Source organism: Terriglobus sp. ADX1 (assembly GCF_036877645.1).
In the GTDB taxonomy this organism is placed as follows: domain Bacteria; phylum Acidobacteriota; class Terriglobia; order Terriglobales; family Acidobacteriaceae; genus Terriglobus.
In genome coordinates this window covers 1-57671 of sequence record NZ_JAEDXV010000011.1, presented here as the reverse complement: position 1 = coordinate 57671, position 57671 = coordinate 1, and the positions used below count along the sequence as shown (strand labels likewise).

The window sequence follows — 57671 nt, the reverse complement described above, 5'->3', positions numbered from 1 at the left end:
TCCGGCGTGCTGACATACAGGTATCCATCCACCTGCAGAATCGAGCCCTTAATCGTACCCATCGGCGCAACCGCGGTTCCCACACCACCAACATTCGTCGGCACCGCGGCCGCTCCAAATCCCGGAGGCCCTCCGCCACCGGGACCACCTTCACCACCGGTCAAACGCTGCGCCCACGCCAGCGTCAGTCCCTTAACGTTCAGCGAATTGATCTCAGTCAATGGACTATAGCGACGTCCGCTATAGTCGCCTGAATACGAAGGCCAGCTATCCGGCTTCGGTTTCAGAATGTCTTTCGGGTCAAGCCACTGCGCCTGCAGCGCTGTGGTCATCATCGTCATCGCCGCGCACAGAGCAGCGGCACATTGAATCTTGCGAACAATACGCATGTGGCTGTCCTTTACTTCAGCGACTCGAGGTACGCCGTGATGTCGTGGATGTCTTTATCGGTAATCGTGCGGAACATCGCGCGATGCGCCTTCAGCGGATCGTGTATCTCCACCTTCGGCACGCCGTTGTTCAACGCGAAGCGATGCGTCACACCGTCGTCCGTGATGATCTCCGCATAGAAGTCATCCAGCACGCCCAGTCGCCCAGTCACCTTTTTGCCGCTGGCCAACATCACCGTCGCCGTTGTCGGCGGCACATGAAGCTGCGGCGGAGGTGGCCCACCACCACCGCGACGTCCAAACGCCACCACTCCGGGCAACAGCCACGCCTGCTGCATGCTGCGCGGATCTTCATACTTCGCTGCAAATCCCTTCAGATCACCGTCGACAGAGTGGCAGGAAGCGCAAAGCCGACCAAACGCCGCTTTGCCTTCATCCGCCTTACCCACCACAATGTTGATCTTCTCGGTCGACCGCATATTGCCGCCCGTCTTCAGGCTGTGCAGCCACGCCGCAATGTCCACCACGCTGCTGTCAGGGATATCAATCTTCGGCATCCCCTGTTCCGCGCGCGCGCCATGCACAATCGGCATAATCTTCTCGCCTGCAGCATCCTGCAGCACAACTTCACTGCGCAACAGGTTCGGGCCCACTGATCCGCCACCGGCATCTGATCCATGGCAGAAAGCGCAGTTCACACTGAACGCTGTCTTGCCACGATCCAACACTTCTTTGGGTGCCGTGGGACGATCCGGGTAAGCCACAATGCCAAACGGTGGGGCCTGCTGTACCGCGGCGCCATGCGTTTGATCCGCCGACTGCGCCTGCGCTCCCTCACCGGGGCCTGCTGCTGCACCGCCGCCAGGACGTTCCGATCCTCCGGGACGACCTCCGCGTGGCTGCTGTTGTTGCGCATGCACCGCCATCGACGGCCGCACCGCATACCCCAACACCAGAACTCCCACTCCAACAAAGGCACTGGATACAGCACCCTTGCAAAGACGTCTCAAAGGAAACCGCATAAACCCTGCTTTCAGGCTTTCTTTTTTATGCGCACTGTTTGTAGCACCTTCTTCCTACAGAAGAAAAGTCGCTGTCCAAAATACGAACGGATACGCGACTAAGCCGCAACAATAGAGTCAGTACCGATTATTTTTCTGGAGGGATCAATCGTAAGACCGTCATTCTGAGCGCAGCGAAGAATCCCAACGGCTCTCATCCTAACGATGCCGCTGGCACTTTCCGGCCACAAACTCAAAGCCAGCTTCGCTAAGCGAAGCTCGTACGGTCGAAGACCGTCATCCTGAACGAGGTGAAGCGGAGCTGAAGGACCTGCATTCCTCTCCCCAACTACGATCTACAGGGGAAGCGAACTCAATCCACTGATGCGCTACTTCAGTGCAAACGCATACAACGTATCGCCGCCAGCCGCCAGAACATACTGCTTACCATGCAAGACGAAGGTCTCCGGCGCATTCGATGCACTTATATGCTGATGCCACAACTGCCGCCCCGTAGCCGCGTTATACGCGATCAGGTTTCCATGAATATCCGGTGCAAACAGAAGGTGCCCAGCCGTCGTCATCACACCGGCAGCCAGCGCGCCAGTCACTCCGGGATAGCGATGCTTCCACCGTGGCTTACCCGTCGTGTAATCAATCGCCAGCAACCACCCACCATTCGACGGCAGATTCATCAACTGCTCGCCACCCAATCCCATCGCTCCGCGCGGATCAGTCGTCGCCAGGTAAAACATCTCCCACGTCTCTGAGGTATTCACATAGAACAACCCCGTCTGCGGGCTATAAGCAGGCGGCTGCCAGTTCACAATGCCTTGCGTCGAAGGCGATACCAATGCACCTGCAAAATCAAAATCCTTCGCTGGAATACGCACCGGAGCACCCTTACTATCCAGCGCCTCTTCAGCCCAGTTCGTAGAAGCAAACATCTTCGAAGTAAGTAAGTGCTCACCCGTCACGCGATCCAGCACAAAGAAATAACCATTGCGCGCCATCGTCATCACTAACTTTCGCGGCTTACCCTGCCACGTGCCATCCACCAGCACCTGTGTCTGCGCCGAATCATAATCATGCGTGTCATGCGGAGAGGTCTGGTAATACCACGCCAGCTTGCCCGTATCCACATTCACTGCAACCGTCGAACATGTGTACAGGTTCGCTCCCGGCCCGCGCAGTTGCGAAGTAAACGCCGCACTGGGATTGCCCGTACCAAAGATATATAAGTGCGTCTCCGGATCATACGATCCATTCACCCACACATTGCCGCCGCCATGCGAAGCCGCATCCACGCTGGCCCATGTCTCCAACCCCGCATCGCCCTTCTTCATCGGCGTGGCGTACCAGGTCCATTCCACATCGCCTGTCTGCGGATTAAAACTCTGCAACATACCCGGCTCATCCAGGTCATTGCCCGTACCAACTAATAAGTGGTCGCCAATAACATGCGGAGCCATCGTCGAAAAATATTGCAGATCAAACGAAGCAATCTCCTTATGCCATATCTCTTCGCCGGTCTTCGCACTTAGCGCAACAAGATAGTTATCCGGCGTCTCAAAGAACACGCGGTCATGCCAAACACCCACACCACGATTTCCAATGTGCGTACCGCCACGCGTCTTCCACTGATAGTGCCAGTTCACCTTACCCGTCGCTGCGTCCATCGACCACACATTGTCCGGCGTAGTGACAAACAAAACACCATCCACCTGCACAATCGATCCCGACACACGCCCCAACGGCGCAACGGTCGTCCCCACGCCACCGCTATGCGTCACCTCACCCGGCAACTTAGCAGACCACGCCTGCACAAGCGCCTTCACATTACTCGTGTTGATCTGCGCAATCGGACTATACCGCTGCCCCGTGTAATCACCCGAGTAAGTAGGCCACGCCTTCACATCTCTATGAACAATCGAAGAAGGATCAAGCGACTGCGCCGAAGCAGAACCAACCACCAACGCCATCAACACACCAGCAACACGCATCATCGCAACGACTCCAGATACGCCGTGATGTTATGAATCTCTGCATCCGTCAACGTAGGCAACATCTCCCGGTGCGGCTTCAACGGATCATGCACCACCACACGCGGCACACCGTTATCCAGCGGCACAGTATGCACCACACCATCCGCAGTCGTAATCACCACAGAGAAGTCGTCATAAGCGCCAAGCTTCCCTGTGATCTTCTTACCCTTCACCAAAACCGTAGCCGTCACCGGTGGCACATGCAGTTCCGGCATCCCCGGCCCCTTCATCACGCCGGGCGAAATCCACGTCTGCTGCATCTGCATCGGCTGCGCAAACTTCGCAGCAAATCCCTTCAGATCACCACTCACTGAATGACAAGTCCCACACCGACGATCAAACGCCATCTTTCCCGCAGTAGCATTGCCCGTCACAATGTTGATCTCTTCCGTCGGCGTCATATTCCCGCCCGTCTTCAAGCTGTGCAGCCAAGCCGCAATATCCGCGACAGTCAAGTCCGGCAGATCAAGCTTTGGCATCCCCTGCGCCAGTCGCGCCCCATGCACAATCGGCAGAATCAACTCGCCATGCACATCGCGCAACACCACCTCGCTGCGCAACAGGTTCGGCCCCACGGAACCACCAGCCGCATCCGCCCCGTGGCAGAAGCTGCAGTTCACGCTATACGCAGCCTTGCCGCGATCCAACACTTCCTTCGGCTGTTCCGGTCGATCCGGATACGCCACCACGCCAAACGGAGCAGCCTGGTGCGTCGCCTCAGTATGCGACACCGCACCCTCCTGCGCCCGCGCACCAACGCACAGCAGCGACGCAGCCAACACAAAACTCAACTGAATTCGAATCACAACAGACTTTGACGCTTCCATTTTGGGGTGAACTGTTTGTAGCATCTTCGTCATACCGCAGAAAAGCAGCACCCATAAGCCGCACCGATAAGCGCGCACCGCCGCACGGCCGCAGCCACGGCCTGCGTTTACGTTCTCTCGCACCACGGAAGGAAATCCGCATGCTTCGCGTCACCTCGCTCGCCCGCACCGCCGTTCTGCTCATGCCCATCGCCGCTCTCGCGCAGACCACGCAGCTCCGACCGCACAGCATGTACGAGCCACCCGCCGCAGCCGCTGCCAAATCCCTCGCCAACTCAACGGCAGGAGTCCCGCAGGACGAACTCACCACCGGCGAAAAAACCAACTGGGAGAAGACCGGCCGCTACGACGAAACCGTCGCGCTCATGCGTCTCTACGAGAAGCGCAGCAAGTTCATTAAGGTCATCCCCTTCGGCACCACGCCCGAAGGCCGCACCATGTACGCCGCCATCATCAGCAAGGACAAGGCCTTCACACCCGAAGCCGCACACAAAACTGACAAGGCCGTGATCCTCATTCAGAGTGGCATCCACTCCGGCGAAATCGAAGGCAAAGACACAGCCATGATGCTCATGCGCGACATGGCCGTCACCAACCACCCCAGGCAAGCCGCATGGCTCGACAAAGCCATCTTCGTCGTCATCCCCGTCTACGAGATCGACGGCCACGAAGACCGCAGCCCCTACAACCGCGCCAACCAGAACGGCCCTGACGTCACCGGCACCCGCCCGCAAGAGCAGCAGCTCAACCTCAACCGCGACTACATCAAGGCCGACGCCCCCGAAACCCGCGCCTTCCTCAAGCTCTACAACACATGGCTGCCTGACTTCATGTTCGACAACCACGTCACCGACGGCGCCGACTACCAGTACGACGTCACCTGGGACATGACCCACCACGACGACATCGGCCCCGGCTCACGCGACTGGGTCAACTCCCGCTTCATCCCGCAACTCAACAAACGCATGGAAGCCGACGGCCATCTCGTCTCACCCTACGGCGCTTTAAGAGGAGACGGCATGGGATTCGCCGGTGGCGGCGGCAGCCCGCTCGCACCTCCCGTAGCCGGAGCACGCGGCCAGAACAACGCCCCACCAGCCCCCGGTGGCGACGATCGCGCCGCACGCCAGGCGCCACCATCAAAGAACGGCCAGCGCGACTTCAACGTAGAAGTCTTCTCCCCGCGCTACTCCCACTACTGGTCCGGCGCTCGCAATCGCCCATGCCTATTGGTTGAAACGCACTCGCTCAAACTTCCAAAGACACGCGCATGGTCCAACTACGACATCATGGTTCACTCCATCGACATCGTCACAGAAGACCCGCAGGCCCTCCGCAAAGCCGTGCGTGACAGCGACGCCGCAGACGCAACCATGGCTGGCAACAAGAACGAGAAGATGTTCCTCGGCGGCAAAACCAGCGCCGAGTCGCACCCCATCACCTACCACTCCCTCAAGCGCGGATCGGAGGTCAGCCCCATCACCGGCAAACCCGTCCAGCACTTCACCGCAGAGAAGGACGACTTCACCGTCAACATGCACGACGGCGTCGACACCACCGCCGCCGCACCCGTCCCCCTCGGCTTCCTCATCCCCATCGCATGGAAGTCCATCGCAGACGAGCTCGCACTCCAGGGCGTCACCATGGAAACCACCCCAAAGGATCTCTCCGACCAGACCTTTGACTCCTGGCGCTTCACCGACGTGAAGAAGCAGAACTTCCCCTTTGAGGGCCGCACCTTCACCGACTACACACTCACGCCCGTCAAGGAAAAGATGCACATGCCCGCGGGCAGCTACTACATCCCCATGAACCAGCCCCGCGCCCGCATCATCATGGCCATGCTCCACCCCGAAGCGCCAGACGCATTAGTCCGCTGGGGCTTCTTCGACAACATCTTCGAACGCATGGGCCGCATCGGCGCAGCAGAATACCTGTCCGTCCCCATCGCCAACAAGGAAGCCGCCGACCACCCCGAACTCTGGAAAGAATTCCAATCCAAAGTAGACAGCGACCCAACCTTCGCCAACGACCCCGACGCCCGCCTCAAATGGTGGATCGAACGCAGCAACTACCAACCCTCAGCAGTAAACAAATACCCCATAGCCGAAGTCTGGACCAAGAACTGGTAAGAACATGTATCACGGTCAAACTCTAAAAGCTTGGCAGCCCTTTCAGGACTGCCAAGCATCGATCGAACGCCTTGAATCGGCAAGCAAGCCCGAAATTTGGCGAGTTGATTATGTAGCGACTGTCACATTACTTCGAGCAGTTGGCCACGTCTTGATGAATGTCGACGCTACAACGAATCTTCTCGTTCGGGCCAAGCTCCAGATGCTTTGGAATGACATAGAAAAACACAAGAGTCTTCATAAGATCTATTGGGACTTCATCAAGCCCGAACGGGATCGAGTACTCAAGGAATACCTCTTATCTGTAAGTGACTTTGAAGAAGCAGATGAAGCGATCCTTCGCTTCTCGGCCGATGGTTGCATCAAGCCGTGGGCACCAGACGATAAGACTCTGTATCTCGAGAAGAAAGCCGCCTTAGCTTCGGGCTACTCTCTACCAATTGATGCCGCCGGTCTTATGTCAGAAGCACTGGCATTTTGGCTGTTTATTTTGACAGAAATCGAACTTCATATTTCACCCCACTCTGAGACAGACTGTCCGTTTTAGCCGTTGAATACCTAGTCCAATTCTGAGTTTTAAGAAGCCGGTCGATGTCGGATTTCGTACCGAGATTTCCTCGGGTTTTATAGGGTTTTATTTGGCTATTTCCGGGTATTTTCGCCGTATAATCGCCTCATTGGTGCTCACCATTTCGTTTCCTGGTCTTCGGTTTTGCCGAACGCCAGAGGGACGGAGTATTGGTGGAGGCGTCGCTTCAACACGAAGCGAAGGCGTTGGTACAGAGTGCACGATGATGTGTGGTCACTCTCACCCAAGGCTCACGAATGCGCTGCCTGTTTCGAAGTTCTTCCCGCAGGCAGCGAAACTTCCTTGAAAAAACTTCCAGCGATCAAACAAATCTCCACCGTCGATTCCCTTCAAAAGGCATGGAAGTCCATGTCGAGGAAAAACAAGCATTCCTATGGCGCCGACAGGGTCACGCTCAAAGCATTTGCATCCGATCTTGGAGCGAACCTTATCGAAATCAGCAAGTCGTTAAGCAAAGGAACCTACCAATTTCAGCAGCTGCGACCTGCCGTAGTGAAAAAAGCTGGCACAAACAAGTTTCGCCCAATACAGATTCCAGCTATTCGCGATCGAGTTGTCATGAAGGCGTTGGCACGTCACATTCAGCCCAGCTTCGCCAAGTTCGATCTTCCATGTAGTTTCGCATTCATCAAAGGCCGCGACCGAGGGGTCAAGGCAGCGATTGCCGAAATCCAGAAACTCAATGATGCAGGCTATATCTACTATTTTGAGGCCGACATTATTAACTTTTTTGGATCAGTAGATCGTAAGAAGTTATGGAAGATGTTTTCAGCGAGAATCAGAGAGAAGAGCCTTCTACCGATGCTGGAGAAGTGCTTCAATCTTGAGCTTGATGATTTGCAGAGCTACCAAGTTGAGCATCAAGAAATATTCCTTGGGGCGACAGAAGGAATTCCTCAAGGCGGCGTCTTGTCCCCGCTTCTCGCAAACTTCTACCTACATCAGTTCGACAAACGTGTAACTAGCAAAGGGTTTCAGCTAGTTCGTTATGCGGACGACTTCGTCGTCATGTGCAAGACAGCAGAAGAAGCCCGGGCCGCCCACATCTTTTGCCGGAATGAGCTAAAGAAGCTCGGCCTTAGCATTCACGATATAGAGCTGCCTGCCAGCAAGACCAGATTGGGAAACTTCCGCAAGGATGGTCTCGCGTTTCTTGGAGTCAGATTTGAAGGCAAGAATGTTTATCCGGACACCAAGGTTGTTAAACGGTTCAAAGAGAAGGTGAGCGCATCACTTCACTCTTCTCAGGAAAAGACACTCCCGAGAATTTTCCAAGGATTGTCCAATCTAATCGTTGGTTGGGGAAGAGGATACCAAGAGATGAAAGTCACGGAGCTGTACCGAGACCTTGACGCCTACATAAAAGTAGAAGTCATCCGGTATCTCAACACATCTGGAATCCAGCTCCGGGGACGCAACATCCGAAAGCAATTGAAGTTTCTGGGTATCCCTTCGCTAAGCGCGATGGTCGTTCACGGTGACGGGAATCACTCTGCCTGACTCTAGATGTGTATAAACCTTGTCAAGCCCCCAAACAACCTAAACCACTCATTCCAAAAGAAATACAGCTAGCATGCTTCCCTCCAGCCTCACTACAATAGAAACAGAGGCTGACTCGCTGACCTGCCGACTCGCCGGATGCCGCTCCCTTCGCGCGGAAGCGCGAACTTCTTTCGGAAGGGCACGGCTTCAGCCGTGCCGTGAAATTCCCCCCAAAACAAGCGCGGCCCACAACGCACACAGGAGCAAACCCTAACGCGCCGCGCCCCACAGCAGCCCGCGGCTGGCATAGAAGAGAACTCGGGGTATGTGCCGTCTCAGAACAATGGTTCCTACCCGCAGAGTCTTCGGTGCAATCCATGAATCGCTCGAAGCGACCGCCATCAAGAGGCGATCAGCATCCACGATGAAAGAATCCTGTCAAGCCCCCAAACCACCTAACCAACACATTCCAATAGAAATACAGTTGGCATGTTTCCCCTCCAGCCTCACTACAATAGAAACAGGGGCTGACTCGCTAACCTGCTGGCTCGCCGACTGCCTGCTCCTAACCCCTTTAGAAAGACGATTTTGCCCCTAACCCCAATGGGCAGAGGATTTTGCAGCCACTAGCGCCGTAAGTCCAATCAAAAGACGATTTTGCAAAACAGGGGGAGGGGGGGAGGGGGGTCGCCCCCGGGCGTCAACCACTTAAGCCCAGAGTCTGAACATCCTGATCCATTTCCCCGAGAAAAGGATCATCAGAAACCGAGTGAGTCGGCTGACCGCGCAGCCAACGCTGAGCAGCATGAAACACAAACACCGCAACGCACGTCTCCACCAGGCGAACCGGCGAGTAGCGAACCCATCGCTCCAGGATGACGGCCAGCGACATACAAAGCGGCACGCCAAAGATAAACACTGCCACCGTCATCGGTAAGCTGCTGCGCCCTGGAAGTCGAGGCCGCGTAAACGGCACGTGCGACTGAGCGTAGAAGAACAAATCCGTCAGCAGCAACGCATAGATCACCCCAAAGACAACCTGCAAAGCCAGGTCGCCAGCGCTCCACCCAAACAGCGCAAGCACCGCAACAATACAGGCAAGCACAACCACCGCAACACCGAACACAATCAGCTTCGTCGTACTCACAACGCGTCCCGTATGCAACGGCGCAAGCCGGAAGATCCATCGCGCACCAAGGTCCGTCGGCAGCAGGAAAGCCACACGCAAACCCGCAATCGCCCAGAACAGCAGCAGCGGCACCGCACCTTGCACACCAGTCCTCCAAAGCGACACGCGAAGATGCCCCGCAACCGAGTCAACCCCAACGGCAAACGCAATACCCAACGCCAATCCCGCACCGCAGTAAGCAGCCAGCAACACGTGATACTGACTCAACCGCGACAGCGTCTGCCGGATGAAGTGGAACACAGCGCGCTGGTCCGCTCGCCGCAGCAGCACGCGATGCGCAACACCAGTCCAGATACCGCCCCGCAACCGCCGACCGCTAACCCCCTCCAGCGCAGCCCTCCGCCGCTTAGCCCACGCCAACGGATACGTCACCACCACCGCCGCACATAGCCACGGCAAACAATACACCGCCCGCATCGCCAGCACATGCGCAAACGCCGTCGCGGCAACACTGCCCATCATCACCTCATACACCGACTCAAACCACAGCGGCGGAAACCACCCCGCCCCCCGCACCGAGCCCCCCAGCAACTCCGGCAGTCGGCCCCCCACCGTCCCCACCCGCAGAAACGACAACAAAAACAAAACCACCAAAATCGCCTGAACCACAGGCGCAACATGCCGAAACCATCGATCGGGCGTAACAACAATCACTACCGCCTCAAACGCCAGCACAGCAAGACTCGCCGCACAGCCCGCGAACATCACCGCAGTTCCATGCACAAACATCGCCCAGAAGATGTGCCGCCCAGCAAGCGCAGGCAGCAGCAGCGTCCCAAAGACACTCCCGGCAACAACGAACAGCGACAGGAACAAAGCCACAGCCCGCAGCTTAGCCACAAACAACACACGCGGCTTCAGCGGCATGGGCAACAGGATCAGGAAGTCGATACGCTCCGGAAACAGCTTGTCCCACTGCAACGCAGTAATACAGCCCATGGAGCAGAACGCATACATAACGAACAGTGTGTGTACCCCCGCCGCATTCCAGCCCGGCATACGCCCCGCCAGCGTCACAATCCAGAACGCCGCCATCAACATAGGCACAGCAACCGTAGCCAATGCCCTGACGACCGGCGTCTCCGAGGCATCCCCCGCCCCCGCATTCTCCGTTTGAAAGAACCGCCAGAAGAAATGCCGCGACAGCGCTTGCGACGGCGTCGGTACGCGACGATCACGCATGCATCAACCTCACCAGATCCTCAGCAGCCGCAACAGTATTTGTCTGCTGCACCATCTGCGCAAACACACGCTCCAGCGTAGGCTGCGCTGTAAGCTGCGTAAGCTCCTGTGGCGCAGCATTCGCCAGCACTTTGCCACCCGCAAGAATGATCACCTGATCGCAAACCTGCTCCACCACCTCCAGCACATGCGAGATGTACAGCACTGCCTTCCCCTCGCGCTTCAGCACCAGCAGCAGGTCCTTGAACAGCCTCGCAGTCACAGCATCCAGCCCACTCAACGGCTCATCGAAGATGATCAGGTCTGGGTTATGCATCAACGACGCGCTCAGCAACACCCTCTGCTTCATGCCCTTGCTGTAATCGCTGATCGGCGACTCCGCGGCATGCGCCAAGCCAAACAACTCCAACATGCCGTGTGCCTTCCGTGTAATGGCGTCCTCTGGCATCGCCCGCAACCGCCCCACCAGTTGCAGGTACTCCAACCCGCTCAGGTGCGTGTACACCTGCGCCTCCTCGGGCACATACCCCAGTCGAGCCCGATACCCAGGCAGATCGTCATAGATACTCCGCCCGCGAAACAGCACCTGCCCATGCGTCGGCTCAATCATCCCGGTAATCACCTTCACCGTGGTCGATTTCCCCGCCCCATTCGGCCCCAGGTATCCCAGCACCGTCCCCGCCTCCAGCCGGAAGCTGACGTCATCCACAGCCGGTATTCCCCGGTAGCGTTTCGTAACCTGTCTCAACTCCAGCATCGTCACACCCTATGTAGCATACTTCTTACTATTGACGATTCACTGCGGTCAAGTAGATTTCTACATAGATCCTTCGGAGGCTCAGTCCCGTGCCCGATCCCGCCCGCCTCTCCCACACCGCCGCGCTCATCCTGAAAGCCCTCAAAGAGGGCTTCGCCTATGGCTTCGACATCATGGAGGTCACAGGTCTACCCAGCGGTACCGTGTACCCAGCGCTACGCCGCATGGAAGCCGCGGAGTTGATCGAGGGTTCCTGGGAAAGCGAACAGAAAGCTCTGCGTGAAGATCGTCCGCCACGTCGCTATTACAAGGTGTCTCGTGCGGGCAATCAGGCTCTTGCAGAAGCGGAAAAGAAGTACCCACTGATCGCGCAGTTCGCACGCCCAAAGGTGGCCAAGGCATGAGCCCGCATCAGCAGTTGCATCGCCTTCATCGCATCCTGCACATTGCGGGCGCTATCGTGCCGAAAGGCCAGCGCAGCCTGTGGCAAGCAGAATGGGTCGCAGAAATCCGGTACGTTTACGCGGAAGATCCGGCAGCGGCCGAGAGTCTTGCACAAGGCCTTCTGCCAGACGCGATGAGTCTCCGCCTGCTCGATGTGCAACATCGCTGGGCAAGCATCGACTGGCGAGATCCCGCACGCTGCATACGATTTCTCATCGGCTGCCTCGTCGTTTTGTCCGCCGTAAATTTCGTTCAGCCGCACGTCCGCCATTTGCTTTCTTCCATCTGGGGCATATGGACATTCGGAACCTTCGTTACTCTGGCCGTCTTTGCGGTGCCGTCAACGGTGGTGGTTTCCGGCTATGGCGCCTGCGAAGCCTACCGTGGCGACGCTGCGTCAGCCTGGCAACGCATTGCCCGGTGGCGATTCCTCATCACAAAGTTTGTGCTGGCCGTTCTCTGCGGCTACCTTCTGGCTGTCCAGGTGATATTGCTGTTGCCACCCGTTTTGAAACCGCTGGAAGGAGGGCTAACCATCGCATGTGGCTTGGTGTTCAATGCCATCACCATGACGTGGGTCTTTACCGATCAGCGGCAGCGCTGCCCCACCTGCATGCGTTCACTACGAAACCCGGCCCACATGGGCGTTCCGTCGTGGACCCTCCTCCATGCCAACGCAACTGAAGAAATGTGCGATCAGGGACACGGCTTGTTACACCAGCCCGAATGGAGAACAAGCTGGTTTGAAAACGCTCGCTGGGTGCAGTTGGATCGCACATGGCGCGAACTCTTCCGCGACTAGGCAGCGCATACGTTCGCTCTACTTGGCAACATCAAACAGGGCATCAAAAACCCGCCCTGCAATTACCGTATGCAGGTTCGCGTCAAACATCTTCGGTTCAAACTTCATCTGCACATGTAATGCAACCTGCATCATGAACGCGGCGTGGACGGCCACAGCCCGAGGAATCGTATCTTCGCCGGCTCCCGCAGAACCCAGCATGGAAACGTAAACCTCTTCCTCGTTCGCCGGGATGATGGACCGATACAACTCTGCCAACCGTTCCCGCGCCTCAGGATGCCGAATCGTGTACAGCCGAAACTCCAGCATCAGCATTCCGAAAGGATCATCGTCCGCAAGCGCAAGATAATACGCACGCAGAGCAGCCAGGTTGCCTTCCACTGACGTTGACTCCGCCAGTCGCTCCCGCATCTGTGCCCGCCGCTTGTGTGCATTCTGCTCCACCAGGGCAAGAAAAACCTCTTCCTTGCTTGAGAACTGGGCATAAATCGCACCCTTGGTCCGGCCCGCCAGCTTCGCAATCTCCAGCAGGTCGGCCCTCTCATAGCCATCGCGCACAAACACGATCTCAGCCGCGCGCAGCAACTGTTCGCGTGTCTCTTTGGTCTTCTGTTCGTGTCGGTTCAGTTTCGTCGGTGCCATCAGGTCGCATTCCATCCTAGTGGATGAACGCGACCTGTCGTTCATGGGCACCTCTACAACTTCAGCGAGCATCGGGCCTCGCTGCGGCTGTCGTTGCCTTCGCCTGTTCTTTCAGCAGCTTGCCGTATTGTTTCGCCAGCTTCTTGGCCACAACATCGGCAACACCAGTACTCTCTGATTCCGTACGCACCGCTGCCTTAATCTCTTCCGTCTTCACGGAAGCTGCCATCGCATCGGTATAGGTCACAGCAAACCGCATCTGCGTCGCGCTGGTGAACATTCCAATTGGCCCTGTCGCCGCACGCACCACCTGGTTGCCCTTTTTGTACCCCTCAATGGCCACAGCAATGGTGTAGTGCGGGCACGCCATGCCATGCACGATCTCGCCTTCGCGGTAAACCGAACCAACATCCTTCACCGCCTTCAAACGATCGATCATGTGCTCATACACCAGCGCACGATAGGCAGCAGGCACTTCCACGCTTTTCCACTCCGGCCGTTTCACCAACACACTGCGTGGATCCACCGGGTTCGTGCCGCATCCCTCCGTCGCCACTGGCGCAACCGCAACCGGCTCAACCTTGAAGTGTGCCAACGCCTTGTCTGCCTGCATTGCCGGCAGATAGAACACCGCGGAGTGCATACCGCCATGCGTATCCCGGAACTCCACCGTCAACATATCCACCCGATGATGCATCACTGCAGCCGCCGCCAATCCACCGCCCTGCGGAATCGCCATCCGCAGCAGTCGTCCTCCCGTCCCCCACAACTCCACACGATCATTTCCCGCGCTCACTGCGGTAATGGAGTTCCGCGGCAATGTTGTGTTGAATGTTTTACCCGTGAAGGTCAACCCTGTCGCATCCAGCGTCAGCGTTCCCTTCTTGCTCGGCTTCACCTCAGGAAAGCCATACGCATGCTGCGCACTCGTGGCCTGCCACTCCACTGCTGCGGCGGCTGGCGGAGCTGCTGCCAAAGTCTCAACGCGTTGCGCAGACACTAAGACGGCACAGAGCAGCAGCAGGAACGCAGGAAGGAACCGGCTACCGATCGCTATAAAACTCGTTTTAAGACGCTGGATAAATTCGCTCATGAACACAATATACATACCTACTGGTACGTATTTATTAAGAATCAAAGATTTCTTTTGCTCGTGGAAATTCTGTCAAGCCCCTGAACCATCTAAAAGACTCATTCCAATACAAATAGAGCTGGCATGTTTCCCTTCCAGACTCACTACAATAAAAGCAGGGCTCTGTTCGAACGCCACGGCCATAGACGGGGGCGATCCTTGCATCGCTTTAAGTCCTTTGAAAAGACGATTTTGCCCCTAAACCCAATGGGCAGACGATTTTACAGACACTCGCGCCGTAACCCCAATAGAAAGACGATTTTGCAAAATCAGGGGGGAGGGGGGAGGGTTACCCTCCCGACGAAAAGCGGCAAAAGAAAAACTCTCTCCTACCTCTTGACCATCAAGAGGAACTCTGCGACCCTTTGACCATCAAGAGGAGACTCCTCTTGTCGATCGAGAGGAAGTCGCGCATGGGTCAACACGACGTGGTTCAGGGCACGCTGGAAATGCTCATCCTGAAGACTCTGGCCTTGGAACCGACACACGGTTACGGCGTCGCCACACGCATTGAGCAAGTCAGTCAGGGCGTCTTCCGCGTCAATCCCGGCTCACTGCTGCCCGCTCTGGCGCGCATGGAACAGGCCGGAAGTGTGAAGAGCGAATGGCGCACCAGCGAGAACAACCGTCGCGCCAAGTACTACAAGCTGACCGCGCGCGGCCGCAAGGCGCTCGCCGCCGAGGAAGAGACGTGGAATCGCCAGGTCTCCGCGATCGCCCGCATCATGCAGGCCAGCGCAAAGGCCACTTCGGAAGCCTGATCCCAACCTGAGGCCATCATGCCAATGCTCACCAACCTGATCCGCGGAATGAAGAGCCTGTTGCGTTCGGCCAACGTTGAGCGCGATCTGGACGACGAGTTACAGGGGTTCCTTGACGAGTCCATGGCCGATAAGCAGCGCAGCGGCTACTCGCCGCAGCAGGCCGAACACCTCGCCCGCGTGGAAATGGGCAGTACCAACACTGTGAAGCACCACATACGTTCTGTGGGCTGGGAGACACGCATGGAGAACCTGCTGCAAGACATTCGCTACACCATCCGCACACTGCTCCGCAGCCCGGGATTCACCGCAGTCGCCGTCCTCTCACTTGCACTCGGCATCGGCGCGAACACCGCCATCTTCACCCTCATCCGCCAGGTGGTCATGAAGCAGCTCCCGGTACAGAACCCGCAGGAGTTGTACTCCTTCGGCGCAGCCGGTGCAGGTGGAATGCTCGGAGGCGTGGATATTGGCACCGTCGAACTGTTCCCATACGACTTCGCCCGCCAGCTCCAGCAGCAACCCGGCCCGTTCCAGAGCACAGCCGCATACAGTAGCTTCGCCCCCATGGTGAACATCCGCATCCCCGGCTCGGCAGAGGCCATTCAGGCCCCCGGCAAGCTGGTGACGGGGAACTTCTTCCAGGTGCTACAGGCATCGCCGCTATTAGGCCGCACCCTCCAACCATCCGACGACACGGTGAAGAACGGCAACCCCGTCACTGTCATCAGCTACCACTTCTGGCTGCAATCCATGTCCGCGGACCCAACCGTGGTGGGCAAGACTATCACCATCAACTCCATCCCCTTCACCATCCTCGGCGTCATGCCGGAAGCCTTCCACGACCTGAAGTATGGTGTTCGCCCCACGGACTTCTGGTTCCCACTCACCATGGCGCCGTCCGTCATGGTGCAGGACAACATCCTGGAACGCGACCACTACTTTCTGGACATGGTGGCGCGCCGCAACCTCACGCATTCCCTCACCGCGGATCAGCACTGGCTTGACAGCCAGATGCGCAACTACGCTCGTGCAGCCGCCGGTGCCACCCTATCCCCCGCCCGCCAACAGGAGATCGACCACATCACCACCCCCCTCACCTCTGCGGCGCGTGGACTGTCCTCCCTGCGCAATCAATATGGCGATTCGCTTTTGATTCTGAGTGTGATCGTTGCGGTCGTTCTGTTGATTGCCTGCGCGAACCTTGCGAACTTTCTACTGGCACGCGCGATTGCACGTCAGCGCGAAGTGTCTACGCGACTTGCGCTCGGTTCCAGCCGCGCACGCATCCTGGGCCAAAGCATCCTCGAAGCACTCACCCTTTCACTCACGGGTGGATTGCTGGGACTTGGCTTTGCCTTCGTCATCACACGTGCGCTCATTGCCTTCGTAATGCGTGGATCACCCGATACCGTTCTCAGTGCACATCCCGATGGTGTTGTATTGTCCTTCACCTTCGCCATCTCCGTAGTTGCAGGCCTGCTCTTCGGCCTTGCACCGGCACTGCAGTTCGCACGCTCAGCCGCGGGTCCAACCACGTTGTCACCGTCCACGCGCAGCACAGCCAACAGTAGTGGACGCTTCTGGCCCAAGGCACTCATCACCTCGCAGGTCGTGCTTGCGCTACTGCTATTGGTGGTTGCAGGACTCTTCCTGCGTACGCTACGCAACTTGCAGGACCAGAGCCTCGGCTTTGAGCGTACACATCTGCTCATTGCGGAGATCAAGCCAGACATCGCCGGATACACACCGGAGAACGTACCCGTCCTGAACCAGCGCATGCTGGAGTCTCTCTCTGCGATTCCTGGCGTGCGTTCCGCATCTCTGGCGGATACGCCTCCCATCAGCAGCGGCGCATGGCGATCCAGCATGCACCCCACCGGCTATACCCCAGGACAAAACGAGGAGATGGGCGCACTACTGAGGCGCGTCTCTGGCCGCTACTTTGAAACGACGGGGGTTGAGATTGTGTCAGGCCGAGGCCTCGCCCCGTCGGATACATCCACTGCGACGAAGGTTGTGGTGGTGAACCAGACGCTGGCGAATAAGTATTACCCCCACGGTGATGCCATCGGACGCACAATCGGCGTGGATCTCGACACCAACGGCCCATGGAACATCGTCGGCATCGCGAAGGATACGCGCGCGCTTGACCTTCGCGGCGCAAAGCAAGAGCCTCTGATCTATCTCCCCATCGTGCAACTCTCAGGCGCTCATGATAGCTTCGCGAATATCATCCTGGTGCGTACTGTAGGCGATCCTACGATGACCACGCGTGCTGTGCGTGGCGCATTGCATTCCGTCGATCCGAACCTGCCCATCTTGAACATCCGCACGATGCAGGAGCACCTGGACACGTTCACCAGCAGCGAGACGTTGATCTCACGCCTGACCAGCACATTTGCCATCCTTGCGGTGTTGCTCTCAGCGATTGGTCTATACGGTGTGATGAGTTTCAATGTCGCGCGCAGAACCAACGAAATCGGCATTCGCATGGCTCTGGGGGCTAGCAATAGCGGTGTGCAGTGGATGGTACTTCGCGAATCACTCTGGTTGCTGGCGATTGGCTTGGCCATCGGCCTTCCGGCTACTCTGATAGTCGCGCGCTTTCTGCGCTCACAGCTTTATCAGATGAGTCCGTTTGATCCCGTCGTGTTTGCCGCCGCAACGATTGGCATCGCCATCGTCACAATCGTGTCTACTTGGCTGCCTTCACGACGCGCTGCCTCCATCGACCCCATGGTTGCCCTGCGCTACGAGTAAACCGCAACTCATCGTTTTGTGTGCGCTACTTCCAATGGCGGAGCAGTGCTGCGATTCTGCAGCCATTGCAGCGAAACCCCTTGCGCCTTCTCTGCTGCACCGGCTGGCAAATGATCGAGGTCAGGCATGTAAATCTCAACACCAGCTTGAGCAGTGGTGCGCATGGTGCCATAGATGAGCTGTGTTTGATAATTCACCAGGTCCAGATCGAACCAGGCATCATTGGTAGCATCCACGAGAGTTAGGTCGGCCTGCTTCATGGTTAGCTTTCCAAACGAAACAGTTCCGCCGGAGAGACGCAGAAAATTATGCCACTGAGCCAACTGCTCCGCACTTTCGGTCGCATTGCCATAGATCACTCTTGCTCTGTCATTCATCAGTTGCACTGATGTGATGTGGCCGTGAATGTGCGGCGGCGGCAGCAGCATCTGCGTATCCAAGTAGATATCGTCACCGGAAGCCTGCAGTCCAGGTACCGTCGTGTTTGGCATCAGGTCATTCAGTTTCAGATGGAACAGACCAAACAAACCCTTCATCGGAATCTTCAACACATTCAACTTCTTCACATGAAGTTTCAACCGTCCGTCTGGAAGCGGCGTTAGCTCTGCATCCAATCGAACCGGGACTCCCTTGTGAGCGATTCCCTTGATCTGCACTTCGCCGTCATGATTTTCCACCTGGAGATTTTTCAGCGGCGGATCACCCCTCTGCCCGGAGTTCAGAAATTCTGCAATGTCTGAAAGTTTGGCATCCACCATGCCCTTCTCAATCTCCAGCACAAAGGATTCCGGTATATCCAGGTCTGGCACACGATCAGCTTGTGTACGCACCATGCGGCCGCGAATCCATCGCACATAGACACGGAAATGCGCCCCTTTGCGCAGCAACACGTTATGGGCCCACAGGCGAGTCTGCTGGTTATCGGGTGTCGCAGGAGCTGGTCCCGCTGGCTCTGTAACGGTTTGGGTCACATTCACTGTGCGCTTTGTCCTGCGCCCCAGCCAAAAGGCAAGCGCCAGCAAGACAAGCAGACCTATAGCAGCAAATACCCGCCAACGTCGGAAATCCATTGCTGCGATGGATGCACAAATTGCCCACTCCGCCGTATGCAGCGCGCAAATGCACTACGCTGTGGGCAAATCAAGCGCAACGCGCAAACGTTCCCAAGTGATGTCGAGCGACTCCGGCAGCACACGCGTCTCTGCCGTCGCCGTCATGAAATTACTGTCGCCAAACCAGCGCGGCAACACATGGAGATGAAGATGTTCTGCAACACCCGCCCCTGCCGCTTCTCCAAGATTCATGCCCAGGTTGATCCCGTCCGGGCGATAGGTAGCACGCAATGCTGTCTCCATCCGCTGCGACAGCGCCATCATCTCTATCGCCGCTTCTGATGGAAGCTTCGCAAGCGAATCCAAATGCTGATAAGGCACCACCATCACATGACCGGATGTGTAAGGAAAAGCATTGAGGCAGATGAAATTATGCTCTGCCTGCAGAAGAACACCGGCGGCTTTCTCTGCTTGTGGCGCAGGCATTACGCCTTCCCGAATGGCCCACTGCACAGAACCAATCATGTTCAGGAAGACGGAGCGGTGATCCTCCGGATAGCCATCCAGTTCCGCGGGAACGCCCTGCCGCAACCTCTTCTTATCGCCGGTGATGTACGCGTAGCGCCACGGAGTCCAAAGCCTATCCATCACCGCAGTATAACCAGCGGTGATGTCTCATCTTTCCGCAGCCATGCAAGAGACCCAAAATCACCGATCTGCATCCCATGCAGCACAGGGTACGACTGCAAGTGGCCATCTTTCGCATCATCACGTATCTGATTCATGCCATGGCGGCAGCGATTGCTGCTCTGGCTGTCGCCATCCTGTCGCACCTGCTTCCAGTGCTATTGATTGCTGTGGGAACACTGGTAGCCATTGCGATCCTGTGCACATCCTGTGGCATTCGCGGCTTCGCATTCTTGCGCCGGCGCAAACAGGACGAATAGACGTCTACCGCGGCCCTTGCCCCGCACCAAACCGATACGCTGCACCAACAGATACACGACCGCTCCAGGTGGAACCGCTGTCCAACACCGGCGTATTCCAATGCTGCGCCTGAACGTCTGCTTTCAATGAAATGCGGGTTGCAATATCCAGTTCCACACCGCCGCCTGCACCATAAATGTTCGAAGCGGTCTGCGCATACAGCAGGTTTCCGACGGCATAGCCACCATTCTGATAGGTCATCTGCCCTCGCCCAAACAGGCCGTCTACATAGGGTCGTATCAGGCGCCCAGACTCGTAGGACAATCGCGCGCCGCCAAGGATGTCCTTCTCAGCGACGATATTGCCGCTGTTCAACGGGTAGCTGCCACGCACTTCCGCGGCAAGCATGTAATTTCCAAACGAGTGAAACCCAACATCCACGCCGGCTGTAAGCGTCAGGTTCTTGCCGCCATTCGAGAACGATGACCGCGAGTAACTACCTACCCCTGTGGAGGTCCCGCCGACCATCACAAAGGCCGAAGGAACAAGTGTGCGGATCGCCGTAGGCTGATTTGCTTGAGCAACCGCGTTGAGGTTCGTGCCAATAAGTAAACAAGCTGGAAGAAGAAGAAATAAAACAGGCTTCACAGAGTTAATTATCACCGTTTCAAAGTGAAATTAGCTTTCCAGCGCATTGCGATGGAAGTAACACGACATGCTCTTGCGTATGGCATTTAACGACACGCCGTCGGCTCTTGAGTAGAAGGGCAACTCGATCGCAGCTTTCTCCATCCCAATCTGCATGGGCGCGTGCTGCTCCAACTCTGACATTCGGGAGATTTTTATGATCGGGACTCAACGTTCCTGGCGCACCGATGCAGGCATCCGACCCGGCTCCACTCTTCGCCGGTCGGACTCCTCCGAGATGGCTGCTTCCCTTCCGGGACGCCGTTCTGCCATCGCCATGTCTGAACCTGAAGATGCACAACTGACCGGTATGACGCGCTCCCTCGATCGCCGTCTGCTGGCCCTCAACCTCAAGCCCGTCGCTTCAGCCTCATCCCAGCCCACTACGACTCTGAAAGTGGCATAGACGGGCCCAGTCCTCCCCAGGGTACATAAAAGCCCCGTAAATGTGCGGGGCTTTTCTTGTCTTCAAATCGGATAGCGCAGGCGATCAATGTTCTTGGTTCGGCCGCATGCTCAACGGAGTTCCGCGGTGCATGCCCATCTCATCCGGGCCGGAGACACGCGTCGCCTCCAGGTTCAACACACGCCACTGTCCATTCGCGGCACGTCCATACACCTTGGTATAGCGGAAGACGGCATTCACCGGGTGGCTATCCAGCTGGCCCAGTACGCGCACCTGCGACACCACCACCGCAGCGGACGGCTGCATCCGCACCTTAATGTCCATTACGTCAATGGATCGAAAGCTGTTAATGCCGGAAGTCACCCGTTGCAGATACTGTTGCTTGTCCGAAAGCGTTCCATTCGCGGAGATAGCCAGAAAGTCGTCTGACATCAGCTTTTCGAGCACAGTCGTATCCGATTTCGTCAGCGCCTGCAGCCAGCTTTGCTCCAGCAATTCAATCTGGTGCGACTCGGCTCGACGGTTTTCCTTCTTCGGTTTGGCAGGCTTGTCAGCGCAGGCATTCAGTACGACGCTGCCGCACAGGAGCAGACACAGAACCGCGGCGACTGCGCGGGTGTAGCGAAACGGGATGTCCATGCGCCAGTGCATTGAGAATCGCATCCTACTCGGAGGATTCTGGTTTCGTCAAAACAGTTGCACGGAACTGCGTGGAACAAAGGCTGACCGGCAAATTCGGCCAGCCGTTTCCCAAACCTCACAGATAAGTGCGTATCGTCATCCTGCCGCAAATCGAACGTCAAGTCCATGCTTTTCGCAGGGACGCTCGGCGCAATCCGCAGTGAGTTAGACGATCTCCTGCAGCGTTTCGAGTGTACGCTCGCGCATCTTGCGATACAGGCCGTTTGTGGCGTACTGATCAAAGTGCCCCGACGAACGGTGCGCCTCCAGTGCCTCGGCGTCCCGATACTGCTCGTAGATCACGATGACGTCAGGATCAGTTTCCACAGAATGAGCTACGTAGTTCACGCAGCCCGGCTCCTGGCGCGAAGCCGATCCAAGATTCTGCAGGATGGAGCGGATTTCCGCGCGATCTTCCGGCGCAAAGCGCATGCGAACGGTAAACGAGATCACAGTCCCGCCTCCACATTCGTTGCTGCGTCAAACTCCGGCACAGAGAAGGTCTCGTTACGATCCGGACCAGTGCTGACCATACCAATGCGAGCGCCGCTGTTCTCTTCCAGGAAGCGCAGGTACTTCTGAGCATTCGCCGGCAGCGACTCAAAGTTCTTGGCACCCACCGTCGACATCTGCCAGCCGGGCAGATTCTTGTACACAGGCTCGATGTGCGCATAGCTGCGAACATCCGCCGGGATAACGTCCGTCTCGACACCGTCAATGCGGTAGTGCGTGCAGACCGGAATCTCCTTCAGCGAATCCAGCACATCCAGCTTGGTCACCACCAGCCACTCCGTACCGTTCACCATGTTGCTGTAGCGCAACAACGGCAGATCCAGCCATCCGCAGCGACGCGGACGTCCCGTCGTAGCACCGTATTCCTGGCCACGTGCACGCAGTTCGTCGCCCACTGCAGTGAAATCTTCGGTCGGGAAAGGACCTTCGCCCACGCGTGTGACATACGCCTTGGTCACGCCAATCACAGTGCCAATCGTCGTCGGCCCCACACCCGTGCCAATCACCGCACCACCCGCAGTTGCGCTGGACGATGTGACAAACGGATACGTCCCGTGGTCGATATCCAGCAGAGCGCCCTGTGCGCCCTCAAACATCACGCTCTCGCCGTCCTTGATGGCCTTGTTCAGCAGAACAGCCGTGTCCGTGACGTACGGGGCAATCTGTTCCGCGTAGGCTGCGTACTCTTCGTAAATCTTCAGCGGATTCAACGGCTCCGTGCCGAACAGCGCATGCGCAATCTGGTTCTTCTCATTGCAGGCATTCGTAATGTGCGTGCGCAGAAGCTGCGTGTTCAGCAGGTCCACAATGCGCAGACCGTTGCGGTGCATCTTGTCTTCGTACGCCGGTCCAATGCCGCGCGATGTGGTGCCAATCTTCGTGCGTCCCGGTGCGTTCTCTGCAGCCAGTTCGATCATGCGGTGGTACGGCAGGATGACCTGCGCGCGGTTCGATACGAACAACTGTCCGTCGACCGGAAGGCCCTGTCCCTTCAGCATCTTGATCTCGTTCAGAAGAGCCGCCGGATCCACCACCACGCCGTTGCCGATGACGCCCAGGCAGCCTTCACGCAGCACGCCGCAGGGGATCAGATGCAGAACAAACTTCTTGCCATCAATGATGACCGTGTGGCCCGCGTTGTGGCCGCCTGCATAGCGCGCAACTACTTTGTAACGCTCGCTGAGGACGTCGACGATCTTTCCCTTGCCCTCATCGCCCCATTGCGCGCCCAGAACCACTGCTGTCTTCTTCATAGCCATCTAAAAAATCTCCACACGCACACACCACTGAACCGGCCTGCTACAGCGCCGCCGAGGACTTTCGCGCAATGTCAATTGGATGCGTTCGACAGGCGAACGGGGACGAACTGCCGCCTGCCTCATTTTATACTGGCCGCCTGTACCGCAGGAGATCGTAATCATGGAGACACCCGAAACCAGCTTTCACGCCTGGGTTCTTACCGGTAATGCCCTTAACCTCCTGCTGCGAGGCGTCGCCGCAGATGCCTTTGCCAATGCCGCCGTGCGGGAGCACCTGATGCGGCTCGATGAGGACCTGAAGGACTTCCCGCCCGACGAAATGCTCACCCGCCTCCACGCCCTGCCGAAAGAAAACAAGAAGTTGCTGGCAACCGCCTGCCGGCAGGCGATGACGCTCGCCGGGGAAAACGTCGAAGTCATGCTGGGTCTCACGCTGGAAGAGGCCGAAGCCGTCCTGCGTCTTCTCGAACACGAGAGCGGTCGCTAACAAAGCACCTCTCTGAAAATCGGCAAACCAAGCGCATTCATCGTGCGTCCATCCTCCCGTTACATCCCTTGCACCGTGTTTTGTGCAAGCATTCGCTTTCTGATGACCTTCCATTCGCACACTGCGCCCAAGCTGAGGGCAGACAGCGCCTCGGCGGGAGCACACCATGAAAGCGACGCACACGACCATCTCGTGCCTCTGGAAGAACGAGGGAGCACCCTCTGCATACACCACGGGTGTCTCCCTTCACAGCCACACCAGCATGTCGGAGGAAAGCCTCTCCTTCATTCACGATATGAGCCAGGGTTTACCGCTGGTTAAAAGACTGTTCGATCACTACACCGCCAAGTGCCGCGACCAGCACGGCTTCATACTCGACTTTCAAAGCGCGCACTGGCGTCCGCCGCTACGCCCCCTGATGGCGTATGACCTGGAAGAGAACCAGATCACCGAGCTGGGGCTGAAGCCGCTGGTCTCCATCAGTGATCACGACAACATCGACGCGCCCATGCAAATCCGCATGGTGCCGCACGCCCGCACCGTACCCGTCTCCGTGGAATGGACCGCGCCGTGGGGACGCACCTGCTTCCACCTGGGCATTCACAACCTGCCCACTGCGGATGCACGCGCATGGATGGATCGCCTGGCCGCCGCCACCGCTGGCACAGACGAATCCGAGGTGGAATCCATCCTGCGTGATCTGCATGCCATTCCGCAGGTGCTCCTCATCTTCAATCATCCTCTGTGGGATCTCTACTCCGTAGGCAACGAAGTCCATATGGCTGAGGTGCATCGCTTTTTGGCCGCAGTGGGCGACTGCATGCACGCCATCGAACTCAACGGCCTGCGCCACGCCAGTGAAAATCGTCAGGTGAGCGCGTTGGCACGCTCCACCGGCCATCTGCTCATCAGCGGTGGCGACCGCCACGGTCTGGAGCCGAACGCAAACATCAACCTGACCCACGCGCAGAACTTCCATGAATTCGTGCACGAGATTCGCGTGGAACGTCGCAGCCACGTGCTGTTCATGCCGCAATACGCGCAGCCCTGGAAGCGTCGCATTCTCGCATCCACGCTCGATGCGGTCACTGACTATCCCGATTTCATGCCGGGATGGCAGCGCTGGGATGAGCGCGCCTTTCACAAAGACCGCGAAGGTGTCATGCGCCCCATGAGCGAGCTATGGGAAGGCGGCAAGCCACCACTCCCTCTCCTGCTCGGCGTACGCGCCGTGCGGATGGCGCGACACGGAACAGTCGCACGCTCCATTGGCGTCGCGTTTCCAGGCAAAAACGACTTCCGTCCCGACTACGAAGTTCTGTAGCCGCTCAGCGCGACACCAGAAGATAAACCGACATGACGGTCCCAATGAGAGCCAGCAGTGTCGCAACGACAATCGCCGTACGCGATACAACTGGCTTCCATGATCCTTCGCGCAACTGGCGAATAAGCTGGATGTGCTGTGCGATGGATACCACCAGTACCAGCACGCCCAACACAACCACCGCATCACCGACGTAAACGGAAGGACCTGTCCGCTCATCACCGCGCATCTGCCGCAGAAACAGCGCAAAGCGTGCAATCGCAAAGCCGACGCCCATCATCGAAAGGCCCGTACGTATCCACGCAAGAAACGTACGTTCCGCGGCCAGGTAGATGCCCGGATCATCGTGCGGCGAATCTGCCATCATGTCTCTCTTCGTTCAGGCGTTGCCACACACTTCGCGTGCGGCTCTCACCACTGTACGCCGGGATACAAACTAGGCCATCGTTCTCCCCGATAGATCCATCCATTCGTGATCGACATAGACCAGACCGTCTGTGGCGACTGCTGATTCGTCACCTCAAACACAGCAGCGTTCGTTCCTGTCAGGCCCGCCAGATCATAGTGCACATTCCCATTGCTCAGCACCGTGGTATTACCGCCCCACGAGGAATACAACGAAGGATCAAGCACCTGCCGAAACACATATTGCGCAGTCAGCTTATCCGGATTGATCTGCACAATGGGAATGGCCGTGTAGCAATAGTTGCCAGCAGTCACAGGACAACTTGCACCAGATGCAAACTGTCGATCATCGCCATTGTCCATCAATGCAATCTGCATGTTGTTCTGCGCATCCGTGGAGAGATACTCCGCAGCATGCTGCGAATAAAACCAATCCTCAGGTGCTGTATCCGGGCTGCCGTCAGAGTTGAGCAATGTGAAATCACCACCCGGCCCCAGCTTCCACTGGATTGCTCCATTGCCATTGCCGTCGGCGTAGTTGATCTTCAACACCCAGTTCTGATGGCGCAAGGAATACAACAGCGATCCATCCGCAGGCACATACGAAAGCGAGTTGGCATGTGTCCAGTCTGGAAAGCCAAAAGGCTGACGATTCACATCAAGATGATCGAAGGTGTTCCAAAGCCAGACAGGCTGCAGGTTCGTATCCAGATCCACAATCACATCGCCAAGCACGGTGGTTGCGGACGTTGTTCCAGAGAGCACAATGGACTCCTCCGTCGTTGCATCCACGATGAAGTGTCCATTGCCTAGTGGCGACACCTCATGGGAGAACGCGCCCAGCGTCAACGTAGAACCTTTCGCAGCAAGCCGGCTGTTCAAATCACCAATCGTAAGGCTGCGCACCACATCACCTGCAAGGTTGATCTCCCGCAGTTCCGATACGCTATCCACACCGGTGCTATTGGTAAGTAGTGTGCTGGAGTTATGCGCCAGCAACATGAGCAAGTCACCATTGCTCAACTGCCGTATGGGAAACGCAGTAACTCCCTCTTCCTGATCGGGATACATATATGTCCAGATAATGTTCCCCGCTAGGTCCGTAGCAACAGGCGCAGGAATACCACCATCGTTGATGCCATCCAGCATCTCAATGCCGGGTTGCGGTGTTGCTCCAGAGGCCGTCTGCGTAGTGATGGCGCCCGTGAATTTGCAAGGCACGCATCCTGTGGTGAAGGTCTGATCCGCGTCCTTCATCTGGCCGCTGGTCCCGGTAAATACGGCCTGCATGTGATACGTGGTTTGCGCCAGCATCCCCGCCACCAGAATCGTTACCGCACCACCTGAAGTCGTCACGGCAGAAGTGCTGCGGCCATAACTTGTGTCCGTACCAAACTGCACAGCAACCGTTCCGGCAGAAGGCGCGTTATAGGTGTAGCGCGCCACCTGTGGATTGTCTGTGACAGCCACAGTCGTGGAATGCGTAACGGCACCCATTGTGTGACAGTTCGCTCCACAACCAGTTAGAAGAGACGCGCCAACACATAGGCAGAGCAACCACATGGCACACTTCATCGAAGAACGTCCTGTTGACGAGCAGGAAAACACCCTCGCAAACATACGAGTTCGTTACCGCGGGGTAAGCGTTCCCGCAGTTTGCCTTGCCACGTCGATTTCAGATGAAGACATCACGACGCGTCGACAACGCCCGCATCATGAAGTCCGCACGTTGTGACGCAGCACCTCGCCACCAGCTAACAAGGGATTACACAATGGCGCGATCTCTTACGCGTCAATTGTTGCCATGAGCGCAGCCCCAAAAAGAAAGGCGCACAGAGCAATGCTCCGTACGCCTTCCCTGAAACTGCAAATAGCAACAAACCTAAACGCGGCCCGCAAACTCCTTCGATTCCGGTGCCACCTTAATCTTGTCGCCCTCTTTCACAAACGCGGGCACCTGCACCGTCACACCGGTCTCCAGCTTCGCAGGTTTGTAAGTGGTACCCGTCGCAGTATCGCCCTTGAAGCCCGGCTCCGTTTCTGTCACGACAAGCTCCACATGAACCGGCAACTGGATACCAATGGGATTGCCCTCGAACTTCTCAATCTGTACCGCGAAGCCTTCCAGCAGCCAGTCCAGCGCATCGCCCAGGGTTTCGTTGTTCAACTGCAGCGTCTCGAAGCTGGTCTGATCCAGGAAGTAAGCGCCATCGTTATCGCTGTAGAGGAAAGTCGCCTCCACATCTTCCAGGTCAGGTTCCTTAAACTTGTCGTCGGCCTTGAAAGTCTTATCAAAGACTGCGCGCGTCAGCAGATTGCGCATCTTCAAACGCACCAGCGTCTGTCCACCACGCGCGGTAGGCGTGGAAATTTCCTTATCGAGACAGTGATAGGGCACGCCCTCCAGCTCGAAATACATCTTGCGCTTTACGTCGATGGCCTCGATCAGTCCTGCCATATTGCTTATCTCCCAAATGCTTAAAAGCCATATCCAGCATAGCGGAAGCGAAGATTCTCCTGCTGGCGTCTAATGGTCTGGTATGCCCGAATTACCCGAAGTCGAAACCGTTGCCAATGGCGTAAACGAACGTGTGCGCGGCGCGCGCATTGATGCCGTCACCATCGGCCCGCACAAGGAACCGCTGAAGTCCACGCCCTCGCACATCGAGGAAACGCTCACCGGCGCCAAAATCGAGCACGTCCGCCGCGTGGGCAAGACCATCGTGATGGACGTAAAACAACGCAATCGCAAGCCCGCGCAAGCCACCATCCACCTCGGTATGACCGGCCGCCTGCTCGTCTCGCAACGCGATGTTCCCGTGCCACCGCACACGCACGTAAATCTGCATCTGCACGACGGCCGCGATCTGCGCTTCGTCGATCCCCGACGCTTCGGACGCGTAGGCATCGTCGACGAAGGAACCACCTACGAAGGCCCCGGCAAAGAGCCGCTAACTATCTCCGCAGACGACTTCGCCGCACTATTCGCAGGCCGCAAAACAGCCATCAAAGCTGCGCTGTTAAATCAATCGCTACTACACGGCGTGGGCAATATCTACGCGGACGAAAGCCTCTTCCGCGCAGGCATCCGCCCCACACGCCACGCAGGCAAGATCAAACGCGCAGAACTCGACAAGCTGCACGCCTCACTGCAAGCCGTGTTGAACCACGCAATCAAACTCGGCGGCTCCTCCGTCAGCGACTACGTCGACGCCGACGGCGTCCGCGGCTTCTTCCAACTGGAACACCGCGTCTACAGCCGCACCGGCGAACCATGCAAAGATTGCGGCAAACCCATCGAGAAAATTGTCGTAGGCGGAAGGTCAACCCACTTCTGCAAACACTGCCAGAAGTAGATCAGGCAAACAAGCGAATCCCGGCCACACCCGCAGCGCCAGCATCTAAGCACGCCTGCGTGTTCTCCTTCGTCACGCCACCCAACGCCAGCACCGGAATACCCGCAGCAGCCCCACACGCCTCGCGCAGTGCATCCAGCCCAACACCTTCTGTCACCACTTCCCCACGCAAACGCTTCTCAAACACAGGCGCAAACAGGATTAGGTCTGCAAACTCCGCAGCGCGGCGAACATCACTGATGGTGTGGCATGAAACGCTAACAATCAACCCATGATGCGACTGCAGATTCTGCGAAAACGTCGTGGAAGACAAATGCACACCATCCGCTCCGGCCCACTGTGCCAGCGCTGCGGTTCCGTTGAGCAGTAGTTTCGTCTCTCCACCGCCATCGCGAATAGCCTGCATCAAGGACCGCGCCAGATCCGCCTGCGCCGCCTCTCCCAGGTCCTTCTCGCGCATCTGGATATAGTCCACGCCCTCGCTTGCCAGGCGCGCCACTTGCGTAATCAGCGCGTCCTCGCGCGATCGTTCATCGCCTGGAAACATCTGTCTGTCTGTAATCGCATATCGCAACATGACTTTCACGATACGTCGATTATGAGCCGTTGCGCACGCTTTCCGGTGACCTTCTCGCGTTCCGTGCATCCCACATAAGACAGACCCTCGTGCAGGAGAGCCTTACCCATGTCATTTCAGGATCAGGAAGCGCCGCGCCCACAGCAGTACCAGCCGGAGCAGCAGGCGCAGACGCATCCCAACGAAAACCGCGCCGGGACCTCTGCGAAAGATCTGGAAATTTCCTTCCGCAATCATATGACCCACACCGTGGGCCGTCCGCTGGAAAACAGCAGCGTACTTGACCAGTACCATGCGCTGTCCGCCGTCGTACGTGACCGCATGATGGATCAATGGCTGGAAACGATTGAGAGCTACAAACAGCGCAACGTCCGCGTGCTCGGCTATCTCAGCGCGGAATATCTCCTTGGCCCGCATCTTGAAAATGCGCTAATGAATCTCGAACTGAGACCTCAAATGGAAGAGGCGCTCAAGAACGTCGGGCTTGACCTTGCGACCATCGCCGCGGAGGAGCCTGAACCCGGTTTGGGTAACGGTGGCCTCGGTCGTCTGGCCGCATGTTTCATGGATTCGCTCTCCACTCTGGACATCCCTGTTCTTGGCTATGGTCTGCGTTATGAATTCGGCATCTTCCGTCAGAAGATCGTCGACGGCTGGCAGGTAGAAAAATCCGACAAGTGGTTGCAATACGGTAACCCGTGGGAGATTGCCGCATCCACCAGCTATGAAGTTTGCTTCTTCGGCCACACCGAAACCTACAACGACGAACACGGCCTGCTGCGCCATCGCTGGGTGCCCGAGCAGACAGTAAAAGGCGTCCCGTACGACACGCCCATCCCCGGCTATCAAACACGTACCGTCAACCGCCTGCGCTTATGGAAAGCTGAAGCCGTGGACAGCTTCGACCTTGGCATGTTCAACAGCGGCGACTACATGGGTGCCGTGCGCCAGAAGATGGAATCCGAAACCATCAGCAAGGTACTGTACCCACCCGACGAACAGATCCAGGGCAAGCGTCTCCGCCTGATGCAGCAATACTTCTTCACCTCATGCTCACTGCAGGACATGTTGCGTCTACACCTCCTGCGTGGCGAACAGCTGAACACCTTCCACGAGAAGTGGACCATCCAGCTTAACGACACACACCCTTCCATCGGCATTCCAGAACTGATGCGCCTCCTCATGGACGATCACAGATTCCCCTGGGAAGACGCATGGAATATCACGCAAAAGACATTCGGCTATACGAATCACACGCTGCTGCCAGAAGCTTTAGAGCGTTGGCCGCTTGAGCTTTTCGGCAACCTGCTACCGCGCCATCTCGAAATCATCTACGAGATCAACGCACGATTCCTTGCTGACATGCGCCTGCGTTATCCCAACGACGACGCGCGAATGCGCCGCATGAGCATCATTGGTGAAGAAGGCGAACGCAGCGTGCAGATGGCAAAGCTCGCCGTCATAGGCAGTAAAGCCATCAACGGTGTCGCGGAGTTGCACACGCAACTGCTGGAACAGGACACACTGCACGATTACTACGAGACATTTCCGGAAAGATTCAGCAACAAAACGAACGGTGTCACTCCGCGTCGTTGGCTCATGCTCATCAACCCAGATCTGGTGGCACTCATCAACGAAACCATCGGCACGCGGTGGCACAAGGACCTGTATGGCCTGCGTGGGCTGGAGCATTTCGCAGACGATAACAACTTCCTCATTCGCTGGCGTCAGGCGCAGGAGGGCTGCAAGAGCCGACTCGCAAAATACATCTCGCAGAATCTCAGCATCGCGATTGATCCTGCATCCATGTTTGACGTGCACGTCAAACGCATTCACGAGTACAAGCGCCAGCATCTGAAGGCGCTGCACATCCTATCGCTCTACTGTCAGCTCAAAGCCGGAACGCTGAAGAATCCCACGCCCACCACGTATCTCTTCGGCGGCAAAGCTGCCCCCAGCTACACCATGGCAAAACTCATGATCAAGCTGGTGTGCAGCGTCGCGGATATTGTGAACAACGATCCCGTGTCGCGCGACGTAATGAAGGTAGTTTTCTTACCAAACTATTCGGTATCGCTCGGCCAACACATCTATCCCGCTGCCGATCTCTCGGAACAGATCTCCACCGCAGGCAAGGAAGCCAGCGGCACAGGCTGCATGAAGATGATGATGAACGGCGCTGTCACTCTGGGTACGCTCGATGGCGCAAACATTGAAATCCGCCAGGAAGCGGGCGAAAACAACTTCTTCCTCTTCGGACTCACAGCTCCACAGATTGCGGAGACACTGCAAACCGGCTACCACCCGCGCGCATACTACGAGAGCAATCCGCTCCTGAAAGAAGTGTTGGATGGCCTTTCCTCAGGCCGTTTCTCCAAGGGTGACCGCGCACTCTTCGCACCGCTGGTGGATAACCTGCTGACCTGGGATCCATTTTTCGTGCTGGCTGACTTCGAAAGCTACGACACCGTTCATGCACAAACAAGCGACGTCTATCGCGACGCAAAGGCCTGGGGCCGCATGTCCTTGCTGAACACAGCACGCTCCGGCAAGTTCTCCTCAGACCGCACCATCCGCGAGTACTGCCGTGACATCTGGAAATTGCCCGTAAGCTAACGTTCCGCGTCCACTGCCTGCTGCACCGTATGCCAGAAGGCAGCGCGGACCTTGCTGCGCTCGCTACCGGTGGCCTGGTCCCAATCTCCCAGCATCACCACCACCAGTTTGCGCTGTGGATCAATCAGGATCGATTGCCCAAAGATTCCCAGCGCCGCAAAACTGCCGTCGGGCTGTGGCCACCAACCATAGCCATATGCTGCCCCGCCAGCCTTCACCTGCGGCTTCGTCGCCTCCGCAAACCAGCCCTCGGGGACCTGCACTCCGCCACCGTCCAGCACCCACAATCCCAACCGACCGAAATCACGTAGCGAAGCCGACAGCCCTGATCCGCCAAACTCCGCGCCAGCCGGGCCCGCATCACTCGCAATCCATGTAGCATCCTGCTCCATCCCCGCATGGCTCCAGATGGCGCCGGACAACTGCGCGGCAAGCGTCTTGCCCGTTGCGCGACGCAACAGCACCCCCAGCAGGTCCGTCTCGCCCGTGTTGTAGTGCCAGACTGTCCCCGGCGCGAATGCACGCGGCAACGTCCGCATGTATTCCACCGTCGTGTCTTTACCCGGAGTCACAGCCGTCGTGTACAGGCGGACATTATCCGCATCCGCCGAGGTGTAGTTCTCATTCCAGCGAACGCCACTGGTCATGGTCATCAACTGCCTGACCGTCACGCCGTCATAGGCGCTGCCCTTCATCTCCGCCAGATACGCCGTCACCCGGTCATCCAGCGAGCGCAGCTTGCCCTGCCGCAACGCCACACCCACCAGCGTGTCCGTAACAGCCTTCGTCATGGAAAAACTGGTCCAGTGCCCCGCTCTGGTCAACCCAAGACCATAACGCTCATTCCGGACGCGCCCATCCTGCAACACCAGCACCCCAGCCAGATGCTCCGTCCGCATCAGGTCGCCAACCTGAGAATCCGACAGCAGCAATTTGCCAACCGGCAGCGGTCGGACGACCGCTCCCCGCACCACCCGGTGCACCGGAAAGATGCGATCCATGTGCGCAAAACGATCGTCGCGCTGCTCCTGCGTCCAGGTCAGATCTGCCGCCAAACGCTGCCCAACCGACAATTCGGACGGCTCTTGCGCCAGTCCATTAGCAACCGCAAATAACTCCACAAAAATCAGAATGACAAGCGAAAATTGCACGAAGACTCCTGAGGAAGCCTGTGGGTGATCTGTGGAAAGCGTTCCTCGTACTCACAGAACTGTAACTTTTGCCACAGATCGGATGCAATTTCAGCATCCCGTATAAACCATCTGTTACGTGCAGCTTCCACGCAAATTCTGACTGGTGGTGAACAGGAGTAACGGCTCGGCGTGCAAAAGTGACTTATCCTGCCGCTCGTCTTCCACAGTTTTTTCCACAGGGAAAATGCCTCTATACGAATAATTTGCAGCACGCTTTCGGGCAGCAAAAACGGGGAGCAGAACCCTCGTTCTGCTCCCCGTCGGTAGAGATTGCTTCGCGATTACTTCGCGGGTGTCTTGGTAGCCGGACGCGGAGTCGACGAGCGAGGCGCTGCCGAAGCCGGGGTGGACTGTACTGCCGGAGCAGCAACGCCAGCCTGAGCGTTGTACGCTTCGATTACTGCGCGGGTAACGTCGGTCTTCTCGGCGGCCCACAGAACGTTGCTCTGCTGTCCGCTGACATCCAGCAGCAGGGTGAAGCCATTGTCAGAAACATACTTCTGCATCACGGCGTTTACCTTGCCGGCAATGCGGCCATAGGCTTCCTGCAGATCGTTCTGGTAGGAAGCCTGGGCATCCTCACCGTCGCGCTGCAGTTGCTTCTGCTTCGCGTCGATGGTGCGCACGCGGCTCTGACGGTCCTCGTCAGAGAGGGTGGTTGCGGCCTGGAGCTGCTTCTGCAGGCTTTCCACTTCCGTCTGCTCTGCCTGAATCTTGCTCTTCTGGGGCTCGTACTTCTTGCCCAGGGCGGCAATTGCCTGCTGGCCTTCGTTAGTGGCAAAGACAGCCTGTTCAAAGGCGATCAAGCCGACCTTTGCCGGAATGGCTTCGGGCTTCACTGCAGCCGGCGCTGCCGGTGCGGGCGAGGCCTGCGCGAAAACAGCGGGAGAGGACACAAGAGTGATGAGGCCGACGGCGAGCGTCGCAAACTTCGAGACACGGTTCATGAGATCTGGTAAAGCTCCTTGGGACACTTGAAAGTCCGTCGAAGGCCCGACGCCGTGGAAGCGGTCGCCGTTAGCCCTTGCCGCGGTGGCCGTGGTTCCCGAAGACGCACCAAAACGGGGCGTCCGGGAGGTCGCGCGCAATGCACCGATTATATCCCGCACTGTTCCTTCGCGGTCAATCCGTCGGATTACGCCGCTGCCGTCGGCACCAGCGAAGCCGTCCGCCCAATCACAGCCGCACCCGTCACCACAGTCTCCGGGTTGTGCGGATGGATCTCCACAGAGAACGCCTGTAGGGGGCTCAAACGCACCATCTGCTGGATGTAATGGTTCAACAGCGGCAGCTCCACAAACCGAACGTTGTACCCCGTCAGATAGAACTTGCCCGCACCACTCACATGGATGGAACTGGCCGTTCCCGCTGCCAAAGCCTTATGCCACAGCTTCTTAAACTCAATGCAGCGCAAGTCGCCCTTGTCGGCCGCTTCAAAAACATCCTCCGGCTCCATGTCCAGAAACCGCAGACGCATCGCCCGGTGGCCCATGATGCCTTCCATGTGGCCGCGCCCGCCGCACCCGCAATAGGTTTCGCGATCATCCAGCGTCACCACCGTGTGGCCGCCTTCGCCGACACCCTCAACCAGCGGATAACGACCGAAACCAATACCCGTGCCAATCGTCCACACGCGAATCATCGTGTCCAGCTTGCCCTGCTGATGCGCCAACCCCGCAGCCACGGCGTCAGCATCATTCACGGCAGTGACTGGAAGATCGATGCCATGCTCCTTCAGCAAATGGCAGATCTCCGCCACAATCCGCGCGCCCTTCATCTGCGGCAGGTTCGGCGAGTCCTCCACCACACCATGTCGCACCAGTCCCGGCAGCGCAACCCCAATGCCCGTGAACTGCGCATGCGGATTCGCCTTGATCACGGCAAGAACCTGGTCGCACAACGCCGCAATCAGATGCTCGCGTGGCATCTCTACCAGTGCGTCTTCATACAACTCATCTTCCGGGTAGGAATGAATACGATCCAGCGTCCCATCCGGCCCCAGAAGACCGGCGATGATGCGCTTGGAAAGAACAACTCCGATGGTGCATGCCTGACCACTCATAACAGCAACCTTTGCTTTCCCGGCATCGCTGGCCCCAAAGGAAACATGAAGAAATCAAGGGGTGAAAAGCAGCAGGTGCCGTGCCGGGGATTATCCGCTGATAAATAGATCAGACGCAAGCAAAAAGCAGTCGGATGCTCCGCCAAGGTGCAGCATCCGACTGCCAAAGGTCCGCATCCTGAGAAGTAAGCGTTTACTTCGCTGCGGCGTTCTGCTGCTTCAGCCAGTTGTATAGCGGTGCGAAGTACTCCATCATCGGCCCGGCATCCAGGTGATCGCTTCCCGTCATCGTCTTCAACGTCTGTTGCCACGGCTGCGACTGCCCAGCCATCAACATCGCGTTCAGCTTATCGCCCGCAGCCTTCGATCCATAGAACGAGCAGCGATTCAGCGGCCCCTTATAACCACTGGCATCACACATCGCCTTGTAGAACTGGAACTGGTAGATGCGAGCCAGGAAGTAACGCACATACGGCACATTCGCCGGCACGTGCATCTTCGCACCCGGATCGAAGTCTGCTTCACTACGTTCCACCGGCGGCGCCACACCCTGGTACTTCTCACGCAACTGCCACCACGCCTTGTTGTAATCCGCTGGCTTGATCTCGCCGCTGAACACCTGCCAACGCCACGTATCCAGCGCCAGCGCAAAGGGCAGGAACGCAATCTTGTCCAACGCCGTGCGAAGCTGCAACGGGATGTCCGCTTCCGCAGGCGGCTCGCTCTCTGCAAGACCAATCTGCTTCAGATACGACGGCGTAATGCTCAGAGCAATGGCATCGCCAATGGCCTCATGAAAACCATCGTTCGCACCACCGCGAAAGATCATCGGCTGCTGGTTATATGCACGCTGATAGAAGTTGTGCCCCAGCTCATGATGCACCGTGGTGAAGTAGTCGTCATTCACCTCGATGCACATCTTCACGCGCAGATCATCCACCTGATCCACATCCCACGCACTCGCATGACACACCACATCACGATCTCGCGGATGCACAAACTGCGACCTCTCCCAGAACGTCTTCGGCAACGGCTGAAAGCCAAGCGAAGTGAAGAAGCTCTCGCCATACTTCACCATGTCCTTGGAAGCAGCCAGATGCGATGCCTGCACCGCGTCCGCTCCCTTCGCACACGCAGCATCCGTGCTCTCAGCAAGACATTGCAGATACAGCTTTGCTGAAGGATCATTCGCCGTAATCTGCCGCGTCAGCGCAGCCTCGAGATTCACCGGCTTAAACTGCGACAGCTTCGGATCCGTCGGCGCAACAACGTCATAAATATTGCCCCACTCCTGCGCCCAGGTATTCCCCAGCAACTGCGCGGGAATCATGCCATCCTTGCGATCCGCCGCTGCACCATACTTCGCAATCAGCCGATGCCGCACGTACGTATGTAGCTCGCGGTAAAGCGGCTCCAACTGTGCCCACGCGCGATTCACCTCCGCCGAAAACTGCGCAGGCGTCATGTCATAACCGGCACGCCACAGATCACCGGTGTCCTTGTATCCCTGCTCCTTCGCGCCAATGTTCTGCAACTCGATAAAGCGTTCGTAGTCCTTACGCATGGGCGTGCCGACGTTATGCCATCCCACCCAAACCTTTGTCAGTGCATCGGCATCGCGTGTCTTCGCCATGAAGGTATCTACGTCATCCACGCCCATGCACTTACCCGCGGCATCGCAGTACTTGCCCTTGCCATACGCGCCCGTAAGCGATGCCGCCAGCTTTGTCTCCTCCGCCAGCAGCTTCGGATCATGCGGCGCAGCAGGCGCTCCCACCTGCAACAGCATCATCTGCCGACGCATCTCCGCAGGCAGCGTCAGCTTGTCAAAGCGATGACTCTCCGCAATCAGATCCAGCGACAGCTTCGACGACTGCTCATTCAGCAGCGCCGTCGTCGCCTCACTGTCTTCATTGATGTACGTCTCTGCCAGCCACTCCGCATGGCTGCCATCCGTCGCAGCTTTAAACAGCGCGGCATTCGCACGATCCAGAAACGCCTTCGCCTCTGCAACCGTCGGAGGTGCAGTAGAAGGCTTCTGAGCAACAGCGGAAACGGCAATCGAACAAGCTAAGAGAACGGCGGGAATGCGCATGCCGGAAGTCTACAAGAAAGGACACATGACAAAGACTCGCAAACTGCACGGGTCTTTCTGAGGGAGGAGCTACGCCTTTGCTTCAATTGGGCCGTAAAGAGGGACGGCCAAAGACAGGTGATGAAAGAACGTTCCAGGGTTGGAATACAACGAAGGATCACCGCAAGCAACAGCCGTACTGTCGCGATTAAACCTCTGCCTTACCAGAGAAAGTAGCGACAGCACACGGAATCATCATCATGGAGATAAACGCGACGGCAACAATCAGATCATGCATAACGGTTTCTCACTTCCTGAGAGGGCTGCCCTCTCTGACAAGATGAGAATCACGCCAAACAAACACCACTCGCCATTCACCAAAAGCAGCCTGCGGGAATCCTCAGCGGCATACGTCATAACCCGCCACGCACGCGCACATACCACCTATGGGTAAGGGATATCATCAAGAGGTCCCAGGCATCCATGCTGCCGCGCCACGATCCCCCGAACGAGGCTCCCCATCTTGCGATCACTTCTCCTCGCCTGCGCTTCGCTGGCAATATTCCTGTCGTCACACGCGCAAGCCATCGACAGTGATCATGACGGCTTGTCGGACACCTTGGAAACAGCACTCCTGCAGCAATTCGCACCAACCCTAATGGTCAGCACAGGAGACTGCTCCGTACTCCCCGCTCGATTCATACCCGGCATCGCAATTCCGATCCCGGAGGTCGATAACGGCACACTCTACGGGCAGGCCACACCACGGCGCGTCCATGGCCAAAACGCCATTGAATTGCACTTCTACCATCTGTGGCGCAGGGATTGTGGGCGCCTGGGACACGCACTCGATACGGAACACGTGGCAGCACTGTTACTGCCCGAAGGCAAACAGCACGATGATCCGACAACATGGAAGGCGAAGTTCTGGTACGCGGCTGCGCATGAAGACACAGTCTGCGATGCCAGCCAGGTGATCCGCGCCTCCACGCTGCACGCAGAACACGATGGCGCGCTGATATGGGTGTCCGACGGCAAACACGCATCCTTCCTCAACGCCGAACTCTGCAATCGCGGCTGTGGAGGCGATGTCTGCCGCAACAGCTACGCGGCGCCACGCCTCCCTGTGGTGAATCTGGGTGAGCCGGGCGCTGTGACGAATGGCGCTATCTGGATGACCTCAACACAATGGCCACTCATGGATAAGGTAAGTCGCACCGACTTCACCGATACCCGACTGCAACGCCTGTTGCGACTCCCCGCAACGGATGTGGCATGGGCCAATCCTGAAAAGCGCCCCGCGCAGGGAGCCATTCTTGGCGGCAATGCCGCAATCGACGGCGCACTCACAGGCGCCCGCTCCACAGACACAGCCATCGCGATTGCAGGAAACCACACAGGCAGCGCCTTGGGCACGGCCACTCATGCAACAGGTCACGCGTTGTCACGCTCGTTTCATGCGGTTGGTAAAGCGCTCGGAGCATCTTCACCAGAACCAGCAGCGGCAAACGAACCAACAAAGAAACAATAGGTCGTGGAAACGATATCCTTAACAGATGAGTGAGACTTCGTTCACCCTGCGTCAGTGCGGCCCCGGCGACGAACAACTTCTTTCACTGGTCGGTGGCGCCAGCTTTCTGGAAGCCTTTGCCGACGTGCTGGATGCCAACGACATCCTTGCCCACTTCCACAAAAACCACTCGCCGGAGATGTACGCCAAGTACATGGCCATGCCCACTGGCCGCGTCGCCATCGCAGAAGTGCCGCCGGGCAATGCGCCCGTGGGTTACATCATCTGTTGCGAGCCGGACTTCCCCATCGAAACGCGCTCAGACGATTACGAACTCCGCCGCATCTACCTTCTACACCGCTTCCAGGGACTCGGCATTGGCAAGGCACTGATGGACCGCGCCATCGAATACACCCGCGAACTCGGTCGCAAGCGCCTGCTGCTCGGCGTCTACGGCAAGAACCACGCCGCCATCCGCTTCTATGAAAAAGCAGGCTTCACACAAATCGGCGAACGCTTCTTCACCGTGGGTAGCACCACGCATCACGACGCCGTCATGGCACGCAAAGTATGACGAATCACCGCGAAGGGCAAGCCTTTGGCATCGCGACGCTCTCGTATCCACCGAAATAAGCAAGAGGCGATGGAACGCATCGCTCTCAGCGATTGCCAGCATGACACCTGCGTCATTCCCTATATGGAACCGGAGCACGTACATTTCTTTGCCTCTGTTCCATAAAGCGCTATCGACTTCTTTATCGTTAGGAATACAAAGTTGCAGTCAGCTCAAGACACATGGGCTGGCTGCAATGACGAATGTCTTGTACTAATTTCCTTGCTTCCCTGATGGGGAGATTGCTGCCGTTCTTTTCCCGGATTCCATTTCATTTGCCTGATGATCCGTGGAGAACAAGACCATGCTCAATCGAAACATCCTCATGGTGGCCGCAGCGTGCGTCCCCCTCGTCCTGACCGGCTGCAAGACGGAAACAACAAACCATCAGCCCCCTATCGTTAAAGCCACGCTGCCTGCAGTTGCAGTGCCCGCACAGGCTGGTGCGGTCCAGGGGAAAACAGAGAATTCTGACGCCTTCATCTGGGAACTGTTCACGCAGTTCACCGCTCCTGCATCTCCCGGCAGCGCATCGCCTGTCGAGTTTGAAACCTGGGCTTCCGATGCGGACACCTTCACATCGCATCCGCACTGGCCCACCACAGTAGAGCCAATGCGTTTCCATACCAGCGTTCTGCAACTGGCCAAACGCGGCGAAGCAGCTCTGGTACCGCACGCACTTTCAACAGCCTTCATCGATGTGCCATGCGGCGGAAATCCGCCCACACCTCCTCCGGGCGCTGGGACGGGCGGCTTTCCCACCACCGGAACGCCAACACCGTGCATTGCAGAACAGGTATCCCGCAACCGCACAAATTACAACGACATCGTGAACAACAATCTCAACACGCAGGCCGGACGAGCTGCGGCCTATAAGGCGGGCAGGGATGTTGAGATGGAACCGAATGCCATGGCCATCAAGGGCGACTGGGTTCCACTACCTACGCTCCTCCAGTGGATTCCTTCACTGGGAAGCCTCGACAATATTCGGAAGCAGTACTACACCACAACGTCAGGCAAGACGGAATACGCGCTGCTCTCAATCCACGTAGCAAGCCGACAGAACCCTGACTGGGTATGGGGATCGTTCGAGCATCAGATGAATCCTGGCAGATGCGATTACATGGGCTGCTTCGACACCTTTGGCGCAGTGAAACCCACCGTGATGCCCAATCGCACCACGTTCAATGCTGGATATGGAGCCTGCGAGAAGACCCCGGCGTTGAAGGCCATGATGCAAAAGGCAAACCTGTCACCAGTCTGGGATAACTATTGCCTCAAATCGACCGAAGTCGATTTCACTGCAGCAGACGGCACCCCCTACGCGTTGGGCAATTCGGTGATTGAAGGCATCGTGGGCAACGGCACTGTGGCTGCGTCGTCCTGCATCTCCTGCCATGCATACGCGTCCTTCGGTGTAACAGGCGCTCCCACAACCACCGCCACAAACGTCCTTCCCTACAACCCGGTTGGCAAAACCATCCCAACTGTCTTGTCTGGATCAAAGACCTTCGCATTCAATTGGGGTCTGCTGACCCAACAACCCTGAGAACGCCTCAGCAGTATCGACAGACTTCGATTTGAAATTGGAAAGGGGAGCTCATGCTCCCCTTTCCTCGCCTCACGTCGAATATGCGATACAGCCGACGACGATACAGCCGATGTATAAATCGAAATTCCGATAGTGAAACGTATTGCATGGGCGCAGCTTTAGTTGCACCAGCTACCGAAAGGAACGCGCAGTCAGAAACCTTCTCTCAGCGCGAATCAAGCCATCTCTTCATGAACACCAAAAGCAAAAGACACATGGCAAGCCATGTGTCTTTATGTAGTCCGGAGTCTAAACGCTGGGTCTTACCACTGACCCCATGCACGCGAGACGTAGTCCAGCAGGCTCATGAACACAAGAATCAGGAACGTGAAGAAGCCGGCCGCAACCGTCAGCTTCACCAGTCGCGAGCTGTACTTCACGTGCATGAAGAACAGAACCACGAACACAGCCTTCGTCACAGCGATGCCAATGGCGATGGGGGCGTTGAACGGTCCAAGGTTCACCATGGACGCGCCCACGGTCAGCAGCGTGCCCAGCATCAGCACGCCAAAGATCATGCCGTAGACGGCCGGGCTCACAATGTGATGAGCAACGTGCTCCGGGTTCGTAACGTTGTCCGGGTCGTGCACATCCAGGTTATGGTGCTGTGCGTCGACGGGCGTCAGGTTCTGCGATGTTGCCTGGTGGTCGCTCATGCGCTTCCTTTTACTGCAATCTCTTCGGTGTTACTGGGCAGACATACCGTCTGCCCTTATCCATTATTTAGCCGAACTCAGTGTCGGTTAATCAGATAGAGGAACGGGAATAGGAAGATCCAGACAATATCGACAAAGTGCCAATACAATCCGAAGTTCTCAATGGGTTGGACATACCCTGATGTGTACAGTCCGGTACGAGCCTTCCAAACCAGAACGAACAGGATGGCGATACCAATGATCATGTGCAGGGCGTGAACACCCGTCATAGCGAAGTACAGCGAGAAGTAAATCTGCGTCTTGTTCGCCATGTCCACGGTCAGCGGCTTATCCAGGCTGCCCTTGGGCGGGTTCACAAAGTCCTTGATGTCAAACGAAGCGCCCGGAACGTGGTGCTCCACAAACTTGTCGTGGTACTCAACGGTCTTGATGCCGAGGAAGACAAATCCCAGCAGGATCGTGAGCCACAGGAAGAGCTTAAGCTTCTTCAGATCACGAATTTCTGAGGAATGCACCGCCATCGCCATGGTGAACGAAGACGAGATCAGCACGATCGTGTTGAGCAGACCCAACGGCATGTTCAGAGAGTTGGAAGCGGAAACGAATGCTTCGTAGTACCAGTTGCGATACAGCAGGTACGCGAAGAACAGACCGCCGAAGAACATGATTTCCGTCAGCAGGAACAGCCACATGCCAAAGCTGGCAGCTTCACGCTGCTGTTCCGCCGTCTCGAAGTGGTGCTTCTGATAGAACGGGTGCTCATGCACGTCATGCGACGGATGGATCTCCGGCTCCGGCGGATGCGTAATGGTCGAAGCGATCGACATCGAATACCCTCTCGTACTGCGTAAATCTTGTGTTGCCCGGGCTGAGTTTTTACGCTGCAGCCCGATGGATCAAACTCTGTTTAGCCAACGTGCTGCAGTTCGCGTTCCTGCTTCTTCGCCAGCCACTCGTAGTCGTAAGCTTCCTGCGTCACGATCGGAGTTTCGGTAAAGTTCTCCGTCAGCGGCGGCGACTGAATCTGCCACTCGAGGCCGGTAGCCTGCCAGGGGTTCGAACCTGCGATCGCGCCATACTTCAGCGACCACGCCAGGTAGAACAGCGGCAGCATATAGCCAACACCCAGAACCGTAGCACCTGCAGTCGACAGCACATTCAGCACCTGGTACTCAGGCGGATACGCTGCATAGCGGCGCGGCATACCAAGGTAGCCAACCACGAACTGCGGGAAGAACGTCAGGATGAATCCGATGAAGGTCACCACTGCGGCGAACTTCGAAACACCTTCCGGATACATGCGGCCGGTCATCTTGGGCCACCAGAAGTGGATACCCGCCAGGAACGCCATCAGCATGCCGCCCACCATCACGAAGTGGAAATGCGCCACAACGAAGTAGGTTTCCGTCAGCATCACGTCCATACCCAGCGAGCCAAGGAACACGCCCGTCAGACCACCGATGGTGAACAGACCGATGAAGCCGAACACGTACAGCATGGGGGTCTCAAACGTGATGGAACCCTTCTGCATGGTGAACGCCCAGTTGAAAATCTTGATAGCCGAAGGAACCGCAACGAGCATGGTCAGCAGTGAGAAGACCAGCGCGGAGTAGTTCGACACACCCATGATGAACATGTGGTGAGCCCATACGAAGAAGCCAAACACCGCAATCGCCACCGAGGAGAACGCCACAGCCGTGTAGCCGAAGACGCGCTTACGGGTGAAAGTGGAGACCACTTCCGAGATCACACCAAAGCCGGGCAGAATCATGATGTACACGGCGGGGTGCGAGTAGAACCAGAACAAGTGCTGGAACAGCAGCGGATCGCCACCCTTGGTCGGGTCGAACACGCCGATACCAATCGTGCGCTCCAGAGCCACCAGAACAATCGCAATCGCCAGAACCGGCGTACCCAGAACCATCAGCACCGAAGCTGCATAGTTCGACCACACGAACAGCGGCAGACGGAACCACGTCATGCCCGGCGCACGCATACGGTGCACAGTCACGATGAAGTTCAGGCCGGTGAAGATCGACGAGAAGCCAGCGATGAAGATACCGGTCGCAGTCGTCGCAACGTGCGTGTTCAGGTAATGCGTGGAGAGTGGCGTCGTAAACGTCCAACCCGTGTCCACACCACCCAGCACCAACGTGGTGATAACGAACACGCCAGCCACCATGTACAGGTACCAGCTCAGCAGGTTGATCTTCGGGAACGCAAGGTCCTTCGCACCGATCATGATCGGCAGGAAGAAGTTGCCCAGCGTTGCCGGAACCGACGGCACCAGGAACAGGAAGATCATCACAATGCCGTGCATCGTGAACATCTTGTTATAGGTGTCAGCGGCCATCAGATCGCCGGCCGGGGTCAGCAGTTCCAGGCGGACCATGCCCGCGAAGAAACCACCAATGAAGAAGAAGAACGTGATGCTGAAGAGATACAGCAGTGCGATCCGCTTGTGATCCGCGGTCAGCAGCCAGCTCAGCAGGCCATGCTCGGCGTTGATGTAGTTCTTCTTCGGCAGCGTAGCCGTGCTCTGATCGGGGAGCGAGATGATGGTACTCATTGCGTCACCTTCTGCGAAGCCACGGGTGTGATGGGCGCCGCGTCATCGGACTTGGACGTGTCCAGCGTCTGCTGCACACGATAGTTGGTCTTCAAACCCTTGATATATTCCACCAGGTCGATCAGGCCTTCTTCGCTGATCTGCCCCTGGTATGTCGGCATGATCGGCTTGTAACCGTAGGGAACGTGCTGCGAAGGATTCAGGATCACATCGCGGAGGAAGCCATCCGTGGCCACCTGCTCCGTGCCATCGTCCATCTTGATTTTAGACCCGTAAACACCAGCCAGATTCGGACCGGAGGCAGTCGCATTGCCCGAGTGGCACGAGATGCAGCCAAGCGATGCAAAGAGACGCTCGCCGTTCTGCGCAAGGCTCATACCGCTGGTCGACTCTTCCGTCCACTTCTGGTAATCCGCCGGATCCATGACCGTAATCTCGCCGATCATGCCCGAGTGCAGCGTGCCGCAGTACTGCGTGCAGAACAGGTGGTAAGTACCCGGCTTGGTCGCATTGAACCAGACCGTGGTGTAACGACCAGGGATCACTTCACGCTTCACGCGGAAGGCCGGGATCGAGTACGAGTGGAACACGTCCTGCGAAATCATGGTCAGCTGCACCGGACGTCCCGAGGGAACGTGCAGCGCGTTGATCTCGTGCTGGCCGCCCGGATGTTCCGCCTTCCACATCCACTGCTTGCCCACCACGTAGACCTGCATCGCGTCAGCAGGCGGGTTGTAGATGCGGAAGTACAACCAAGCGCCCCACACGAACACAAACAGGAAGATACCCAGTGGAATAATCGTCCACGTGGCTTCCAGCAGCGTGGAACCTTCAATCTGCACTGCCTCCGGATGACGCTCCTTGCGGTAGCGAATGGCGAAGGTAAGCACAAGCGCACCCACCAGGATCACGCCCACCACTGTCATCAGCCAAAGGAAGATGTAAAGCGCGTCCGCCCAGGGCGCAATCGTGGAGGCCTGGTCGGGCCAAAGCGCCGAGCTGGTGAGCCATTTGGTTAGGAACTGCCAAAGCACTGGACTGATCTGCATCGTTGGCCTTTATCTCTTCCTGTCCGTTCTCTCGTTCGGGTCCTGCGGTCTCTTGTCCGCAAAGTTCAATACGCTGGTGCGCCGGTCGTTATGTCCGGTCGTCCTTGCGGGTCAAAGCGTGCTCGCGGCCAAGCTTCAGGTCGCGGCGAAACATCAAAAACATAAATCCGCCCAGCCCCGCCACTGTGATCATGCCGCCGAGTTGAACAACGCGGGCGACGATCAGACTGTGCTTGTTGCGGTGCGGATCGTAGTGATAGCAATAGGTCAAAATGTTGGCGACCGGCGATCCGATCTTATGATCCGACGCCTCCACCAGCCCCAGAAGAAGATCCTTTGGGGCGTACTCAACGCCGAGGTAGTACTGCGCAATCTTTGCCTCGGGCGTCAAAATCTGGATCGCGCTGGCATGCGCAAACTGCGTGGTCTTACCGTCCGGGCTAGGAATCTTCACATAACCAAAGCCCACAGCCTTGGTCACAGCGTCGATCGAAGCCTGGTTGCCGGTCAGGAAGTGCCATCCATCTTCCGTACCAGGACGTGCATACCGCTTGGTGTAGAGCTTCTTTTCCTTCAGTGCATCGATCGGCGTATCGGTCGGGTCAATGCTCACAACCAGAACATTGAAGTCCTTGGCCGGATCAAGATGGACCATTGCCAAGCCCTGAACCAGACCATCCAGTTCTTCGGAGCACAGCATGGGGCACTTGAAGTACACCAGGGCAAGAACCGCAGGCTTACCCTTGCCGAAGTAGTCGCCTGTGTTCACCGGCTTCCCGGTCTCATCCACAAAAGGAACGCTGGGAAGCGTTACATTCAGGTGCTGGTCGATGACGGCGCCCTTCAACACAGAGGGTAGTTCGCTGCCGGAATTTTCCCCGGTCGTCTTATCCCCGATGCTCGAAACCTGGGCGGAAGCAGCCACAGAAAACAGGCCGAACAGCAGCGCGAGCACAGCCAGCAGGCCGCCCATGCGCTTTCTCCGGATTGTCTTCTGCAGCTTCATTCCCATCTCCATCAACGACTGACTTACTTGTTGGTTTCTGCTTCTTTTTCCACGGCCATCTTCTGCTCGCGGCTCTCGATCTGCTCCAGCTCGTAGCCCGTGCGCGCAAAACCATTGGTCAGCGGCGCAACTGCCTTGAACTGCCTGTCGCCTGCCATCTTCGTCTGCACAGACGAAGCCGGGGTAGCTGCAGTCGGAAGACCACGCTTCACAATCAGAGCCATTGCCTGCTCGACCGGAATGTGGATGGTCCCCTCCGGACCTTCCGCCGGATCAGCGTAGGTGTAGTGCTCCAGCAGCAGATCCTCGCGGGCATGCATGTCCGCAGTTTCCTGGTCATCGTCGTCCACCGGGATACGGGGCGAGGGGAAGCTCTGCGCGATGCGTGCAGCGTCCGCCTGCTCCTGCTCCGGATTGTTCGCCAGGCTGGCGCCGCGATGCTGAACGGCCGCCGGGCTACCGCCTGCATAAGGCGACTTCGACGCGTCCTGGATATCCTGCTTCAGCAGGCCATAGTTAATGGCCTTACCCATCACATAGCACAGGCCGAAGAACACGATCAGGAATCCGACCAGGCCAGCGATGAACACCGCCACGCCCTTCGTATTAACGTCCGTAACTTCGTATCCCGGATGTTCCGGGTCAAACTTCGGCGAAGGATGCGGTTCCGGCTTCGGAAGACCGTGTTCGTCGTGAGAGGTCGAGGGTCCCTTGACGCTCTCGATGTGATCGCGCTCGTTGAACTCAGTGGGCATGTTCGGGCTCCAGGACCTCCGCGGTGTGCGGATCGTTCAGAACAATCAGCGGCCGCGAGGCGAGGTTCGTGAAGTAGAAGTAGAGCCAGATGCCGCCGATGGCGACCGGCACAGTAATGTACGCGAAGATTCCAGGGCTCAGGTGGAAGTTCCGAGCTGCGTCCGGGAAGTTCGGCTCAATCAGCCAGAACAGATCGAAGCAGCGAGCGAACATCATCCACATGGTGAGGCCAATCATCTTGCGATTGTCGTACTTGAAGCTGCGGCTCAGCAGGCAGACGAACGGCACAACCCAGTGGAAGATGAAGTTCAACGAGGTGAACACCCACCATCCGCCGCCAATGCGGTTCAGGTACCACGGAATCTCTTCCGGCGAGTTCGCAGACCAGATGATCAGGAACTGCGCGAAGCTGAGGTAGATGTTCAGCATCACGAAGCCCAGCATGAACTTACCCAGGTCATACTGTTCCGTCTTGCGCAATGCGGTAGCCAACGGCTGGAAGCTGCTCAGGCGGATGATGCTTTGAACACCCAGCGCCAGCACGGCATAGCCCTGGCCTACCAGGAAGATCAGGCCAAACACCGTCGAGTACCAGGTGATGTCCAGAGCCATAACGAAGTCGATGGCAACCAGCGTCAGGATTCCGGAGTACAGCAGGATGCCGATGCCGGAGAGGTTCTCCGCCTTGATGCGCCAGTACTCAAACGAACCCTGCGTGCCACGTGCCGGATCCGCATCGCGCAGCAGCGACCAGCGGTTCAGGAACGTTGTCCACACGCCGATGAATGCAAACACAAGAGCAATCTGCAGAGTCACGCTAACCGGCGAAAGCATGATGCGCTTCCAGTCCAGGGAGTGTGCCTGGCCTTCGGTCAGCAGACCGGAGTGCAGGGCGTTCTCAACCGCTTCGTGGGTCGGGTAAGCTGCCCACAGCCACAGGCGCTTGCCGATCAGGAAGAACGGGAGGCAGAGTGCAGCAACCACCCACCATGTACCGGCCATCGCTTCCAGCGGACGACGCAGGACCAGGCCCCACTTACCGCCGGAAACATACTGCACCATCAGCATGCAGAGGCCGCCGCCGCACAGGCCGAAGACCAGCATGAAGGCCTGCAGGTAAGCACGGGCAACATGGTTGAAGTCGATAAAGCCCAGAATTCCGGAGAGCACAAGGCCCACCACCGCGACGATGAGGCTGCGCGTCTTCCACGCGGCAACCGCCGGCGGTGCGCTCAGATCGGTAGGAAGCACCCGCGGCCCGTGATCGGCGTGCAGCGCGCCATGCGCTGCGCCGGGATCGCCGGCTCCTTCCAGTGCGTAATGTTCGTGTCCGTGTGCCATTCGTTGCGGCCTTATCCTTCAGGGAACTCGATTACTTGCTTGCTGCCAGGAACGCGACGATATCGTTCACGTTCTCGTTGGAAAGTTGCGGAAACGCCGGCATCGGCGGTTTCGATGTCGGTGACCCGTTGGCCACCTGCGCGTGAATATGTGCCGCTCCTACGCGGGCCACAATGCCCACAAGCGACGGAATCATTGGCGGCATACCCTGACGTGTCGGCTGGTGGCACACGCTGCAGTTCGCCATATATAGCTTCTGCCCATTCGCTACATCGCCCGCGGAGGCATGCGGAGCAGCGGCCGACGGAACCGAAGCACTGGCTTCCGTCTTGGCTGCCGCAGCGGTAGCCGCGGTCGGCTTGGCTCCAGCTGGCAGGGCAGATGCCAGGGGAGCCGACTTAGGGTTTGCTTCAGACACCTGCGCAGGCTTCGCTGCATCGGCAGCGGGCTGCGGCATGGGCTGCGGAAGAGGAGCAGCTACCACCTGCGACTTCTGAATCTGGCCAGCCGTTGCCGGCAGGTCCCAATCCTTTACGAAGTTCGCGGACAGGCCTTCTGCCTTCTCCACATCTTCCATCTTCTCAATCTTTGCGCCGCCCGCATCCGCCGTGGTGGCGTGCTGCGAGAGCTGCAGAGCGCGGATGTAGGCCGCGATCGCCCAGCGGTCTTCCACCGTGACCTGTCCCTGGTAATCCGGCATCGCGCCATAACCATTGGAGATCACGTTGAAGAAGTGGCCCAGCGGAGCCGAACGCAGACGTTCCGTGTGCAGATTGCCTGCGGGAAAGAATCCGCGCATCACAACCATGCCGCGACCATTGCCGGTACGCGAGTGGCAGGCCGTGCAGTAAATGTTGTACCGCTCCTGGCCACGCTCAATCAGTTCTGCCGTCAGCGGCACCGGAAGGCCATCGCCCTCTGCACCATTGATCAGGCCCGTGCGGTAGTAAGAGCCTTCGTCTTCCTGGCCGCGTGCCACGGTGCCCAGCACCTGCGGACGCACCGAACGACCGTCCGCATAGAACGACGTTCCGCGCTGCGGGAAGAACTTCGGCTGGTCGTGCATATCCTGACGGCAGCCGGCAAGACCCAGCATGCTCAGACAGGCCACCGACGCAGCCAGAAGGCGGCGGGACATGTTTCCCTGTTCCCTGTTGCCGATTGCCTGCATTACAGATCTACCTCCACCACGCTCACCGCGCGGAACTGCTCCAGGAAATCGCGCGTCTCGCCAAGATCAAACTTGGGATCCGTCGCCTCCAGGCACAGGAAGAACTTGTCATCCGTCGCACCAACACGGAAGTTGGGCGCGTTGAACAGCGGATGGTACGGCTGCGGCAGACCATTCAGTCCCAGCATGCCGAACGCCGCCGAAAGACCTGCGAACAGAATCGTCCATTCGTAGGCCGGGATGATGAATGCCGGCCAGGAGAACAGCGGACGACCCGCGATGTTAATCGGGTATGAGATCGCGGACATCCACGTCTGCATCAGGAACGCCGTCGTCAGGCCCATCAGGCCGCCCATCAGCGTTACCAACGGCACACGGTTGCGGTGCACATCCAGCGCAGTGGCAGCTTCTTCCACCGGGTAGGGTGTGTAGCATTCCATGCGGCGGTAGCCCGCGTCGCGTGCAGCGACAGTAGCTTTCACCATCGCTTGCGGCGTATTGAACTCGGCCAGGAGGCCGTAGACTCCCTCTTCGACCGGCATCAGGCAGTCTCCTCAATCGTTTCTTCCGCGTCGATCCCGTTGAACTTGGTCTGCGGAAGCATCATCTTGATTTCATTCATCGGGATCATCGGGATGAACCGGACGAACAGCAGGAACAGGAAGGTGAAGATACCGAACGTGCCGAGGTACAGCATGTAGTCCCACTTGGTCGCGCGGTACGTGCCCCAGCTCGAAGGCAGGAAGTCACGGTAGAGCGAGGTGATAACGATCACGAAACGCTCGAACCACATACCAATGTTGACCACGATCGACAGCGTGAACAGCCAGGCCACGTTCGTGCGCCACTTGCGCCACCACAGGGTCAGCAGCGGAATCGCGATGTTGAACAGGATCAGCAGCCAGTAGCCCCAGCCGATGGGTCCGAACATACGGTTCCACATCATGAAGAATTCCCAATGGCTGGCGGAGTACCAGGCCATGAAGACTTCCATGCCATAACCGTAAGCAACAATCAGGCCGGTGCAGAGCATGACCTTACCCATGTTGTCCAGGTGACGCATCGTCACCAGATCTTCCATGTGGTAGAACTTGCGGATCGGAATGGCCAGGGTCAACACCATGGCGAAACCGGAGTATACGGCGCCCGCAACGAAGTACGGCGGGAAGATCGTGGTGTGCCAACCCGGCAGGGCAGCGACTGCGAAGTCGAAGCTGATGACGGTGTGCACAGAGAGCACGAGAGGCGTTGAAAGACCAGCCAGCAGCAGCGATGCCGTTTCGTAGCGCATCCAGTGGCGGGTGGAACCACGCCATCCCAGCGAAAGCAGACCGTAGAACCACTTCGCGAAGGGCAACTGGGCCTTGTCACGGAGAGTTCCGAAATCCGGAATCATACCGATGTACCAGAACACCACCGAGATCGTCGCGTACGTGGACACAGCGAACACGTCCCAGCACAGCGGCGAACGGAACTGCGGCCAGATGTTCATCGTGTTCGGCAACGGCAGCAGCCAGTAACCGAGCCACGGACGTCCAACGTGCAGCACGGGGAACAGGCCGGCGCAGACCACGGCGAAGATCGTCATGGCTTCCGCGAAACGGTTGATCGAGTTACGCCAGCTCTGCTTGAACAGCAGCAGAATGGCCGAGATCAGTGTTCCGGCGTGGCCGATACCGATCCACCACACGAAGTTGACGATAGCGAAGCCCCACGCACCCGGGATGGTGACACCCCAGATACCGGTACCCTTCAGCACCAGCCACGTAATCGCGATCAGGCCGATGGAAGCGATGCCTCCCGCCACAATCAGGCCGAAGAACCAGCCAAGCGGCGTGTGCGAGGTGAGCACCACGTTCGCAATCTTGCGAGTGACGCTGGTGAAGTTATGTCCCGGAGCGATGACCGTATATTCGCCCGTTACCGGGTCGATCATCGGGTCATTCACCGGCTGGCGGTATGGATCGTGAAGAGGTTTGGTCGCCATTACGCCATCTCCAGCTCAGGATTCGGGTTAGACACACCAGCGGTGTAGCTGGTCCGCGGCCGGTAGTTGAGGTCAGCCAGAACCTGATAGTCCCGCTCCTCAGCCTTGCGCTTCGCCACCCGGCTGCTCTTGTCGTTAATGTTTCCGAAGACGATCGCGTCCGTCGGGCAAGCCTGCTGGCATGCCGTAACGATTTCGCCGTCCTGGATTGCGCGGCCTTCCTTGTCGGCTTCGATCTTCACGGCCTGGATACGCTGCACGCAGTACGTGCACTTCTCCATCACGCCGCGCGAACGAACGCTGACATCGGGGTTACGCATGAACTTGAGGCTCTCTGTATCGAAATCCGAGTACAGGAGGAAGTTGAATCGGCGCACCTTGTATGGGCAGTTGTTGGAGCAGTAACGCGTACCCACGCAACGGTTGTAAACCATGGTGTTCAGGCCTTCCGGCGAGTGCACCGTAGCGCCTACCGGGCAAACCTGTTCGCAACCTGCGTTTTCGCAGTGCTGGCACAACATCGGTTGGAAGTGCGCCTTCGGAGCATGCAGATCGCCCTCGAAGTAGGTGTCGATGCGGATCCAGTCCATCTTGCGGCCGATCTTCACCTGCTCGCGACCAACAACAGGGTTGTTGTTTTCCGCATAGCAGCTCACCACGCAGGCGTTGCAGCCAATGCAGGAGTTCAGATCGATCGACATGCCCCAGGCATTCTGCATCTTGCCGCTGGACTTGTCGGTCTTGTCGTATTTCCAGTCATCCGGGAAGAACGACTCTTCCTTCGGCGGCGTCTCGTAGAGCAGGTTGCCCTCGTGCGCGTAGCCCGGGTTCTTCTGTGCCTCAGCCAGCGTGGCCGTGCGGATCACACCGCGCTCCATCGCTTCGTGGCCCGGCTCAGAGATGGCAGCCTTCGGATCGGTCGGGTTCAGCAGATCGCTCTGCGCCAACTTACCGCGGTGATCCAAATCGTGAACCTGGGTCACGCAGAGGTCATACACACCGTCGGTCTTCTTCGCCTGCAGGCCCGGCTGCGACCACTGCGCATTGATCGAACGCAGCTTGTTCGCGTCGGAACCCACGTACTGCCCCACGCGGCCAAACCAGCGGCCACCACCAAGGTGAACCGTGATCACGCCATCCGGGTGTCCCGGCATCATCAGCACGGGGAACTTCACCTTCTGGCCGTTAAGCTCCAGCTCAACCAGATCGCGCTCTTCCACCTTCAGGGCGTCCATCGTGTTCATGGACATCAGCGCGGCGTTATCCCATGCCATGCGCGTTACCTGCTTCGGAACTTCCTGCAGCCAGCCGTTGTTTGCAAAGCGTCCGTCGTAAATCGAAGGATCGGCCTTGAACGAGATTTCGTAAGCGCCAGTTGCAGCGGCAAGTCCGGAGATGTCCAGCGAAACAGCCTTGCCGGAAACACCCGACTTCGGCTCGAACGCCGTTCCCTCAACCCAACCGTCGTGCAGAGCCTTCTGCCACGCGGTAGCGTCGCCGCTCTTTGCGTAGGTCTTGAAGTTCTCCTGAACCACCTGGTACGAGGTCTTCTGCGGATTATCCAGAACAGCCTGCAGAACATCATGCGATGTCTTGCCGCCATACAGCGGATCGATCATCGGCTGCACAATCGAGATCGTGCCGTCGTATGCGCGAGCATCCGACCAGCTCTCCAGATAGTGCGCTGCATTCACATGCCAGTGAGCACGCTGACCGGTCTCATCCAGATGCTGACCGAGGTGCGCAACAAACGGCACCTTCGAAACTGCCTCGCCAAACTGAAGATCAGCCGGAGCGCTGTAGATCGGGTTGACTCCGAGGATCACCACCACGCGCGCCTGACCGGCATTCATCGCGGCAACCATCGCCTTCAGATCATCCGCACCAACAGACGGCAGCGCCTGCACCGTTTCGGTGTAGACCACGGTGGAACCCACCGCACCAAGCTGAGCATTCAGAGCGTGCGCCGCAGCCTGGATCGCCGGGTGGCTCTGCTCGCCGGCGATAACCACTGCGCGGCTGCCAGCCTTCTTCAGGTCGGCCAGAACTGCGTTGAAGAACTTCTGCGAGTACTCGTCGCCCGCGAACGATCCGCCATTCGCCAGCGCCGTCGCAAACTTCGCAACATCGCTCGGCTTCAGTCCAAGGCGATGCTCTGCCTTCGCGCCGGTCACGGTCGGCATGGTCTCCACCGTGTACAGGCGGTTCATCACCTTGCCCGACTCATAGCGATGACGCTCTGCATACGCAGCCGACAGTGGCAGGAAGCCCGGGTACGCCGACGAGGACAGGAAGTCCGCATCCAGCGAAAGAATGACGTCCGCATTCTCCAGCTTGTACTGCGCGTCGTAGTAGTCGCCCAGTGCAGCCTTCGAAGCGATGCGTGCCGAGTCATTGTTGACCGGCGACCACTGCACCAGCTTCGCAGTCGGATACTTCGCAACAAGCTGCTTCCACTGCGCGGCCAGCGACGGCGAAACGATCGGCTCCGTCAGGACATAGATACCCTGACCGCCACTCATCTGCACAGCCGAACGGAACGCATCACTGAAAGCGCCGAAATCCGAGTTCAGCGTCATGCCGCCGACATGCTTCACGACATGCGCGGAACGGTCCGGATCATACAGGTCCAGCAGCGAAGCCTGCGCAAACAGATCGCTGCGGCCCTTCGATACTGGGTGCTCCGGGTTGCCATCCACCTTGATCGGACGATATGCCTCGCTCTTCACCAGGACCGGCAAAGCGCCCGTCGGGAAGGGGTAGGCGGTTGCAAAATAGTTCGGCTTGCCGAGGACCAGATCTTCCGGGGCCTTCACATACGGGAAGATCGGCTCATCCGGCTGCTTGGTGCAACCCGTGGTCGCAGCCAGCGCCAGCGACGCGCCCATCACCTTCATGAAGCCGCGGCGGCTGATGCCGTCCGTCAGCTCTGAAGCCTGCTGCGGAAACTCTTCGTGCAGCATCTCGGTGAAGCCCGGCGCTTCGGCCAGCTCATCCATGCTCTGCCAGAAGCGCTTGCCACGCTTGCCGTCAAGCTTGGCGCGAACCTCCGCCAGCGTCATCTTGGCCGGAGCGATCGAAGTGATCACGGTTGCGCCGGTTGCATTGTTCTCAGCCATGCCATTTCCGTTCGGGTTGCTCATCGGTGGCACACCTCGCAGCTCTGGAGCTCATTTGGTGTGCGGATACGGTACTTGTCCGCCAGGTACGTTCCCAGCTCGCGCTGCGACGTGAACTTGTGATAGCTGGACGGCAGGATCGCCATCGGAGGAACATCAGAGACCGTCTGCCCCTCGCCATTCAATGCATGTGGCTGCAGTCTTACGCCGCCACTCGTATCCTGACCATCCGAAGCGCCCTTCTGCAGGAACGCCAGCTGCGGATTGCCCTGCTTCGGATCCGTCGTGGTGCAGGTGACAGCCTGCGATGTCGGAGCCAGCTTGCCCGTCTCAGCGCACCAGACCGGCTTGTCGCTCGAGGCGCCAGCCCATGCCATGTTGTAAATCTCGCTGGTCGGGCGAAGGTTCTTCACCGGATCGCGGTGGCAGTTCAAGCACCACTCCATCTGCAGCGAGTTCTCGGCATACATGATGGGCATTTCATCCACGCGGCCGTGGCAGCTTGCGCAGCCGATGCCTTTGTTCACATGGATTTCGTGATTGAAGTACACGTAGTCCGGCAGGTCATGCACGCGGATCCACGGGATCGATTCCCCTGTTGCCCAGCTCTTGCGGACCGGCTCCAGCATCGTTGCGTTCGTCCAGATCTCCGCATGGCAGTTCATGCAGGTCTTGGTCGGGGGGATGCCGGCATACATCGACTTCTCAACCGATGTGTGACAGTACTGGCACTGGAGACCAACGCCCTGTACGTGGTGGCGGTGCGAAAACGGCACCGGCTGGTCAGCCCGCTGGCCTTGCCGGGTAACCCACGGGGAGCGCTGCAACTGGTTCAGTGCCACGCCCAGTGCGACCACGATCAGGCCTACCAGCACAAGGGCTGCGCGGGCCAGAGCGTTCGAACTGCGGTCAAAAACTTGCGCCATGTGAGTGCTTCCTGCTCTCTCTTATCCATCCCGAAGGTCAGGCGGGGGACCACCCTTCGGAAAGATTCAAAACCTGCAAAACACCCAGGGAAACCCCAAAGGGTTTGCCCTGTTCAATCCTGTCCTGCGACCTTTCGGCCCAGGTGGAGTCTAAGTGTGATTCCACCTAAAACTATAGCAGCGTAGAAACCGCTTGAAGTACCTGCCGCATTACGCCGAAACGACTTTCTTTCATCGACTTCGATAATCGAACCAATGGTCCAACCACTACGGCACTACATATCGTGTCCCGATGCGTTCGTTCTGCACCAGACCACAACATCTACCCTCTCGCACAGGCATCCGGCTTGTAAATTCCGTCCAAAATAGTCCGGGTTCTTTTGTTCGATCTTCGCGCAACTACGCAAACCACTATCGCAGACCAGTTATGAAAGCACTGTGACGACCGTCACGCAAGCGGAAAAACTAGCAGGTCGTCCCGCTTTTCCAAGGCATGGAACCACTCAGCCGCTCCCTCCGTATCATCTCCACACAAGGAGTTTTCAACGTCATGCTCCGCTTCGCCCAGCGACTCTTCGTGCTTCTCGCCTGCGTCTCCACGCTCTCAGCCATCGCACAGACACCCATCACTGAGGAGCCGGACTACAAACCAACGCTCACGTTCGATGTAGCCACCATTCGCGTTGCGCCGCCGCCGGGAGCCAACTTCCGCGTCTCCGTCACCAGCCCGCGCGACTCCAGCCGCTTTGACGCGACCAATCTTCCCGTCCGCACATTGCTCCAGATCGCCTACGGCTACGACGCTCCCTTCGTCAACGCACCGGACTGGGTGAACAACACCTTCTACGACATCCACGCACGCTCTGACGAAGCCGCCGATGCACGTCTCGCCAAACTTCCCGTGAACGAGGTGCGCCTGGAAAAGCGCAACGCCATCCGCATTCTCCTTGCAGACCGCATGAGCCTGAAGACACACATGGAAACCCGCAGCAGCGCCATCTTCCATCTCGTCGTCGCCAAAGGGGGCTTGAAGATAACACCAATACCGCCACCGCCTCCCTCTCCCGACGGCGAAAAGCCACGCATCCCGCCTGTCGACACGCAGGCACATCCATCGCGCCACGGACTCGAATTTGTTGGCTCCAACGCCAACATGCAGGCCATCACCAGCGTCCTCAGCACCATGATGGAAGCTCCAGTGCTGGATAAAACCGGCCTCGCAGGCTATTACAACTACACCCTGCAGATCGGCCGCGACTGGTCCGCACACGATCCCGACAGCTTCCCGGACATCCTGACCGCCGTACAGGAACAACTCGGCCTCAAGCTCGAATCAGTGCGAGCCCCAGTACCAAACCTCGTCTTCGACAACATCACCAAACCCACCGAAAACTAATCGGGTGAGTGACTCCCAGCCCACAAAGCAAAACCAGCTTCGCAGAAGCTCATACGCGCCTAGCGCGTCATCCTGAGCGCAGACGAACCTCCCCTCTCGAGGGTAGAGAGTCATTCCAAAGAGCCAGAAAATCAAGCGCCAAAGGCGCGACCAGATATTAGCCTAGGCCGAAGGCCTAGGTAGGGTCCGCGTTGAAAATCCAAGGGCCAAAGGCCCGCCCTATCC

51 protein-coding genes (1 of these 51 running past the window's edge) are annotated in these 57671 nt (G+C 57.8%); 17 read left to right on the top strand and 34 right to left on the bottom strand.

What is annotated here, in order from left to right; translation table 11 throughout:
• From JAO32_RS09200 to JAO32_RS09185, 4 genes are all read right to left on the bottom strand, one after another.
• A protein-coding gene (locus JAO32_RS09200) for an acido-empty-quinoprotein group A (RefSeq protein ID WP_334239609.1) crosses the window boundary here: on the bottom strand, positions 1-389 show its 5' end (the start). The gene continues 1303 nt to the left of window position 1, outside the view; 389 of the gene's 1692 nt are visible here — the first part of the coding sequence; it begins with the start codon at positions 387-389; its stop codon lies off the left edge, out of view.
• Between the two features lie 11 nt (positions 390-400).
• A complete protein-coding gene (locus tag JAO32_RS09195) occupies positions 401-1411 on the bottom strand; it encodes a c-type cytochrome (RefSeq protein ID WP_334239608.1) in 1011 nt (336 codons plus the stop codon).
• Positions 1412-1779: 368 nt separating this feature from the next.
• Complete coding sequence (locus tag JAO32_RS09190) at positions 1780-3396, bottom strand: acido-empty-quinoprotein group A (protein WP_334239607.1); 1617 nt, start codon at positions 3394-3396, stop codon at positions 1780-1782.
• Positions 3393-4385: a c-type cytochrome gene (locus JAO32_RS09185; protein ID WP_334239606.1), complete on the bottom strand. Its 993-nt coding sequence runs from the start codon at positions 4383-4385 to the stop codon at positions 3393-3395. Before JAO32_RS09185 ends, JAO32_RS09190 begins: the two co-directional genes overlap by 4 nt.
• 17 nt (positions 4386-4402) lie before the next feature.
• Between JAO32_RS09185 and JAO32_RS09180 the strand changes: the two genes are divergently transcribed.
• From JAO32_RS09180 to JAO32_RS09170, 3 genes are all read left to right on the top strand, one after another.
• Positions 4403-6394, top strand: coding sequence for a M14 family metallopeptidase (locus JAO32_RS09180; RefSeq protein ID WP_334239605.1), 1992 nt, complete (start codon positions 4403-4405; stop codon positions 6392-6394).
• 4 nt (positions 6395-6398) lie between these two features.
• Positions 6399-6941: a hypothetical protein gene (locus tag JAO32_RS09175; protein ID WP_334239604.1), complete on the top strand. Its 543-nt coding sequence runs from the start codon at positions 6399-6401 to the stop codon at positions 6939-6941.
• A 237-nt stretch (positions 6942-7178) separates the two neighbouring features.
• The gene (locus tag JAO32_RS09170; RefSeq protein WP_334239603.1) at positions 7179-8483 is read left to right on the top strand and encodes a reverse transcriptase domain-containing protein; all 1305 of its coding nucleotides are present in this window, start codon (positions 7179-7181) and stop codon (positions 8481-8483) included.
• A gap of 682 nt (positions 8484-9165) precedes the next feature.
• On the opposite strand, the gene JAO32_RS09165 is transcribed toward JAO32_RS09170, so the two are convergent.
• Both JAO32_RS09165 and JAO32_RS09160 read right to left on the bottom strand, forming a co-directional pair.
• Entirely contained in the window at positions 9166-10836 is a 1671-nt protein-coding gene (locus tag JAO32_RS09165; protein WP_334239602.1) for a hypothetical protein, read from the bottom strand.
• Positions 10829-11593 carry an ABC transporter ATP-binding protein gene (locus JAO32_RS09160; protein ID WP_334239601.1) on the bottom strand — a complete coding sequence of 255 codons (765 nt, stop codon included), beginning with the start codon at positions 11591-11593 and terminating at the stop codon, positions 10829-10831. Before JAO32_RS09160 ends, JAO32_RS09165 begins: the two co-directional genes overlap by 8 nt.
• An 89-nt stretch (positions 11594-11682) precedes the next feature.
• Here JAO32_RS09160 and JAO32_RS09155 point away from each other — a divergent pair, with 89 nt between their 5' ends.
• Both JAO32_RS09155 and JAO32_RS09150 read left to right on the top strand, forming a co-directional pair.
• Positions 11683-11997, top strand: coding sequence for a PadR family transcriptional regulator (locus JAO32_RS09155; protein ID WP_334239600.1), 315 nt, complete (start codon positions 11683-11685; stop codon positions 11995-11997).
• Entirely contained in the window at positions 11994-12839 is an 846-nt protein-coding gene (locus JAO32_RS09150) for a hypothetical protein (protein ID WP_334239599.1), read from the top strand. Before JAO32_RS09155 ends, JAO32_RS09150 begins: the two co-directional genes overlap by 4 nt.
• Positions 12840-12857: 18 nt before the next feature.
• On the opposite strand, the gene JAO32_RS09145 is transcribed toward JAO32_RS09150, so the two are convergent.
• Positions 12858-13481 (bottom strand): TetR/AcrR family transcriptional regulator, encoded by a 624-nt coding sequence (locus JAO32_RS09145; RefSeq protein ID WP_334239598.1) that lies wholly within the window; start codon positions 13479-13481, stop codon positions 12858-12860.
• Positions 13482-13542: 61 nt separating this feature from the next.
• Complete coding sequence (locus JAO32_RS09140; RefSeq protein WP_334239597.1) at positions 13543-14574, bottom strand: hypothetical protein; 1032 nt, start codon at positions 14572-14574, stop codon at positions 13543-13545.
• 452 nt (positions 14575-15026) lie between these two features.
• Here JAO32_RS09140 and JAO32_RS09135 point away from each other — a divergent pair, with 452 nt between their 5' ends.
• Positions 15027-15374, top strand: coding sequence for a PadR family transcriptional regulator (locus tag JAO32_RS09135; protein ID WP_334239596.1), 348 nt, complete (start codon positions 15027-15029; stop codon positions 15372-15374).
• Between the two features lie 18 nt (positions 15375-15392).
• Positions 15393-18137: an ABC transporter permease gene (locus tag JAO32_RS09130; RefSeq protein ID WP_334239595.1), complete on the top strand. Its 2745-nt coding sequence runs from the start codon at positions 15393-15395 to the stop codon at positions 18135-18137.
• An 8-nt stretch (positions 18138-18145) separates the two neighbouring features.
• On the opposite strand, the gene JAO32_RS09125 is transcribed toward JAO32_RS09130, so the two are convergent.
• Positions 18146-19207 (bottom strand): hypothetical protein, encoded by a 1062-nt coding sequence (locus tag JAO32_RS09125; protein ID WP_334239594.1) that lies wholly within the window; start codon positions 19205-19207, stop codon positions 18146-18148.
• 54 nt (positions 19208-19261) lie between these two features.
• On the bottom strand, positions 19262-19837 hold the full coding sequence (locus JAO32_RS09120; RefSeq protein WP_334239593.1) for an HIT family protein: 576 nt from the start codon (positions 19835-19837) through the stop codon (positions 19262-19264).
• Positions 19838-19914: 77 nt separating this feature from the next.
• Between JAO32_RS09120 and JAO32_RS09115 the strand changes: the two genes are divergently transcribed.
• The gene (locus JAO32_RS09115; RefSeq protein WP_334239592.1) at positions 19915-20136 is read left to right on the top strand and encodes a hypothetical protein; all 222 of its coding nucleotides are present in this window, start codon (positions 19915-19917) and stop codon (positions 20134-20136) included.
• Between the two features lie 4 nt (positions 20137-20140).
• Here JAO32_RS09115 and JAO32_RS09110 read toward each other — a convergent pair whose 3' ends face one another.
• Positions 20141-20764, bottom strand: a complete 624-nt coding sequence (locus JAO32_RS09110; RefSeq protein ID WP_334239591.1) for a hypothetical protein — start codon at positions 20762-20764, stop codon at positions 20141-20143.
• A gap of 196 nt (positions 20765-20960) precedes the next feature.
• On the opposite strand from JAO32_RS09110, the gene JAO32_RS09105 reads away from it, so the two are divergent.
• Positions 20961-21209: a hypothetical protein gene (locus JAO32_RS09105; RefSeq protein WP_334239590.1), complete on the top strand. Its 249-nt coding sequence runs from the start codon at positions 20961-20963 to the stop codon at positions 21207-21209.
• An 84-nt stretch (positions 21210-21293) separates the two neighbouring features.
• Here the strand turns inward: JAO32_RS09105 and JAO32_RS09100 are convergent, their stop codons facing one another.
• From JAO32_RS09100 to JAO32_RS09090, 3 genes are all read right to left on the bottom strand, one after another.
• Positions 21294-21860, bottom strand: coding sequence for a nuclear transport factor 2 family protein (locus JAO32_RS09100; protein WP_334239589.1), 567 nt, complete (start codon positions 21858-21860; stop codon positions 21294-21296).
• 195 nt (positions 21861-22055) lie between these two features.
• A complete protein-coding gene (locus JAO32_RS09095; protein WP_334239588.1) occupies positions 22056-22343 on the bottom strand; it encodes a putative quinol monooxygenase in 288 nt (95 codons plus the stop codon).
• A complete protein-coding gene (locus JAO32_RS09090; RefSeq protein ID WP_334239587.1) occupies positions 22340-23662 on the bottom strand; it encodes an adenylosuccinate synthase in 1323 nt (440 codons plus the stop codon). The genes JAO32_RS09095 and JAO32_RS09090 overlap by 4 nt, the downstream gene beginning before the upstream one ends.
• Positions 23663-23822: 160 nt before the next feature.
• On the opposite strand from JAO32_RS09090, the gene JAO32_RS09085 reads away from it, so the two are divergent.
• Together JAO32_RS09085 and JAO32_RS09080 are read left to right on the top strand one after the other, a co-directional pair.
• Entirely contained in the window at positions 23823-24149 is a 327-nt protein-coding gene (locus tag JAO32_RS09085; RefSeq protein ID WP_334239586.1) for a hypothetical protein, read from the top strand.
• Between the two features lie 166 nt (positions 24150-24315).
• On the top strand, positions 24316-25473 hold the full coding sequence (locus tag JAO32_RS09080; protein ID WP_334239585.1) for a hypothetical protein: 1158 nt from the start codon (positions 24316-24318) through the stop codon (positions 25471-25473).
• Between the two features lie 4 nt (positions 25474-25477).
• Here JAO32_RS09080 and JAO32_RS09075 read toward each other — a convergent pair whose 3' ends face one another.
• The 3 genes from JAO32_RS09075 to efp all read right to left on the bottom strand — a co-directional run bounded on the left by JAO32_RS09075 (position 25478) and on the right by efp (position 28336).
• Complete coding sequence (locus JAO32_RS09075) at positions 25478-25840, bottom strand: YidH family protein (protein ID WP_334239584.1); 363 nt, start codon at positions 25838-25840, stop codon at positions 25478-25480.
• A gap of 44 nt (positions 25841-25884) precedes the next feature.
• Entirely contained in the window at positions 25885-27375 is a 1491-nt protein-coding gene (locus JAO32_RS09070; protein WP_334239583.1) for an aryl-sulfate sulfotransferase, read from the bottom strand.
• 385 nt (positions 27376-27760) lie between these two features.
• A complete protein-coding gene (efp, locus tag JAO32_RS09065; RefSeq protein ID WP_334239582.1) occupies positions 27761-28336 on the bottom strand; it encodes an elongation factor P in 576 nt (191 codons plus the stop codon).
• 82 nt (positions 28337-28418) lie between these two features.
• Here efp and mutM point away from each other — a divergent pair, with 82 nt between their 5' ends.
• Positions 28419-29234, top strand: a complete 816-nt coding sequence (gene mutM, locus JAO32_RS09060) for a bifunctional DNA-formamidopyrimidine glycosylase/DNA-(apurinic or apyrimidinic site) lyase (RefSeq protein ID WP_334239581.1) — start codon at positions 28419-28421, stop codon at positions 29232-29234.
• 1 nt (position 29235) lies between these two features.
• Here mutM and JAO32_RS09055 read toward each other — a convergent pair whose 3' ends face one another.
• Positions 29236-29811, bottom strand: coding sequence for a thiamine phosphate synthase (locus JAO32_RS09055; protein ID WP_334239580.1), 576 nt, complete (start codon positions 29809-29811; stop codon positions 29236-29238).
• 108 nt (positions 29812-29919) lie between these two features.
• Between JAO32_RS09055 and JAO32_RS09050 the strand changes: the two genes are divergently transcribed.
• A complete protein-coding gene (locus tag JAO32_RS09050) occupies positions 29920-32427 on the top strand; it encodes a glycogen/starch/alpha-glucan phosphorylase (protein ID WP_334239579.1) in 2508 nt (835 codons plus the stop codon).
• Here JAO32_RS09050 and JAO32_RS09045 read toward each other — a convergent pair.
• The 4 genes from JAO32_RS09045 to JAO32_RS09030 all read right to left on the bottom strand — a co-directional run bounded on the left by JAO32_RS09045 (position 32424) and on the right by JAO32_RS09030 (position 37777).
• Complete coding sequence (locus JAO32_RS09045) at positions 32424-33578, bottom strand: serine hydrolase domain-containing protein (protein ID WP_334239578.1); 1155 nt, start codon at positions 33576-33578, stop codon at positions 32424-32426. The genes JAO32_RS09050 and JAO32_RS09045 overlap by 4 nt on opposite strands.
• A gap of 323 nt (positions 33579-33901) precedes the next feature.
• Positions 33902-34567 (bottom strand): OmpH family outer membrane protein, encoded by a 666-nt coding sequence (locus JAO32_RS09040; protein ID WP_334239577.1) that lies wholly within the window; start codon positions 34565-34567, stop codon positions 33902-33904.
• 188 nt (positions 34568-34755) lie between these two features.
• Entirely contained in the window at positions 34756-35682 is a 927-nt protein-coding gene (locus JAO32_RS09035) for an ROK family protein (protein ID WP_334239576.1), read from the bottom strand.
• Between the two features lie 193 nt (positions 35683-35875).
• Positions 35876-37777: a M2 family metallopeptidase gene (locus JAO32_RS09030; RefSeq protein WP_334239575.1), complete on the bottom strand. Its 1902-nt coding sequence runs from the start codon at positions 37775-37777 to the stop codon at positions 35876-35878.
• Between the two features lie 502 nt (positions 37778-38279).
• Between JAO32_RS09030 and JAO32_RS09025 the strand changes: the two genes are divergently transcribed.
• From JAO32_RS09025 to JAO32_RS09015, 3 genes are all read left to right on the top strand, one after another.
• On the top strand, positions 38280-39287 hold the full coding sequence (locus tag JAO32_RS09025) for a hypothetical protein (RefSeq protein WP_334239574.1): 1008 nt from the start codon (positions 38280-38282) through the stop codon (positions 39285-39287).
• 25 nt (positions 39288-39312) lie between these two features.
• Entirely contained in the window at positions 39313-39840 is a 528-nt protein-coding gene (locus tag JAO32_RS09020; RefSeq protein ID WP_334239573.1) for a GNAT family N-acetyltransferase, read from the top strand.
• Positions 39841-40183: 343 nt separating this feature from the next.
• Complete coding sequence (locus tag JAO32_RS09015) at positions 40184-41428, top strand: hypothetical protein (RefSeq protein WP_334239572.1); 1245 nt, start codon at positions 40184-40186, stop codon at positions 41426-41428.
• Positions 41429-41733: 305 nt separating this feature from the next.
• Here the strand turns inward: JAO32_RS09015 and JAO32_RS09010 are convergent, their stop codons facing one another.
• From JAO32_RS09010 to JAO32_RS08955, 12 genes are all read right to left on the bottom strand, one after another.
• Positions 41734-42126, bottom strand: coding sequence for a cytochrome C oxidase subunit IV family protein (locus JAO32_RS09010; protein WP_334239571.1), 393 nt, complete (start codon positions 42124-42126; stop codon positions 41734-41736).
• 77 nt (positions 42127-42203) lie between these two features.
• Positions 42204-42953 carry a cytochrome c oxidase subunit 3 family protein gene (locus JAO32_RS09005; protein ID WP_334239570.1) on the bottom strand — a complete coding sequence of 250 codons (750 nt, stop codon included), beginning with the start codon at positions 42951-42953 and terminating at the stop codon, positions 42204-42206.
• Between the two features lie 80 nt (positions 42954-43033).
• Positions 43034-44695, bottom strand: coding sequence for a cytochrome c oxidase subunit I (locus JAO32_RS09000; RefSeq protein ID WP_334239569.1), 1662 nt, complete (start codon positions 44693-44695; stop codon positions 43034-43036).
• The gene (gene coxB / locus JAO32_RS08995; protein ID WP_334239568.1) at positions 44692-45744 is read right to left on the bottom strand and encodes a cytochrome c oxidase subunit II; all 1053 of its coding nucleotides are present in this window, start codon (positions 45742-45744) and stop codon (positions 44692-44694) included. The genes JAO32_RS09000 and coxB overlap by 4 nt, the downstream gene beginning before the upstream one ends.
• 88 nt (positions 45745-45832) lie before the next feature.
• Positions 45833-46750 carry an SCO family protein gene (locus tag JAO32_RS08990; protein WP_334239567.1) on the bottom strand — a complete coding sequence of 306 codons (918 nt, stop codon included), beginning with the start codon at positions 46748-46750 and terminating at the stop codon, positions 45833-45835.
• A 23-nt stretch (positions 46751-46773) separates the two neighbouring features.
• A complete protein-coding gene (locus JAO32_RS08985; protein ID WP_334239566.1) occupies positions 46774-47505 on the bottom strand; it encodes a hypothetical protein in 732 nt (243 codons plus the stop codon).
• Positions 47495-48847, bottom strand: coding sequence for a hypothetical protein (locus tag JAO32_RS08980; RefSeq protein WP_334239565.1), 1353 nt, complete (start codon positions 48845-48847; stop codon positions 47495-47497). The genes JAO32_RS08985 and JAO32_RS08980 overlap by 11 nt, the downstream gene beginning before the upstream one ends.
• Before the next feature lie 31 nt (positions 48848-48878).
• Positions 48879-49985, bottom strand: coding sequence for a c-type cytochrome (locus JAO32_RS08975; protein WP_334239564.1), 1107 nt, complete (start codon positions 49983-49985; stop codon positions 48879-48881).
• Positions 49986-50017: 32 nt separating this feature from the next.
• A complete protein-coding gene (locus JAO32_RS08970) occupies positions 50018-50560 on the bottom strand; it encodes a DUF3341 domain-containing protein (protein WP_334239563.1) in 543 nt (180 codons plus the stop codon).
• Complete coding sequence (gene nrfD / locus JAO32_RS08965; protein WP_334239562.1) at positions 50560-52005, bottom strand: NrfD/PsrC family molybdoenzyme membrane anchor subunit; 1446 nt, start codon at positions 52003-52005, stop codon at positions 50560-50562. The genes JAO32_RS08970 and nrfD overlap by 1 nt, the downstream gene beginning before the upstream one ends.
• Entirely contained in the window at positions 52005-55124 is a 3120-nt protein-coding gene (locus tag JAO32_RS08960; protein WP_334239561.1) for a TAT-variant-translocated molybdopterin oxidoreductase, read from the bottom strand. The genes nrfD and JAO32_RS08960 overlap by 1 nt, the downstream gene beginning before the upstream one ends.
• Before the next feature lie 20 nt (positions 55125-55144).
• The gene (locus JAO32_RS08955; protein ID WP_334239560.1) at positions 55145-56050 is read right to left on the bottom strand and encodes a cytochrome c3 family protein; all 906 of its coding nucleotides are present in this window, start codon (positions 56048-56050) and stop codon (positions 55145-55147) included.
• A gap of 550 nt (positions 56051-56600) precedes the next feature.
• On the opposite strand from JAO32_RS08955, the gene JAO32_RS08950 reads away from it, so the two are divergent.
• Positions 56601-57446 carry a TIGR03435 family protein gene (locus JAO32_RS08950; protein ID WP_334239559.1) on the top strand — a complete coding sequence of 282 codons (846 nt, stop codon included), beginning with the start codon at positions 56601-56603 and terminating at the stop codon, positions 57444-57446.
• Positions 57447-57671 lie beyond the last annotated feature (225 nt).

Coding starts and splice junctions, on each gene's coding strand:
- JAO32_RS09195 (WP_334239608.1), bottom strand. CDS start 1,411: ATGCGGTTTCCTTTGAGACGTCTTTGCAAGGGTGCTGTATCCAGTGCC.
- JAO32_RS09190 (WP_334239607.1), bottom strand. CDS start 3,396: ATGATGCGTGTTGCTGGTGTGTTGATGGCGTTGGTGGTTGGTTCTGCT.
- JAO32_RS09180 (WP_334239605.1), top strand. CDS start 4,403: ATGCTTCGCGTCACCTCGCTCGCCCGCACCGCCGTTCTGCTCATGCCC.
- JAO32_RS09175 (WP_334239604.1), top strand. CDS start 6,399: ATGTATCACGGTCAAACTCTAAAAGCTTGGCAGCCCTTTCAGGACTGC.
- JAO32_RS09165 (WP_334239602.1), bottom strand. CDS start 10,836: ATGCGTGATCGTCGCGTACCGACGCCGTCGCAAGCGCTGTCGCGGCAT.
- JAO32_RS09160 (WP_334239601.1), bottom strand. CDS start 11,593: ATGCTGGAGTTGAGACAGGTTACGAAACGCTACCGGGGAATACCGGCT.
- JAO32_RS09150 (WP_334239599.1), top strand. CDS start 11,994: ATGAGCCCGCATCAGCAGTTGCATCGCCTTCATCGCATCCTGCACATT.
- JAO32_RS09145 (WP_334239598.1), bottom strand. CDS start 13,481: ATGGCACCGACGAAACTGAACCGACACGAACAGAAGACCAAAGAGACA.
- JAO32_RS09140 (WP_334239597.1), bottom strand. CDS start 14,574: ATGAGCGAATTTATCCAGCGTCTTAAAACGAGTTTTATAGCGATCGGT.
- JAO32_RS09135 (WP_334239596.1), top strand. CDS start 15,027: ATGGGTCAACACGACGTGGTTCAGGGCACGCTGGAAATGCTCATCCTG.
- JAO32_RS09130 (WP_334239595.1), top strand. CDS start 15,393: ATGCCAATGCTCACCAACCTGATCCGCGGAATGAAGAGCCTGTTGCGT.
- JAO32_RS09125 (WP_334239594.1), bottom strand. CDS start 19,207: ATGGATTTCCGACGTTGGCGGGTATTTGCTGCTATAGGTCTGCTTGTC.
- JAO32_RS09120 (WP_334239593.1), bottom strand. CDS start 19,837: ATGGATAGGCTTTGGACTCCGTGGCGCTACGCGTACATCACCGGCGAT.
- JAO32_RS09115 (WP_334239592.1), top strand. CDS start 19,915: ATGCAGCACAGGGTACGACTGCAAGTGGCCATCTTTCGCATCATCACG.
- JAO32_RS09105 (WP_334239590.1), top strand. CDS start 20,961: ATGATCGGGACTCAACGTTCCTGGCGCACCGATGCAGGCATCCGACCC.
- JAO32_RS09100 (WP_334239589.1), bottom strand. CDS start 21,860: ATGCACTGGCGCATGGACATCCCGTTTCGCTACACCCGCGCAGTCGCC.
- JAO32_RS09090 (WP_334239587.1), bottom strand. CDS start 23,662: ATGGCTATGAAGAAGACAGCAGTGGTTCTGGGCGCGCAATGGGGCGAT.
- JAO32_RS09085 (WP_334239586.1), top strand. CDS start 23,823: ATGGAGACACCCGAAACCAGCTTTCACGCCTGGGTTCTTACCGGTAAT.
- JAO32_RS09080 (WP_334239585.1), top strand. CDS start 24,316: ATGAAAGCGACGCACACGACCATCTCGTGCCTCTGGAAGAACGAGGGA.
- JAO32_RS09075 (WP_334239584.1), bottom strand. CDS start 25,840: ATGATGGCAGATTCGCCGCACGATGATCCGGGCATCTACCTGGCCGCG.
- JAO32_RS09070 (WP_334239583.1), bottom strand. CDS start 27,375: ATGGGTGCCGTTACGCATTCCACGACTGTGGCTGTCACAGACAATCCA.
- efp (WP_334239582.1), bottom strand. CDS start 28,336: ATGGCAGGACTGATCGAGGCCATCGACGTAAAGCGCAAGATGTATTTC.
- mutM (WP_334239581.1), top strand. CDS start 28,419: ATGCCCGAATTACCCGAAGTCGAAACCGTTGCCAATGGCGTAAACGAA.
- JAO32_RS09055 (WP_334239580.1), bottom strand. CDS start 29,811: ATGTTGCGATATGCGATTACAGACAGACAGATGTTTCCAGGCGATGAA.
- JAO32_RS09050 (WP_334239579.1), top strand. CDS start 29,920: ATGTCATTTCAGGATCAGGAAGCGCCGCGCCCACAGCAGTACCAGCCG.
- JAO32_RS09040 (WP_334239577.1), bottom strand. CDS start 34,567: ATGAACCGTGTCTCGAAGTTTGCGACGCTCGCCGTCGGCCTCATCACT.
- JAO32_RS09035 (WP_334239576.1), bottom strand. CDS start 35,682: ATGAGTGGTCAGGCATGCACCATCGGAGTTGTTCTTTCCAAGCGCATC.
- JAO32_RS09030 (WP_334239575.1), bottom strand. CDS start 37,777: ATGCGCATTCCCGCCGTTCTCTTAGCTTGTTCGATTGCCGTTTCCGCT.
- JAO32_RS09020 (WP_334239573.1), top strand. CDS start 39,313: ATGAGTGAGACTTCGTTCACCCTGCGTCAGTGCGGCCCCGGCGACGAA.
- JAO32_RS09015 (WP_334239572.1), top strand. CDS start 40,184: ATGCTCAATCGAAACATCCTCATGGTGGCCGCAGCGTGCGTCCCCCTC.
- JAO32_RS09010 (WP_334239571.1), bottom strand. CDS start 42,126: ATGAGCGACCACCAGGCAACATCGCAGAACCTGACGCCCGTCGACGCA.
- JAO32_RS09005 (WP_334239570.1), bottom strand. CDS start 42,953: ATGTCGATCGCTTCGACCATTACGCATCCGCCGGAGCCGGAGATCCAT.
- JAO32_RS09000 (WP_334239569.1), bottom strand. CDS start 44,695: ATGAGTACCATCATCTCGCTCCCCGATCAGAGCACGGCTACGCTGCCG.
- coxB (WP_334239568.1), bottom strand. CDS start 45,744: ATGCAGATCAGTCCAGTGCTTTGGCAGTTCCTAACCAAATGGCTCACC.
- JAO32_RS08990 (WP_334239567.1), bottom strand. CDS start 46,750: ATGAAGCTGCAGAAGACAATCCGGAGAAAGCGCATGGGCGGCCTGCTG.
- JAO32_RS08985 (WP_334239566.1), bottom strand. CDS start 47,505: ATGCCCACTGAGTTCAACGAGCGCGATCACATCGAGAGCGTCAAGGGA.
- JAO32_RS08980 (WP_334239565.1), bottom strand. CDS start 48,847: ATGGCACACGGACACGAACATTACGCACTGGAAGGAGCCGGCGATCCC.
- JAO32_RS08975 (WP_334239564.1), bottom strand. CDS start 49,985: ATGTCCCGCCGCCTTCTGGCTGCGTCGGTGGCCTGTCTGAGCATGCTG.
- JAO32_RS08970 (WP_334239563.1), bottom strand. CDS start 50,560: ATGCCGGTCGAAGAGGGAGTCTACGGCCTCCTGGCCGAGTTCAATACG.
- nrfD (WP_334239562.1), bottom strand. CDS start 52,005: ATGGCGACCAAACCTCTTCACGATCCATACCGCCAGCCGGTGAATGAC.
- JAO32_RS08960 (WP_334239561.1), bottom strand. CDS start 55,124: ATGGCTGAGAACAATGCAACCGGCGCAACCGTGATCACTTCGATCGCT.
- JAO32_RS08955 (WP_334239560.1), bottom strand. CDS start 56,050: ATGGCGCAAGTTTTTGACCGCAGTTCGAACGCTCTGGCCCGCGCAGCC.
- JAO32_RS08950 (WP_334239559.1), top strand. CDS start 56,601: ATGCTCCGCTTCGCCCAGCGACTCTTCGTGCTTCTCGCCTGCGTCTCC.